General features: G+C 70.5%; 25 protein-coding genes (1 of these 25 running past the window's edge). 6 read left to right on the plus strand and 19 right to left on the minus strand.

The features are described 5' to 3' along the window. The 9 genes from AAF481_12585 to AAF481_12625 all read right to left on the minus strand — a co-directional run. A partial coding sequence (locus AAF481_12585; GenBank protein MEM7482004.1) for a condensation domain-containing protein occupies positions 1–2422 on the minus strand: 2422 nt, incomplete at its 3' end. Then, the gene (locus AAF481_12590) at positions 2419–12090 is read right to left on the minus strand and encodes an amino acid adenylation domain-containing protein (protein ID MEM7482005.1); all 9672 of its coding nucleotides are present in this window, start codon (positions 12088–12090) and stop codon (positions 2419–2421) included. The genes AAF481_12585 and AAF481_12590, both read right to left, overlap by 4 nt. Then, positions 12087–13139: a TauD/TfdA family dioxygenase gene (locus AAF481_12595; GenBank protein ID MEM7482006.1), complete on the minus strand. Its 1053-nt coding sequence runs from the start codon at positions 13137–13139 to the stop codon at positions 12087–12089. Before AAF481_12595 ends, AAF481_12590 begins: the two co-directional genes overlap by 4 nt. Next, positions 13136–15031 (minus strand): condensation domain-containing protein, encoded by a 1896-nt coding sequence (locus tag AAF481_12600; protein MEM7482007.1) that lies wholly within the window; start codon positions 15029–15031, stop codon positions 13136–13138. Before AAF481_12600 ends, AAF481_12595 begins: the two co-directional genes overlap by 4 nt. Beyond that, positions 15028–23382 (minus strand): amino acid adenylation domain-containing protein, encoded by an 8355-nt coding sequence (locus tag AAF481_12605; GenBank protein ID MEM7482008.1) that lies wholly within the window; start codon positions 23380–23382, stop codon positions 15028–15030. The genes AAF481_12600 and AAF481_12605 overlap by 4 nt, the downstream gene beginning before the upstream one ends. Before the next feature lie 228 nt (positions 23383–23610). After that, positions 23611–23847, minus strand: a complete 237-nt coding sequence (locus tag AAF481_12610) for a hypothetical protein (GenBank protein ID MEM7482009.1) — start codon at positions 23845–23847, stop codon at positions 23611–23613. Between the two features lie 208 nt (positions 23848–24055). Beyond that, positions 24056–24796 carry an isoprenylcysteine carboxylmethyltransferase family protein gene (locus AAF481_12615; GenBank protein MEM7482010.1) on the minus strand — a complete coding sequence of 247 codons (741 nt, stop codon included), beginning with the start codon at positions 24794–24796 and terminating at the stop codon, positions 24056–24058. Between the two features lie 185 nt (positions 24797–24981). Continuing rightward, positions 24982–25275 (minus strand): hypothetical protein, encoded by a 294-nt coding sequence (locus tag AAF481_12620; protein MEM7482011.1) that lies wholly within the window; start codon positions 25273–25275, stop codon positions 24982–24984. Positions 25276–25416: 141 nt separating this feature from the next. After that, positions 25417–25638, minus strand: coding sequence for a hypothetical protein (locus AAF481_12625; GenBank protein ID MEM7482012.1), 222 nt, complete (start codon positions 25636–25638; stop codon positions 25417–25419). Positions 25639–25944: 306 nt separating this feature from the next. On the opposite strand from AAF481_12625, the gene AAF481_12630 reads away from it, so the two are divergent. From AAF481_12630 to AAF481_12640, 3 genes are read left to right on the plus strand one after another with little or no spacing between them, the layout of a single operon-like run. Further along, positions 25945–26685 carry an ATP-binding cassette domain-containing protein gene (locus AAF481_12630; GenBank protein MEM7482013.1) on the plus strand — a complete coding sequence of 247 codons (741 nt, stop codon included), beginning with the start codon at positions 25945–25947 and terminating at the stop codon, positions 26683–26685. Next, positions 26685–28103, plus strand: a complete 1419-nt coding sequence (locus tag AAF481_12635; protein MEM7482014.1) for an ABC transporter permease subunit — start codon at positions 26685–26687, stop codon at positions 28101–28103. The genes AAF481_12630 and AAF481_12635 overlap by 1 nt, the downstream gene beginning before the upstream one ends. Next, a complete protein-coding gene (locus tag AAF481_12640) occupies positions 28103–29497 on the plus strand; it encodes an ABC transporter permease subunit (GenBank protein ID MEM7482015.1) in 1395 nt (464 codons plus the stop codon). Before AAF481_12635 ends, AAF481_12640 begins: the two co-directional genes overlap by 1 nt. 31 nt (positions 29498–29528) lie before the next feature. Here AAF481_12640 and AAF481_12645 read toward each other — a convergent pair whose 3' ends face one another. From AAF481_12645 to AAF481_12690, 10 genes are all read right to left on the minus strand, one after another. Next, on the minus strand, positions 29529–31922 hold the full coding sequence (locus AAF481_12645) for an ABC transporter permease (GenBank protein MEM7482016.1): 2394 nt from the start codon (positions 31920–31922) through the stop codon (positions 29529–29531). Between the two features lie 5 nt (positions 31923–31927). Next, complete coding sequence (locus AAF481_12650) at positions 31928–34372, minus strand: ABC transporter permease (protein MEM7482017.1); 2445 nt, start codon at positions 34370–34372, stop codon at positions 31928–31930. 320 nt (positions 34373–34692) lie between these two features. Continuing rightward, the gene (locus AAF481_12655) at positions 34693–34986 is read right to left on the minus strand and encodes a hypothetical protein (GenBank protein ID MEM7482018.1); all 294 of its coding nucleotides are present in this window, start codon (positions 34984–34986) and stop codon (positions 34693–34695) included. 126 nt (positions 34987–35112) lie between these two features. Continuing rightward, on the minus strand, positions 35113–37245 hold the full coding sequence (locus AAF481_12660) for an ATP-binding cassette domain-containing protein (GenBank protein MEM7482019.1): 2133 nt from the start codon (positions 37243–37245) through the stop codon (positions 35113–35115). Beyond that, a complete protein-coding gene (locus tag AAF481_12665; protein MEM7482020.1) occupies positions 37242–39956 on the minus strand; it encodes an ATP-binding cassette domain-containing protein in 2715 nt (904 codons plus the stop codon). Before AAF481_12665 ends, AAF481_12660 begins: the two co-directional genes overlap by 4 nt. 27 nt (positions 39957–39983) lie before the next feature. Then, complete coding sequence (locus tag AAF481_12670; GenBank protein ID MEM7482021.1) at positions 39984–41168, minus strand: HlyD family efflux transporter periplasmic adaptor subunit; 1185 nt, start codon at positions 41166–41168, stop codon at positions 39984–39986. Between the two features lie 401 nt (positions 41169–41569). Further along, positions 41570–42874, minus strand: a complete 1305-nt coding sequence (locus AAF481_12675; protein MEM7482022.1) for a hypothetical protein — start codon at positions 42872–42874, stop codon at positions 41570–41572. Beyond that, positions 42871–43566, minus strand: coding sequence for a hypothetical protein (locus AAF481_12680; protein MEM7482023.1), 696 nt, complete (start codon positions 43564–43566; stop codon positions 42871–42873). Before AAF481_12680 ends, AAF481_12675 begins: the two co-directional genes overlap by 4 nt. A 144-nt stretch (positions 43567–43710) precedes the next feature. Then, complete coding sequence (locus AAF481_12685) at positions 43711–45027, minus strand: MFS transporter (protein ID MEM7482024.1); 1317 nt, start codon at positions 45025–45027, stop codon at positions 43711–43713. 63 nt (positions 45028–45090) lie between these two features. Further along, the gene (locus AAF481_12690; protein ID MEM7482025.1) at positions 45091–46512 is read right to left on the minus strand and encodes a hypothetical protein; all 1422 of its coding nucleotides are present in this window, start codon (positions 46510–46512) and stop codon (positions 45091–45093) included. Positions 46513–46744: 232 nt separating this feature from the next. Between AAF481_12690 and AAF481_12695 the strand changes: the two genes are divergently transcribed. The 3 genes in view from AAF481_12695 to AAF481_12705 are tightly spaced (each overlapping or abutting the next) and all read left to right on the plus strand, a layout consistent with a single transcriptional unit that may run on beyond the window. Continuing rightward, a complete protein-coding gene (locus tag AAF481_12695) occupies positions 46745–47797 on the plus strand; it encodes a hypothetical protein (GenBank protein MEM7482026.1) in 1053 nt (350 codons plus the stop codon). Next, positions 47794–56322, plus strand: a complete 8529-nt coding sequence (locus tag AAF481_12700) for an amino acid adenylation domain-containing protein (protein ID MEM7482027.1) — start codon at positions 47794–47796, stop codon at positions 56320–56322. The genes AAF481_12695 and AAF481_12700 overlap by 4 nt, the downstream gene beginning before the upstream one ends. Then, positions 56312–57671 carry the 5' end (the start) of an amino acid adenylation domain-containing protein gene (locus AAF481_12705; GenBank protein MEM7482028.1) on the plus strand. The gene runs 5855 nt beyond the window's last position, so only the first 1360 of its 7215 coding nucleotides appear in the window; it begins with the start codon at positions 56312–56314; its stop codon lies beyond the right edge, outside the window. The genes AAF481_12700 and AAF481_12705 overlap by 11 nt, the downstream gene beginning before the upstream one ends.

Here is a 57671-nt window from a genome sequence, read left to right on the forward strand (position 1 = left end):
AGCGCAGCGCCGGCGCCGGCCGCGGCCGCCCTTCCAGGCCGTTATTATCACCAACTGAAGAAGGATCGGCCAGCCCCTGCTGCAGCAGCCGGAAGGCCGAAGGCGTTTGACGGAGAACGGTCACGCCCTCGCCCTCGAGCAGATCGAGCAGTTGCTCCGGGCGGCGCGTGACCGAGCGCGGCACCAGCACCAGCCGGCCACCATGGAGCAGGGCACCCCACATCTCCCAGACCGAGAAGTCGAAGGACAGCGAGTGACACAGACTCCACACGTCGTCGGGGCCGAAGGCACCTTCGCCGAAGGCCTCCGGCCGGCAGGCGGTGTCGAACAGCCGCAAGACCTGCCGATGACTGACCGCCACCCCTTTCGGCCGGCCGGTCGAGCCGGAGGTGTAGATCAGATAAGCCAGGTCGTCCCCGCGGGCGGGTTCCGGCTCCGCGGCCGGCGCGGTGGTCGGACTCAAGAGACGCCCGGCGGCATCGACTGCGAGTTCGGGGCTGGGCTGCGCGGTGGATCCCGGCTCCGCTCGCACGAGGGCGGAGAGGGCGGCATCGTCGAGGAGCAGCGCGCGCCGCTCCGACGGGTATTCGGGGTCGATGGGAACGTAGGCCGCTCCCGCCGCCGCGGCGCCGACCATGGCCACCACCGCCCCCGGCGTCGGCTCGAGCAAGATGCCGACCCGGTCGCCGCGCCCAACGCCCATCGCGGCGAGCGCGCCGGCCAGTCGACGCGCGCGGTCGGCGAGTTCGCCGTAGGTCAGGGTCGGCCCGATGCCGGACAGCGCCGGTGCCTCGGGAGTGGCGGCGGCGTGAGCGGCGAAACGCTGCCAGAGGCCGTCCGCGGCTCGTTCTCCGACCGGGGCGACGGGTCGCGCCTCGACGGTGAGGCGGTGGCGCTCCGAGGCGCTCAAAAGGGGCAGGCGATCGAACGCCCGGTCGGGGTCGGCCAGGGCAGCATCGAAGAGGGTTTCGAGGGCCTCCAGCCAGCGCCCGGCGGCGCGCGCCGACACCCGGGTCCCGCGATGCTCCAGGTAGCCCTCATAGCCTTCCGGGCTCCGAGCCAGCGCCAGCAGCAGGTCCATCTGGGCCGCCCCCGGCGCCAGGGGTAGTGACCGCAGTTCCACGCCGTCGAGGGATGGCGTCGGCAGCGGCGGCTGCAAGGCGATCAGGACCCGGATCAGCGGTGTCTCTTCGGCCTCGCGGGCCGGCGCCAAAGCCGACACCAGGCGCTCGAACGGCAGCTCCTGGTGCTCCTGCGCTGCGAGGAGGACCTCCGCCGCTCGCCGGGCCGCTTCGCCGAGGCCGGGCCGCCCGGACAGGTCCGCCCGCAGCACCAGGGTGTTGACCAGCAGGCCCACCAGGCCCTCGAGTTCCGCCCGCGTCCGACCGGCGACCGGGGTCCCCAGGGCGAAGTCCACCTGGCCGGACAGCCGCCCCAGGAGGATCTGGAAGGCGGCGAGGATCACCGCGAAGGGCGTCACTCCGAGGCGCCGCGCCAGGTCCTCCAGCCGCCGAGCCCGCGCCGCGGACCAGCGGACCGCCAGGCGGCCGTCGGCCTCCGCGGGTCCCTCCGGCGGCGGCAGATCGAGACGCGGCAGCCCGGCCAGCCGCTGCCGCCAGAAGGCCAGCTCCGGCTCCAGCTCTCCCGCCGCCCAGCGCCGGCGCTGCTGCCGTGCGTACCGGAGATAGGTCACCGCCGGAGCCGGCAGCGAGATCGGCCGTCCGGAGCGGGTGGCACCATAGGCCGCAGCGATCTGTTCGAGGAGCAGTCCCAAGGACCAGCCGTCGGCCACCAGGTGGTGGAGTACCACGTGCAGCCGGTGGCGGTCCGGGGCCAGCCGCAGCAGATGCCAGCGGCTCGCCGGCCGGTCCTCCAGGCGGAACGGCCGGGCCGTTTCGTGGGCGACGATGCGGATCGCCTCGCTCTCGGCCGCTGCCGGCGGCAGCGCGGCGAGGTCGAGCCGCCGGAGGGAGGCCGAGGCATCCGCAACCACCCGCTGGCGGGGCATCCCGCGCGCATCGACGGAGAAGACCGTCGAGAGCGCGGGATGCGCGGCGGTCACCGCCCTTACCGCCGCGGCCAGGGCGGCAGGCCGCAGCGCACCGGTGAACTCGAGAAGCGCGGGAACGTGGTAGGTGGGGCTCGCCGGGTCGAGTTCGCGCAGGAACCAGAGGCGTTCCTGGGCGAACGACTGGGGGCCTTCGCCCGCTTCCGCAGTCTCAGGCTGCACGATGGGGGGACGGTCCGGCACCAGATCCAGAAGTGCCTGCCGCTGCCGGCGCACCTCTTGCCGCAGCGGCTCCGGAAAGCCGCCGGCGGGCGCGTCGAAACGCAGCCGATGACCCTCGCGCCAAAGACGGACGTCCAGGCGCCCGAGCTCCGCGAGGAGCCCGTCGGCGGTGCGCACGGAGGTGGCGGTCAAAGCTCCCCCACCTCCCGCTCGCTGTCGAGATCTCCCGCGGCCGGCGCCACCGCCGCGGCGGCGCCGATCGACCGCAGCGCCTCGATCCGCTGCGCCAGGGCGGCCACCGTTGGGTGATCGTAGAGATCCCGCAGACCGAGGGTCTCGACCTCGAATCGACGACGCGCCCGCACCACCAGCCGGGTGGCGGTCAGGGAGTGACCGCCGAGGTCGGTGAATCGGGCATCGCGCCCGACGACGGGGTGCTCCAGCACCTCGCTCCAGAGTTCGGCCAACGCCTCCTCCAGCTCGCCCTCGGGCCTCCGGTGATCCTCCGCCGGGTCCATCCCAGGCTCCGGCAGCGCCCGGCGGTCAACCTTGCCGGCGGCGGTGAGGGGAAGGTTCGGAAGGAACGCGATGCGGGCGGGAACCAAGGCCTGGGGCAAGCGCTCGGCGAGGCGATCGATCACCTTGGCAGCGAGCTCTTCGCCGGCCTCGCCGGCGATTTCGATGCCCTCGGCGGCCACCGCCCAGGCGTAGAGCACAGTCTCCCCGGAGCCCCGCCCGGCCACCGCCGCGGCGGCGATCTCCGGCTCGGCCACCAGCGCCGCTTCCACCTCTCCCGGTTCCACCCGCACGCCGAGCACCTTGAGCTGATCGTCGAGTCGGCCCAGGTACTCGAGTTCCGCTCGACCGTCCCTCTGCCGCCGCCATCGAACCCGGTCGCCGGTCCGGTAGGCCCGCGCCCCCGGGACGTCGCCATAGGGGTCCGGCACGAAGCGCTCTGCGGTCGATCGCGGGTTGCCCAGATAGCCTCGGGCCAACCCCGAGCCGCCCATCCACAGCTCCCCGGGCACTCCCGCCGGCACCCGCTCGCCGTCCCCGCCGAGAGCCACCACCTCCGACCGGCAGCCGCGCATCGGAATCCCGATGGATAGGGACCCGGACAGCCCGGCCAGCTCCGGCCCGTCCCAACTCGCCACGGTGCAGCCCACCACCGCCTCGGTGGGACCGTACTCGTTGTGCACCCGGCTGCCCGCGGCGCCGGCGGAAAGCCAGGCTACGTCGGGAGCCGACAGCGCCTCGCCGCCGACCACCAGATCCCAGCGCCTCCCGGCGACCTCCTCCGGCTCCAGAAACTCCCCGAGAAGCCGCGCCTGGCCCGGCGTCAGCTTGAACCGCTCCGCCTCCCCCGGCGCCACCAAAGCCCCCACCGCGGCTCCGGGATGCTCCGCCGCCAACACCACCCGACCGCCGGTCAGAAGCGGCAGCCACAGCCCCGTCACCGCCAGGTCGTAGGCCACCGGCGTCTGCACCAACCAAGTGCCGCCTTCCCCGTAGCGATCGGCTGCCCGCACCAGGTACTCGCCGAGGGCGCCGCGGCTGACCATCACTCCCTTCGGGCGACCGCTCGAACCCGAGGTGTAGATCACGTAGGCGAGAGCCTCCGAAGGCGTCGGTACCGTCACCGGCACCGGTTCGACTCCCGGCGCGGCGTCCGCCGCTTCCGGCGCGGTGGGCTCGAGGCGCATCACGCCGGGCGGATCGCCCTCTTCCCAGCACTCCTTCGAAGCCACCAGCCAGCCGGCGCCGGACACCGCCACCAGCTCCCTGCGGCGCAGCCGCGGCTGACGGCCGTCGAGCGGCAGGTAGGCCCCGCCGGCGGTGACCACCGCCAGCAGCCACGCCAACAGCTCTGGCGAACGATCGAGGTCCACCGCCACCACCGCCTCCGCGCCGACGCCGGCCGAACGCAGAAGCTCCACCCGCGCCCGCACCTCCCGCGCCAACCGGGCGCGGCTCCAAACGCCCCCGGCCCAGGTCACCGCCGGCGTATCCTCTTGCCGTTGCCACCAGGAAGCCAGGCGCTCCTCCAGCCACGCATTCCCGAACGACTTCTCCCCGGACGACGCCAGTGAGCCGCCCCGGGACCAACCGGCCAGCTCCTGCCGCTCGGCGGCGGACAGTAGGGACAGCTCCCGCCAAGGCTTCTCGGCCTGGCCGGCGATGGTCTCGAACACGCTGCGGTAGGCCTCCGCTAGCCGCTCGGCGGCGGCACCGTCGATCCGCTCCCGATCGCACGAGAGATGAAAGTCGACTTCGGCGTTGTCCGGGTCGAGGTGGAAGTTCGCCACCAGCGGGAAGCTGGTCTGCTCGTCGACGCGCGCACCCAGAACCTCCAGCTCGTCGAACCGCTCGAGGCGGCGGAAGACGTGGTAGTGGGTGAAGTAGAAGCTCGCCTCGGAGGGAGGTTCGCCGCCGAAGAACTTTCGCGTGTCGGCATAGGGGAAGCGGCGGTGCGGCAGCGTCTCGCGCTCGGCGGCGAAGACCCGCTGCACCAGATCCCGCCAGCTCCCGTCGCCCAACCGAAGGCGCAGCGGCATGCTGTTGATGAAGAGACCGAGCACCCGCTGACCGTCGGCGCTCTCCGGACGGCCGCTGGAGGTCAGGCAGGTGACCGCCTCGTCGCCGCCACTGAGCCAGGCGAGCACCCGCAGGTGCGCCGTCAGCAGCACGCTCTTGAGCGGCACCGCGGCATCGCGGGCGACTTCCTGGAGCCGACCGCACAGCTCGCCGCCGAGCGGCACCGGCAGGTCGAGAACCTCGCCGGCCTGCGCCGTCTGGACGTCTTCCTGCGCCGTGCTGTCGGACGCGCTCAGCGGCGGTAGCCGGAATGGCTCGGCGCCGGCGAGGCGGCTGCGCCAGAAGTCGCGAGTCGCCTCGTCGGCCAGGGCCCGGCGCTCGAGAGCGACAAAGTGGCGATAGGTGGTGGCGAGCGGCTCGCCCTCGATCGCCTCGCCGGCGAGCAGCGCCCGGTAGGTCAGCGCCAGCTCGGTGAGCAGACTGGCGTCGCTCCAGCCGTCGATGATCGCGTGATGGAAGCTGAGGGCGAAGTGAAAGCTGCCGTCGCCGTGGCGATGGACGGCGAAGCGCAACAGCGGCAGCCGCTCGGGATCGAAGCCGCGGCGGCGCTCTTCGGCGGCCCAGGCGGCGGCCTGCTGCTGCCCCTCTTCCGGATCCAGCCCGGTGAGGTCGACTTCCTCGAGGTCGACGACCGGCCGGCGGTGCACCAGGCAGAGCGGCTCGTCGAAGGAGCGACCGTCGAAGGTGAGGCGCAGCGCCGGATGGCGTTCCAAAGCCGAATGGAGGGCGCCCTTGAGGGCCTCGCCGTCATAGGGAGCACGCAGGTGGAGCTGCACCACGTCGTGGTAGACGCCACTGCCCGGCGCCGCTTCCCGGTGGTAGAGCATGCCGGCCTGCAGCCGAGCCTGGGGAAAGGCGTCTTCGAGCCCCTCCGGCAAGCGCTCCCGATCGGCCGCCGAAAGCAGCGCGAAGGGGGCCACATCGGGCAGCGCCGCGGTCGCCATCTCGCCCCGTCGTAGGGCCGCCCCCAAGCGGCGAACGGAGCGCTGCTCGAAGAGCGTTTCCATTGCGAAGGCGAGGCCTCGTTCGCGCGCCTTGGCCACCACCTGGAGACTGCGAATCGAGTCGCCGCCGAGTTCCAGGTAGTCGTCGTCGATCCCCACCCGCTCAACGCCCAACGCCTGAGCCCAGAGGGCCGCGAGCACCTCTTCGTGCTCGTCCCGCGGCGCCACATAGGGCGTGCGCACGCCCAGCCGTGCCGACTCCGGCGACGGCAGCGCCGCCAGGTCGATCTTGCCGCGGTCGTCGAGGGGCAACTCGGCCAGCGGCACGATGGCCGCCGGCACCATCGCCTCCGGAAGCCTGTCGGCGAGATGGCGGCGCAGCGCTTCGAGAGACGGCAGGCCATCGTCGGCCGGGACCGCCCAAGCGATCAGGCGCATCTCGCCATCGGCGCCGGGGCGCCCCGCCACCACCGCCGCGGCGACCTTCGGGCTCTGGCACAGCGCCGCTTCGACCTCCCCCGGCTCGATGCGGACGCCCGCCACCTTCACCTGGCGGTCGATGCGACCGAGATATTCGAGCTCGCCGTCGGCGGCGAAGCGAACCCGGTCGCCGGTCCGGTACATTCGGGCGCCCGGCTCGGTGGCGGCGGGATCGGGCACAAAGGCGGCGGCGGTGCGCGCCGGCCGGCCGCGGTAGCCGCGCGCCAGGCCTTGCCCGCCCAGGCGGAGCTCGCCGGCCACGCCGGGAGGCGCCGGGTGGCCGAAGGCGTCGCTGACCACCGCCCGCACCCCCGGCAGCGGCCGACCGATGGGCACAGCGCCGTCGCCCAGGTCGGCGGCGCGGATGCTGTGCACAATGCAACCGACCGTCGCCTCGGTCGGTCCGTACTCGTTGAACACCCGCGTTTCGGGCGCCCGCTGCCGCCAGGACGCCAGCGCCGAGCCGTCGAGCGCCTCACCGCCGAGAATCAGCGTCGCCGGACCGGCCGCCGGATCGATCTCCTCGGCGAGCAGACGGGCGTGGGCCGGGGTCAGTTTGAGCAGGGCGCCCTCACCGGCCGCTGTGGCCGCTTCGGCGAGGGGGCCGATCCCGACACCCTCGGCCGCCAGACGCACCGAGCCGCCGGTGACCAGGGGCAGGAGGACGGACGTGACCGTCAGATCGAAGGCGAGAGAGGTCCCCGCGACGGCGCTGAGGGCCTCGCCGCCGGAGCCGTAGTGCTCGCCGGCGCGATCGAGATAGGTGGCGAGGGCGGCGCGCGACACCTCGACTCCTTTCGGCCGGCCGCTGCTGCCGGAGGTGTAGAGCACGTAGGCCAGCGCTTCCGGCGGCACGCTCCGGGGCTCCACCTCGGCGCCCACGACCGAAGCGCTTGCGACGACCTCGGCGCCGGTGGGTGGCGCGATCTCGTCACGGCCTAGGCCGAGCGCGGTGGCATCCGGGACGATCACCGCGACCACCCCGGCGTCCGCGGCGAGGGCACTTCGGCGGCGGGAGGGATGGGATCGGTCGAGAGGCAAGTAGGCGGCGCCCGCCGCCAAGGTTCCGAGAATCGCCGCTACCGCCTCCGGACCGCGCGGCAGATCGATCGCCACCACCCGGTCGCAGCCGGCGCCCGCCTCCTGGAGGCGCAGGGCGTAACCGCCAGCCCGCCGCGCCAGGCGGCGGTAGCTCCAGGTCTCACCGTCGGCGGAGATCAGCGCCGCCGCGTCCGGCGCCTTCGCGGCGTGGGCGAAGAAGCGCTCGGCCACCATCTCCGCGCTGGGCGACGCCTCGACCTCGGTACCGCTCCAGGCGGCCAGCCGGCGCCGCTCCTCGTCGCCGAGGGGCCAGAGGGTCTCGTGACGCCCTTCGGGCTCGCCGGCGACCGCTTCCAGCACCTGCCGGTAGATTTCGCCGGCGACGTTCGATTGCTCGCGGCCGAAACGCTCGCGGTCGAAGGTCAGCTCGACCCGCACGCGATGGGTGAAGGGATCGACATGGAAGTTCGCCACTAGCGGGAAGCTGGTCGCCTCGTGGAAGTCGATGTCGAGAACCTCGAGGTCGGGCAGCTCGTCGAGGCGCGACATCAGGTGGTAGTTGGTGAAATAAAAGCTCGCCTCGGCCAGCCGCACTCCGCCGGTCAGTCGCTGGATCTCGCTCAGCGGGTAGCGCCGGAAGGGCAGCGCCGTGCGCTCGATCTCGAAGGCGCGCCGGGCGAGGTCGATCCAACGCCCGCCGGTGAGCCGCAGGCGCAGCGGCATGCTGTTCAAAAACAGCCCGAGAACGCGCTCGCCATCGGCACTCTCCGGCCGGCCGTTGACGGTGATGCAGGTGACGACATCGGGCTCGCCGGTCAAGACGGCGAGGGCGCGCAGGTGGGCGGCGAGGAGCACGCTCTTGAGCGGCACGCCGGCTCGGCGCGCCGTCCGCTCGAGGCCGTCGGACAATTCCGGCGCCACCGGTACCGTCAGCCAGCGCGGCGCCGACAGCGAGGAGCCGGCCTCCTCGGCGCCGGCCTTTCCCTCGCGCCGCACCCGGCCCGGCAATTCCGCCGACGCCAACCCGGTCAGCCTTCGGCGCCAGTACGCCTCGTGCTCGCCGTCCTCCAGGGCTTGCCGCTCGAGGGCGACGAAGTCCCGATGTCGGCTGGCGGGTACCGTCTCCAGGGGCTCGAACCCCTGCCGCAGCCGGCCGTAGCCCAGGGCCAGTTCCAAGAGCAGCGTGGCGTCGCTCCAGCCGTCGAGGATGGCGTGGTGGAAGCTGACGGAGAGCTGCATCTCGTCGTCGTTCCAGCGGTGCACGGCGAGGCGGATCAGCGGCTGTCGGGTCGGGTCGAAACCGCGCCGCCGCTCCTGCTCGATCCAGTCCGCGGCCAGAGCCGGCCGTTCTGACGCCGGAGTCGGGCGCAGGTCGAAGATCTCGAGGGCCGCCTCGCCCCGCCGCTCGACGAGCTGGAGCGGTTCGGAAAAACCGGTCAGGTCGAAACGAGTGCGCAGCGCCGGGTGGCGAGCGACCAGCAGTTCGACGGCGCGGTGGAGAGCCCGGGCGTCGAAATCGACCCGTAGCTGGTAGCAGAAGACATCGTGGTAGCGACCCGCCTCCGGACGCGCCGCTAGATGAAAGATCATCCCCGCCTGCAGGCGCGACAGCGGATAGGCATCTTCAAGCCCGTCCGGCAAGCGCTCCCGATCGGCCGGCGTAAGCCACGAGAAGGGTTCCGGCGGCGCCGCCGGTGGCGCCGGGCGGCGCTCCGCCAGGGCGGCCGCCAGACGGCGGACGGTGCGGTGCTCGAAGAGGTCCGGAAGGGTGAGTTCGATGCCCCGCTCTTGAGCCAGGGACACCGCCGGAATGGCTCGGATGGAGTCGCCGCCGAGGGCGAAGAAATCGTCGTCGATGCCAACCCGGTCGATGCCGAGGGCGCGGCACCAGGCCGCCGCCAGAAGCTCCTCCTCGACGGTTCGGGGCATGCCGCCGTCACCGCCGGCTTGCGCTCCCGCCTCGGGCAGGGCGGCGCGGTCGAGCTTGCCGGCGGCGGTGCGCGGCAGCGCCGCGAGGGGTACGAAGGCCGCCGGTAGCGCCGGCTCCGGCAGCCAGGCAGCGAGGTGGGCGCGCAGGTCGCCCACCGCGACCGGAGACTCCGGGCTCGTCGGCACGTAGAAGGCGACCAGCCGCACATCGGCGCCGCTATCGTTACCGTCACCGTGCAGCGCCGCCGCGGCCTCCACGACCCCTGAATGCGTCGCCAGGGCGGCCTCGACCTCCCCCGGCTCGATGCGGACTCCGCGCACCTTGATCTGGTCGTCGGCGCGGCCGAGGAACTCGAGCTGTCCGTCTGGGAGCCAACGGGCGCGATCGCCGGTGCGGTAGAGCCGGGCGCCCGGCTCACCGGCGAATGGATCCGGGAGAAAGCGCACGGCGGTCTGCCCCGGTCGTCCGAGGTAGCCGCGGGTGACCCCCGAACCGCCGACATAGAGCTCACCGGCGGCTCCCGCAGGCACCGGTGACCCGACCCGGTCGAGGACGTGCGCTCGGGCACCGGCGATGGGAGCGCCGATCGGCACCGCGTCGCTCTGCCAGGGGCTGTCGCCGGCGCGTCCGGCGATGCACCCTACGGTGCATTCCGTCGGACCGTACTCGTTCCACACCGGCCGATCGCTCCACCCTTCAAGATCGGCACCGTGGAGCGCCTCGCCGCCGACCACTAGACCCTCCGCCGGCGCACCGGCGCCCTGCGGACGAGCCGCGGCCAATAGCCGCAGGTGACTCGGGGTCAGTTTCAGGAACCGGAAGCCGTCGCGCTCGGCGAGTAGCCGGACCAATCCCTCGGCTCCTGGCCGCGGCGGCACCGGCACCAGGGTCCCCCCGGCGAGGAGCGGCGTCAGTAGACTGGTGACCGCAAGATCGAAAGCGAGGGAGCCGTGGAGCGGCACCGGGCCAGGTTCCGCGGCATAGGTGGTTCGCGCCCAGGTGAGATAGGCATCGAGCGCGCCGTGCGGCACCATCACCCCCTTCGGCTCACCGGTCGAGCCGGAGGTGTAGATCACCAGCGCGAGGGACTCCGCACAGGGTGCTGGAGACCCGGCCTCTTCCCCTTCCGTCTCGCTGCCGTCACCGGTTTCGGCGAGGGCGGAATCGGCCAGGTCGACCCGTTCGAGTTCCGCGAGGACCTCGGGCACCGGCTGATCCGCCGCGCTCACCAACAGCCGGCAGCCGGCGTCACGAACCGCATGGGCGAGCCGTGCCGGCGGGTGTTCGGGATCGAGGGGCAGGCAAGCGGCCCTGGCTTCGAGGACGGCGAACACTGCGACCGCCGCGGGTGCGCCCGGCGAAGCGAGCACTGCGACGATGTCTTCGTCGCGAACTCCCTTGCGCCGGAGGAGGCGCGCACCCGCGGCGGCTCGCCGCCTAAACTCTTCATAAGTGAGCGTGCCCAGTTCCGGATCTTCGACCGCCGGTGCCGCCGGCCGGCGGGCCGCTAGTGCCGCGATCCGCCGAGGGACCGGGACGAACTCCACCGGGTCGGCCCCCCGGCTCCAGGCGAGCAGCCGGCGGCCGGCCGCCTCGCCCACCGCCGAGAGCTGGCCGAGCGGTACCTCCGGCCGGTCGAGCGCCTGTCGGCCGAGGGACGCCAACGCAGCGGCCAACTCCTCGACCGCCGCTTCGGCCCACACTTCGCCGTCGGCGACCAACTCGAGGGAGCCGCCTCTGGCGGAGGCAACCCGGCGCAGGCGCAGCGCAATAGGCGCCACTTCGCACTCGACGTCCGCCGCCCGCACCGTCGCCTCGCCGGCCTCGAAAGCGTCGCCCAGCTCCACCCGCTCGAAGCCGACCGCCTGGCCGTTCGGCATGCCGCCGGCATCGCGCCCGGCGGCCGCGTAACCGTCGGCCCACTCCTCCGCCTCGGCCAGCCGCTCCTGCCACCGCCGGACCGCTACGGCGACCGCCTCGCCACCGGCCGGTTCCGCGATCACCGGCAGGTCCCGCTCCAGCAGCCCCGGCATTCCCTCCAGCTCGGCGAAACGCCGGCTCTCGGCGATCATTCGGAGGCTCCACGGCCCGGCCGCCGGGGAGGCGTCGAAGCGCACCAGCAGCTCGCTCCACAGGGCCGGCCAGATGGCCCCCTCGGCCCCCTTGCCGGCGGCCCGGCGAGCGACCGTCTCGAGCTCGTCGAGGGCCGCCTCGGCGAGCGGCACGGTCACTCGCAAGCGCCCTCCCGGGCGCGGCCCGCGGCCGGCGAGGGGCAGCCGCGGCGGCGGCGCGGGCGTCAGGCCCTGCCAGTGGGCCGCCGCCTGTCGTCCTTCCTCGCTGGCCGCCATCTCCTCCAGCCAGGCGGCGTACTGCGCATACTGGATACCCGGCTCGAGTTCGCCCGCCAGCGCCGCCGCCAGCGAGGCGGCCAAGGCGCGGGCGGAAGCGGCATCGGCGCCGAGGGACGCCATCCCCACGACCACCGCCCAGCGGCCGTCGCCGAGAGGCGCAAGAGCTGCCCGCAGCGGCCCAGGACCGGCCTCCCGCTCTCGCCGCCACAGGCGCTCGACGGCCGACGTAGGTTCCTCGCCGCCATCGCCGAGAGCGAGCAGCGTGACCTCCGGCGACAGCTCGCCGGGAACCTGCACCGCCACACCGAGCTCCGGTGGCTCGCGGAAGGCCGCGGTCAGCACCTCGTGCGCCCGCACCGCTTCCTCGAGCGCTCCGCGCAGTCGCGCCCCGTCGGCCATCCCTGTGACCTCGAGGCGCAGCACCGTTCGCCGATCACGGCCCCCCGGCAGCGACCACAGTCGGCTCTGCTGAGGCGACAGCGGATAGCCGGCCAGGGTCGGAGGCGAGGTCACGGTCATGGCGCCGTCTCCGGCAGCTCCGCGGCCTCGATCGGCTCGGTCATCGCGGTCAGAATCCGGCGCTCTCCGCGAAACGGCTCGCGGCCGTGGGCGACGAGCATGTTGTCGAGCATCAGCAGGTCGCCGCGGCGCCAGGGGAACGAGATGGTCTCGTCGCGGTATGCCTGGCGTAGAGCAGCCATCGTCTCGGCTTCGATCTCACTGCCATCGCCGTAGTAGGTGTGGTTGGGCAGCTCCTCGCGCGGGAACAGCGCTTCCAACCCTTCGCGCACGGCGTCCGGCAGCGTCGAGAGGTGGAAGAACGTGCCGTGGTTGAACCAGATCGGCTCGTCTGTGCCCGGATGCCGCACCACCGCCGGCGCCCGCCGCTCGGTGCGCAGGCGGTCGCCGGCGAGCCACTCGATCCGGTAGCCGGCGGCGGTGGCATAGCCCTCGGCCTCTTCGCGGGAATCGGTTTGAAAGACGGTCTGCCAGGACAGACCGACCAGGTCACTGAAGTTTCGCCGGTAGAGGATGCCGCGCTCCTCGAAGCGGCGACGCATTTCCTCGGGGATCCGGTCGTACACCCGGCGCACGTCGGCGAGCGGGGTGGCGCCTCCCTCATCGGGCTCGATGTCACAGAAAAAGAAAATCCGCGCCGGCCAGCGGTGCGCGTAGGAATTCTCGTTGTGGAGAAAAATCGGTTGATCCGGCGGGTAGTCGGTGGAGGTGTAGACCCGCCCGGATACCTCGCTCCGCGGCGAGGACCGCTCCTTGTACTCGAGGGCTTCGCCGCCCAGCGCCTCAACGGCACGCTGGAACCCCTCCGGCCCGTCGATATGGAAGCCGCGAAAGAGGATGCCGCCGGCGGTGGCGAGCTCGCGGTCGAAGGTTGCCCGTTGGCCGCGGGCCCAGGCCGCGAAATCGCCGCCGGTTCTTTCTGGCTCGATCAATAGCGGCAACTCGGCCAAACCCGGAAGAGTGGAGCGGCGGACGGTGAGTTCGGAGTCGACGGTGACCGTCCGGGGGCGAATGCTTCCCAGGCCGGCGAGGCTCGGCTTCTGAGTCATGAGGGAATCTCCTTGTCGGTCTCTTGGTCTCGATCGATGGCTTTCGCCGCAGCGGCGCGCAGGCGTTCAAGACCCGCCCGCCGGTAGGCGCCGCGAGCGACCTCCCCGGCCTGCGCCAGGTGGGCCTGGACGGCGGTCAGCAGATCGCCGAGGGGCCGGTCCCCATCGCAGGCGGCGATCTCGCCGAGCAGCCACTCGACGTCGCTCAACAGACCTTCCGTCTCCGGCACCCGCGCACCGTCGGCGAGACCCTCGAGGGAGAGCGCTTCACCCGGCGTGGCGCGCAGCAGCAGCGGATAGTGGGTGTGCCCGGCCAGCTCGAAGCCGGCGAGCGCGAGGCCGGCGCCCGAGGCGTCGCCGGTGAAGACGTTCTGCACCACCAGCACCGTCTCGAACAGCGGCTCACGACCCCGGCCGCTCCAGCGCTGCACCACCGTGAGCGGCGTCTGCTCGTGGGCGCGCAACTCGTGAACCCGCTCCTGCACCTCCGCCAGCCATTCGCCGAACGGGCGGTTCGGCGGCAGCTCGAGGCGCAGCGGCAGGGTGTGGATGAAGAGACCCACCATCGCCTCCGCTCCCGGCAGGTCGGCGGGACGGCCGGCGACGACCGTTCCGAACACCACTTCCCGCCGCGCCGGAGCAGCGGCGGAGGCAAGGCGCAACGCCCACGCCGCGTGGAGGGCCGTGCTGACGGTCAGGCCGGCCCGGCGGCTTCGCAGGCGCAGGTCCCGGTAGGTCTCGGCGCGCAGAGGCCGAATCCAGTACCGGTGCTCCGGCGGCCGGCCGGGGCCGCGATCGCCCGGCGGCGGAGTCGGCTCCGCCGCTCCGTAGAGGCGGCGCCAGAAGGCCTCCGATGCCTCGGGATCGAAGGTTGCGCTGCGGGCGACGTGGCGCGCAAAGGCCGGAGCCGGCGGCAGCGCCGCTCCCTCGCCACCGGCCTCCTCGCCATAGAGAGCGAGGAGCTCCCGCACCAGCACGACCAGCGACCAGGCGTCGTGGGCCATGTGGTGGTGGGTCCACAGCAAACGGTGGCAGGGACGGCCGTCGCGATCCGGACAACGGACCAGGGTCAAACGGAAGAGCGGCGGGCGGTCGAGTTCGAGAGGGCGCCGCCGATCCTCCTCGAGCCGCTCGGCGATCCGCGCCTCGACCTCCGCCGACGAGAGTTGCCGCAGGTCGAGATCTTCGATCCCGGTGTCCACCTCGGCATGTACGAGCTGGATCGGGCGCTCGACGCCGCGCCAAAGGAAGGCAGTACGCATCGCCGGATGCCGCGCCGCCAGGCGCCGCCAGGCGCGGCCGAAGGCGGCCCGGTCGAGGGCGCCGACGACCGTCGCCAGACCGTGGTCGCGATAGAGGTCGGGATCCTCGTCGGCGAGGACGTGGAAGAGCATGCCCGCCTGGACCGGGGTCAGCGGGTAGGCGTCTTCGATTCCCGGATGCTCCTGCCGCAGCCGCGCCAAGCGCTCCGAGGAGAAGGCGAGCAGGGTGAAGGGCTCCGGATCCCCCGCCGACGAGGAGTGCGCCGATGAAGCCCCCTTCACCCTCTCGGCGCGCGCCGCGAGGTCGCCGAGCACCGGCGTCTCGAAGACCTCCCGGGTGTCGAGCGAGAGGCCTCGGTACCGTGCCCGGGCGACCATCTGCAGGCAGGAAATCGAATCGCCGCCGAGCTGGAAGAAGTCATCCCGGGCGCCCACCCGCTCGACCTCGAGTACCTCTTGCCAGATCCCGGCGAGAGTACGCGCCGCATCGTCGGCAGGCTCCTCGTAGGGCGGCCGCTCGCGACCGAGGGAGAGCCCTTCGGCGTCCAAGAGCTTCTCCAGCAGGCGGCGCTTCTCCGGCGACAGGGCCGCCACCTCGGCCCCCAGATCCGGGCGATTCGGAGCGCTCATCGCTCCTCCCCCACGGCCGCCAACCGTTCCCGGGCCTCAGCGTCCGAGAGTTCTCGCACCGCGGCCAACAGCTCAGCGAGGCGGGCCTCTCCGGCCGGCGCCGGCAGGGCCCGGCGGTCGATCTTTCCGCTTCCGGTGCGGGGCAGGTCCTCCACCGTCACCAACTCGGCCGGCACCATAAAGTGCGGCAGGCGGGCCGCCAGCGAGCGGCGCAGGGCGGCGAGATCGGGCTGCGGGCGCCGCGGCACAATCCAGCCGACGAGCCGCGCGTCACGTTCCGAGCCGCGCAGATCGACGGCCGCTTCGCGCACCTCCGGCAGCTCGAGCAACGCCGCCTCCACTTCCCCGGGCTCGATGCGCTGTCCGCGCAGCTTGAACTGGGCGTCCAGCCGGCCGAGGTACTCGATCACTCCATCGGCCCGCCGCCGGCGGGCGCGGTCGCCGGTGCGGTAGAGGCGATCGCCCGGCGCTTCGGCGAGGGGATCCGGAACGAAGCGCTCGGCGGTGAGCGCCGGGCGGCCGAGGTAGCCCCGAGCGAGCTGCACGCCGCCCAGCGCCAGTTCGCCGGCGACGCCGGCGGCGAGCGGCACGCCGAAGCGATCGAGAATGCGCATTCGGGTATTCGCCACCGGCAACCCGAGGGGCACCGGACCGGCAGCGTCCTCCGGCGTGCAGCGGTGGGCGGTGACTTCGATCGCCGCCTCGGTCGGGCCGTACAGGTTGTGGAGCGCCGGCCCGGGCTGCGGAAAGACCTGGAAGAATCTCGCCACCAGGTCCGGCGCCAGCGCCTCGCCGCTGGCCACCACCCGCCGCAGGACGCCGCCGCAGCGGACGGCCTCCGGGTCGTCGAGAAACAGCCGCAGGAGCGAGGGCACGAAGTGGGCCGTGGTGATCGCCTCGTCGCGAATCAGCGCGGCGAGGGACGCGGGGTCGATGCGCTCCGGCGGTGCCATCACCACCCGGCCGCCGGCGACCAGCGGCCAGAACAGCTCCCAGAGAGAGACGTCGAACCCGATCGAGGTTTTGTGCAGCACGGCCTCGCCGGGCTCGAGCGGCATCTCGGCCTGCCCCCAAAGCAACCGGTTGACCAGGGAGCGGTGGCTCACCGCCACCCCCTTCGGCCGGCCGGTCGAGCCGGAGGTGTAGAAGACGTAGGCCAGCCGATCCGGATCGGCCGAAACCCGAGAGTCCAGGCGGCCGCCCTCGCCGCCGTTTTCGTAGCTCCCGGCGTCGTCAACGCGCAGCAGGAGGCCCCGGCGCGCCAGTTCGGCGAGGGCGGGCGCCCGCCGCAGGCTGGCGGCGTCGGCCACCACCACCGGCCGCTCACCGCCGCTCAGGGCGTCGCCGGCGATCCACGCCAGGCGCTCTTCCGGGTGCTCCGGATCGAGGGGAAGAAAGGCCGCGCCGGCGGCGGCCACGCCGAGCAGAGCGACCAGCAGACCGGACGACCGCTCGCAGCAGACGGCGACGGGGTGTTCATCTACCACCCCGGCCGAGACCAGGCGGGCCGCCAGGGCGCGGAAGCGGCGGGTCAGCTCGCCGTAGGTCAGGGCGCGCTCGCCGCAGCGCACCGCCTCGCGGGTGGGGTACCGCCGGGCGGTGCTGGCGACCAGCTCGTGCAGCACCTCGTCGCCTTGCGGGAACACGGCGGCGGTGGCGTTCCAGCGTCGCTCGCGCTGGCGGTCGGCGGCCGCCAGCAGCGGACGCTCCAGGTGGCCGGCTGCGGGATTGGCCGCCGCCGCCGACAGCGCCTCCAGGTAAAGCTCCACGATCTCCTCCGCCAGTTCGGCGTCCGGTCCGCCGGCGGACGGCGGCCGGGTGTCGAGGGCGACCTCGAGGCGGCCCGACTCGTGGTCGAGATGGAGCTGGGCGGTCAACGGATAGTAGGTCTGATCGCTGGCGTCGCCGGCGACGATCTCGAGCCCCGGGATCCCGACGAGCTCGCGGTAGACGTGAAAGTGGGTGAAGTTGAACAGCCCGTCGAACAGCAGCTCGCCGTTGTTCTTCCGCACCAGCTCCGCCATCGGATACCGCCGGTACGGCAGCATTTGCCGCTCCGCCGCGGCGGCGGCGGCGGCGAGGTCCGCCCAGCTCCGATTCCCCAGGCGCAATCGCAGGCAAACCGGGTTCAAGAACAGGCCGAGGGTACGGTCCGCGTCCGGCAGGTCCGGCCGACCGTGGAACAGCATGCCGGTGAGAACGTCGTCTTCGCCGGTGATCCGGCCCATGACGACGGCATGAACCGCCAGCAGCAAGCTCTTGAGCGGTAGGGCGAGGCGCTCCGCCGCCGCCACCAGCGCCGCGCCAACGACCGGTGAAGTCCGCCGCCGCACTCTCCCCGCCGAATGCTGCGAAACGGCTTCCGGCAATCGGCCGCGGGGCGCATCGGCGATCACCCGGCACCAGTATTCGCTCGGCTCCGGCGACTCCAGGGCCGCAAGCTCGAGGGCCACGTGGTGGCGTGGGGCCGCCGAGGGCGACGGACGCTCCGTGACCGGTCCTCCGGCGGCCCGCAGGGCGTAGTCCTCGAGGAGCTCGCGTAGCAGCCGGGCGACGCTCCAGCCGTCGAGGATCGGCTCGGCGACGGTGAGCTGGAAGTCGTCCTCGGCAAGGCGATGGACAGTGACCCGCAGCAGGGGCGGACGGCGCCAATCAAACCCTCGGCGGGGTTCGCCAGCGAGCCAGCCCTGGAGTGCCGAGCGCCGTTCCGATGGCGACATGGGTCGGAGGTCGACGACCTTTGGATGCACCGTGAGCCGGCGGTGAACCCGCTGCAGAGACCGGCGGAAACCGCCGAGGTCGAAGCTCGTTCGCAGCGCCGGGTGACGCGCCACCAGGGCGGTGAGCGCGGCAGCCAGGGCGGTGCCGTCAAAACGACCGCGCAGCCGGACGGTGGTGACGTAGACCTCGTAATCGGAGCTGTGCCCGCAGTGGAAGATCAAACCGGCGTAGACGCGGCTCAGCGGGTAGGCGTCCTCGAGCTCCGGATCTTCGGCGAGAAGCCGTTCGTCCGCCCGCAGCAGCTCGAAGGGCTCCGCTACTCCGTCCGCCGCGCCGGACTCCCTCGCCGGCCGGGCGACGGCCGCCAGCGCCGCCAGGGTCGGATGGCCGAAGACGTCGTCGAGAACCAACTCCAGCCCCGATTCACGCGCCCCGGCCACTACCTGGAGAGCGCGGATCGAGTCGCCGCCGAGAGCAAAAAAGCTTGCCTCGCGGCCGGTCACCGGAGTTTCGAGCACCCGCTGCCAAACCGCCGCCAGGGCAGCCTCGGCTTCGCCCCGGGGCGGTTCGCCAGCGACGGCGACCGCAGGTGGGGCCGGCAGCGAGCGCCGGTCGAGCTTGCCGCTCGCGGTCAACGGCAATCGATCCATCGCCACCAGCCGCGAGGGCACCAGAGCGGCGGGCAGCCGCTCCCCGAGGCGACGCCTCAGGGAATCCTCAGCGATGCCCTCGCCGGCGACCTCTGCCGTGTCCTCGCTGGCGGCCGGCTCCCAGTAGGCGACCAGCCGCCCGTCGATCTCCACCACCGCCGCCCGGCGCACGGCCGGGTCAGCGGCCAGCGCCGCCTCCACTTCGCCCGGCTCGATCCGCACGCCGCGCACCTTGACCTGGCGGTCGACGCGGCCGAGGAACTCGATGGCGCCGTCGGCCCGGCGCCGCACCCGGTCGCCGCTGCGATAGGCGCGCGCGCCGGGCTCCGAAGCACCGGCTTCGGGCACGAAGGTCGCGGCGGTGCGAACCGGGTCGCCCAAGTAACCGCGCGCCAGGCCGGCACCGGCGATATGGAGCTCCCCGGGAACGCCCACCGGAACCGGACGGAACTCGCCGTCGAGGACGTGGAGACGGATGCCGTCGATGGGATGGCCGATCGGCGGCGCGGCCTCCCCTGCCGCCGGTTCACAGCGCCACCAGCTCACATCGATCGCCGCTTCCGTCGGGCCGTAGAGGTTGAACAACTCGCACCGGACCGGCCGGCGCTCGAAGAAGCGCGCAACGTGCGCGCCGGTCAGCGCCTCACCGCTGGTCACCAACCGGCGCAGCGAGCGCAACTCGGGCAGGTCCTCGACTTCGAGGAACGGAGCCAGCAGGGAGGGAACGAAGTGCAACGTAGTGGCACCGAAGCGCTCGATCGCAGCGGCCAGATACTCCGGATCGCGCTGGCCGCCGGGCCGCGCCACCACCACCGCCGCGCCCACCATCAGCGGCCAGAACATCTCCCACACCGAGACGTCAAAGCCGGCCGGCGTTTTGTGCAGCACGCGCTCACCATGCTCCAGTACAAGGGCATCCTGCATCCAGACCAAGCGGTTGAGCAGGGCGCCGTGGGGGACGATCACGCCCTTCCGTTGACCGGTCGAGCCGGAGGTGAAAAGCACATAGGCCGGATGCTCGGGCTCGAGCCTGGGCGGCCGCCAATCGGGATCTTCAGCAGCATCCGGAGCTTCGGAACCCACGTCCGCGAAGCGCAGCACCGGCGGGCCGTCGGTGGGTAGAGCCGGCTCGCCATCGACGACGAGAATCACCGCCGGCCGGGCCGCCGCCAGCATCGCTTCCACCCGGGCGGACGGCTCGCTTGACGGCAGCGGCAGGTACGCGGCACCGGCGAAGAAGACCGAGAGAAAGCCGACGAGGCGCTTCGTTGAGCGCTCACCGACAACCGCAACCACCGCCTCCGGGCCGACTCCGAAGGTCTGGAGCCGCGCCGCCACGGCCCGGGCGCGGGCGATGAGTTCTTCGTAGCGCATCTCGCCCGACTCGCCGATCAGGGCCGGGGCCTGCGGGTAGCGCCGGGCGGCCGCGACGATTCGATCCGGCACCAGCGCACCCCCGACGGTCCCCGCCCCGGTGTCATTCCATGCCGCTAGCTGTCGCCGCTCGGCGAGGGACAGCAGGGGCAGCTCCGACAAGCGCCTGGCGGGCTCGGCGGCGGCCGCCGACAGCAGGCTGGCAAGATGATCGAGCAGGCGCCGAGCCGTTGCCGCGTCGTAGAGGTCTCGGTCAAACAGCAGATCGAGGAGCAACCCACCCCCCGGCGCCGACGCCGCCGTCAGCTCGAGTTCGACCTGGCATGCGCACCGCTCCAGCGGGAACGACACCAAACCCAGCCCGCCGGCCTGGACCTTGACTCCGGGCACGCCGAGCGCGAAGCCGGCGAGGAGATCGGCACGCGAGGAGTCCCCGCTGCTCGGCCTAGGCGGCCCCGCCCCTCCACGACGGACCGCTTGCCAGTTGACCACCGTCTGGGCCAGCAGCGGACGCGAAGGATCGCGCTCCCCGAGAGAATGACTGAGCAGCTCGCCGATCCACTCGGTCAGCGGCACCTCGGCACGCTCCAGCGCGCCCCGCAGCGCCTGGCCTTCCGCCGCCGCGATCTGCGCGAAGGAGTCGCGGGCGCCGACGGCGTTGCGGACGAGAGTTCGTTCGACCAGATACCCGACCGTACGGGCGAGGGCCGGATGATCCCGCCCAGCGGACGGGGTCGCGATCAGCAAATCCCCTCCCCCGCCGTGTCGCAGAAGGAGCGCGCGCCAGCCGGCGAGGAGCGCCGTGAAGGGAGTCACCCCGGTGGCCGCAGCGATCTTCTCGAGGTCCGAAGATAGATCCCTGGGGGTGCGCTGCACGCTGGCGGCACGCCCGCGGAAGCGGGCCGGGCGGGGACGGTCCGTCGCCAGATCGAGATCTTCCGGCGGCGGATCGAGGGCGCGGCGCCAGGCACCTCGCAGTCGGTCTCCGCGTTCGCCGGTGAGTCGCTTCCTTCGCCAGCGATCAACCGCCGGTGGATCGGTCGCCACCGGCGCCAGCGCCGAGTCGCCGTCCGCTACCAGGTCGCCGAGCTCGTCGATCATCACAGTGAAGGAACCGAGGTCAGCGACCAGGTGGTGCACCGCGAGGAGCAGGACATCGCGGCCGGCCGGCCGGCGAAAGAGGCGGAGGCGGACCGCCGGCGCGGTTGCCAGATCGAACGGCCGGTGGGCCTCGGCGATCGCGCTGCGGCGCAGGCGGGATCGGCTCCAGCCGGCGGCCTCGATCACCTGCCAATCCGGTGCGGCCTCGGCCAGAATCTCCTGTACGGCGCCGGCATCGGCCGCCGGAAAACGCGTCCGGAGAGCGGCGTGTCGCTCGGTCAAGGTGGTGACCGCCGCGGCCAAGCGATCCGCGTCCGTCGCCGCGTCGAGTTCCGCGGCGGCGGCGATGTGCAGGGCGGCCGAGTCGGGATCACGGCGCCACTCGATCCACAGCCCGAGCTGCGCCGGCGACAGCGGGTAGCGGCCCGGCGCCCCCGGCGGTTCCGGAGCGGCCGCATCGCCAGCGGCCGCCGACAGCGTCGTGGCGATCGCCACCAGCGACGCACCGCCGAGCAGGTCGGCCGCGCTGAGCGCACTTCCGAGGGTCTGCGTGATGCGGTGAGCCAGCTCCGAGGCGGCGAGGGAGTCGAGACCCTGTTCGACCAGCGGCCGCTCCGGGTCGACGGCACCTTCCAGGCACTCTTCGGCGGCGCCTTCGAGCCAGTCGAGCACCGCCCGCCGGCACGCCTCCGCGCCACCGCCGGGAGCTGGCACCTTGGGCACCCCGTCCACGGAAGTGGCGAGCAAAACCCGCTCGACGGCGGCCGAATCCACGGCGGGAAGCTCGACGACGGGCAGATCGCCGGCGAGCCATGCCGACCGGCACGCCGACCGCCGGACCTTGCCCGACGTCGTTCGGGGAATGGCGCCGGCGCTCACCGGAACGACGACGGCGGCCACCTCCATCTCCGCGGCGATCGCCGCACGCACGGCGGCCGAGACCCGGGCCACTTCGTCGGGCCGGGGTCGGCGACCGACTTCGATGACGGCCACCGCCCGAGGGTCGCCCTCGACCTCGGCCTCGAAGGCCGCCGCTCCGCCGACGCCCTTCGAGGCCGTGGCGATGGCCTCTAGGTCGTGCGGATGGAGATTGCGGCCGCGCAGCACCATCAGATCGAGCAGCCGGCCGGCGACGAACAGGTCGCCGGCCTCGTCGACGAAGCCGAGATCGCCGGTGCGCAGGTAGGTCCGCCCTTCGCTCTCACCGACCAAGCGGGCGCCGAAGGTGCGCGCCGTTTCCCGCCGGCGACCCCAGTAACCGGCCGCGACGCTCTCGCCGCTCACCCAGATTTCCCCCACCTGTCCGCTCGGCAGCGGCTGCCGGTGGAGCGGCTCGACCACGGCGACACGCTGGTCGCCGCGCGGCCGGCCGCAGGCGACGAGCGGGCGCCCATCGGAGGCGCGAGAAGCCTCGGCACGGTGTCCTTCGAGGGCCGACGAATCGAACCTCTCGACCCGAGCGCCGGAGCCCGCTTCCCCGCCGGTGACGAACAGGGTCGCCTCCGCCAAGCCGTAGCAGGGGAAGAACACCGAGCGGTCGAATCCGGCCGGTGCGAACGCCTCGGCGAAATCGTTCATGGTGTCGGCGCGCACCGGCTCGGCGCCGTTGAAGGCGACCCGCCAAGACGACAGGTCCAGGCCTGCACGGTCGTCCGGAGGGATCCGCCGCAGGCAGTGGGCGTAGCCGAAATCGGGACCGCCGCTGGTGGTACCGCGGTAGCGATCGATCGCTTCCAGCCAGCGGCGCGGCCGCTGAACGAAGGAGGCGGGCGGCATCAGAACGCAGGTGGCGCCGCAGTAGAGCGGCTGGAGGACCGCGCCCAGGAGCCCCATGTCGTGGTAGAGCGGCAGCCAGCTCACCACCACCGAGCGCTCGGACTGACCGAAGGCGGCGCGGATCTGCTCCTGGTTGTGCAGCAGGTTGCGGTGGCGAACCACCACCCCGCGCGGCCGTCGGGTCGAACCGGAGGTGTACTGGATCAGAGCCACGGCGTCCGCATCGGCGTCACCGAAACGCCCGTCGGATCGCGGGCCGTCCGAGTCTCCCCGGTCGTCGTGGTCACCGACGGAGATCGACTCCAGCGCCTCCAGCTCAGGGTAGAGCCGCTTCCCTCGACCGACCACGCCGCCATCGTCGAGCAACCAGCGCGGCCGAGCGTCCGCCAGCACCGCTTCGAGCGCCGGCGAGCTACGGCCGGGGCGCGGCGGCGACAGCGGAACGGCAATCCGACCGGAATACAGACATCCGACGAAAGCCACGACGAAGTCGAGACCGGGAGGCAGAATCAGAAGCGCCCGGTCGCCGGCTTGGCCGGTGTCTTGTAGGCGCGTCGCCAGCGCCCGCGCCCGGCGGTCGAGCTCGCCATAGGTCAGCTCTTCGACGAGTTCTTCACCGCGGGCGAGGAAACGAAACGCCGTGCGCTCGGGATGGTCGCTGGCGCGCCACCGCACGATCTGGTCGAAGACCACCGCCCCGGAATAGGCAGCGTGATTCGAGACCGTCACGTCATGGGTCTCCTGAGCCGAAGCGATGCCACCCGCAAGGTGCGAGCGCAATGCCTCGGTATCTGGCCTTGCCGGATGAGACTCCGGCGAACTAGATGGCTTCTAGACCTTGCCCATCGGGAGGTCGGCAGCGGGGCCGGTGGATCACCGACAGGGGCTGTGAGTCACCCTCCGCAGGACTCTGCGTGGCGGAATGGGTGACCGAAAGGGTCAGAAAACGGGTGGGGACTAGGTGGGAGGGCCGCGCGAGGTGGGCGGCGAGGCATTCGGATCGTCTAGGGCGAAGGGCACCGCTCGGGGAGCTGCGGCAACCAACGCCGAGAATCCGAGCAGATCCGGCGTGCCCGGATCCACCGCGACCTCGGACTGCAAACGGCACTGAACGCAGTTGTGTTCGGCCTGCACCGCGTGGTCGTGCGCAAACTCCACCGCTGCGTTCGCTGCGAAGGAAACGAGAACGAGCAACGCACCCACCGCGAGTGCGATGTGTCGTCCATTCGCTGATCGAATTCTTCGCATGAGATGCAGACTCTACGCCGATCAAGAAGAGAAGTCGAATTTCACGGCATGGCCAACGGGCCGCTTCCTCGGCTCGCACTTTTTATAGACAACTGCATGAATGCTTTTATATCAATACAAGGGTTCGTTTGTCCAGCTCTTCCGTCGGGAGACGTCACCGCGCCACCCCCACCGTCATCATCAGGCCGAAAACGAACGGGATGAAGCGCCGGGTCCGCGCCGCCCAGGCTTCGTACTCGGCACCGAAGATTTCCCGCAGCCAAGCCTCTTCGCGGCGAATCCGGATGCCGAGCCAGATGCCGTACACGACCAGTGCGATCGCCGCGGCCCAAAGGCTGCGCAGCAGCAACACGGCGCCAACGGTGACGGACACCAGGCCCACGTAGCCCGGGTGGCGCAGATAGCGAAAAACGCCGTCACGCACCAGTACCGTCGGCGCGGCGGTGACGAAGATCGGGGTTTCCGCCCGCCGGAAGGCGGCGGCGGCGAGCTGCAGCATCGCGATGCCCCCGACCGCCAGGGCGATGCCGATGACGCTGATGTACGCCGGGTGGTTCGCCGCCGGGCCCATGGTGCGATCGATCACCGCAATCAAAACGATCAGGATCCGCACCAGCGCTCTGATGCGGTCGGACATCGACATCTCACCCGCTTGGCTGTATCCGGCAGTAGCGCCGGCGGTGAGCACATCACCGGCAAAGATGAGAAAAAAGAAAGCGCTGTCGCTCCAGCTCCTCGTCACCCACGCGAGACCACCGGCGGCCAGCGTCGGCAGGGCGAGATAGCGAAGGATCGAGCGCTCGGCCAGCGAGACCAGCGGTCCCCAATCACGGTTGTTCTTTCCCGAACGGTGGCCTCCCTCGGGATTCGGTTTGTCCGAAGGGTCGACGTTCATCGCCAGTTCCTCCTGCGTCCTCGGTCGGGGTGATGATCACCGAAGCCCGTCGAGCAAGGGGGCCGATGACCGGACATCAGGTCGCGCCCGTCAGCGGTGTTCGCGGATCGGCGAAAGGGACAGCGGTGGTCGCCGTCCGCACCGGCTGGGCAGCGTGTAGCTTGAAAACTTCGGCGTGGAGGATGTCAGGCGGGTGGACCGCGGGAGGGAGGGAGACTCCGAACCTCTGAACCGGAGATCCAGGCCGGTTCTTCGATGTGCAGACCTGCTTCCGGCGCCACCGGCGAAGCGGCCGGCGGCTCCGGCGCCACGGCAACGACCTGACCGAAGTGGCACAGTTCACACTCGCGGTCCGCGTCGGCACCGTGGTGATGCCCGGCGACCGAGACACCGTGGAGCCCGAGCAGCAGAAGCGCGGCGCAAGCCGCGATTCGCAGCCCAAAGGCGCTGGAGGTCCGGTGCCTATTCGCTTCGAACATCAGTAATCGCTCCGCAGACTACCGTAGAGTTTACACCAGCCGCGAAAGACACCGCCCGATCGCCGCGCGGCTCTTGACGGCTGTCTTGGAAGCGTGATCCACTTCTTGATTGTGTCCCAGTCCACCGATTTGCTGAGGAGCCTAGGAGAGCGCACCGCGTTCCGTCGCTGCATCTCCCTTCTCGCGGTCTTGGCACTCGCCGCCGGCCTCGTCGGATTCGGTCACGACCACTCCCTCAGTGACGCACAGGACGAGCACCACTGCACCTTCTGCCTGGTTCAGCAAACGGCCGTCGAGCCGCACGCTCTTGCGGTCCCCACCTCGGGCGTCGCTGCGCAGGACCGCCTCTCCGCCGAAGCGCAAGGGCCGGCGCGCCCCTGTGACTCCTGGCGAACTCCGCCTCTGCGCGGACCGCCAACCGCCTAGGGTTTCCCCCACGCTCTGAAAGAAGCCGTCGGTCTGCCCTGGGCCACGGCGTCCGCTGGCACGTCGCGGCTCCCCACGAGAGCCCGGCTCCACAGCACCCGTTTCGACGAGGCCGCTCGATGGACTCTCGGAACGAGACCGCCGGCCCACCCACAAAACCTCAAGCCGTGTCGGAAGGAGTCCTGTCGCCATGAATCGACCTGAACAAGGAATTATCCCAACGATCCGTCGGAGCCGACGGGGATGCTGAGCGCAAGCGGGGCCACCAAGCGGTTCGGAAGAACCACCGCCCTCGCCGCGCTGGACTTGGAGGTCCAGCGCGGCGAAGTCTTCTGCCTTTTGGGCGCCAATGGAGCCGGAAAGACCACCACCATTCAGTTGTTCCTCGGCTTTCAGTCGCCGGACGCCGGTGAGATCCGGGTCGACGGTATCGAGCCCTGGCGTGAGCCCGAGCGCGCCAGAAAGCGCCTCGCCTACATCCCGGAGAACGTTGCGCTCTATCCCGACCTGACCGGCCTGGAGAATCTTTCACTGTTCGATGCGCTCGCCGGCCGGAAGCGCAGCCGCAACGAGCATCTCGACGCTCTCGTCTGGGCAGGCCTTTCCCAACCGGACGCCCTGCGAGCGGTGGCTGGATATTCGAAAGGAATGCGTCAGAAGGTCGGTCTGGCCATCGCCTACGCGAAAGACGCCGCCGCCCTTCTCCTCGACGAGCCGATGTCCGGGCTCGATCCCCAGGCAGCCGCCGATTTCGGTGCCTACGTGCGGCGCCTGAGAGCCGAGGATCGTGCCGTCTTGATGGCAACCCACGACATCTTTCGCGCCCAGGAGATCGCAACCCGCATCGGCATCATGCGCTCGGGCCGTCTCCTCGAGACCGTCGACCCGGCGCAGGTCGACGCCCGGGAGATCGAGCGAATCTACCTGCACCATATGCGCGAGGCGGCCGGTAGCGAACAGGCTGTGCCGGTGGAGGTAACCTGATGAAGGCGAAGCTCCTGGAGAAGGAACTCTTGCAGCATCGCCGCAACCGCCGCTTCGGGATCCTCGGAGTTCTCGCCATCGCGCTGGTCGCCGTCGCGGCTGTCGACGGCTGGAACCGGGCACAGGAAGCGGCGCGCCACCGAGAGGCGGCGGTGGCCGCCGATCGGGAGGTTTGGGTCGAGCAAGGTGAGAACAATCCTCACGGCGCGGCTCACTTCGCCCGCTACGCATTCCGGCCGACGCCTGCTCTCGGCGCATTCGACTCGGGCATCTCGGACTACGCCGGTTCCGCCGTATGGCTGGAGGCGCACTACCAGAATCCCGCCACCCTGCGACGAGCCGAGGATGTCGGAGCCAGGGCCCCCTTCACCACCCTCGACCCGGCGTGGGCGGTTCGCGTCCTCGGCAGTCTCGCCCTCGCCGTTCTGTTGTTCGCCTCGATCGCCGGGGAGCGCGAAGCGGGAACCCTGCGGTCCCTCCTCACGCAAGGGGTGCGCCCGGGCACACTCGTCGCCGTGAAGGCCGTTGCGGCGCTCCTGGTGGTCCTCGCCCTGGTAGGGGTCGCCTTCGCCGTTGCCCTGCTTCCGGGGGTGGTCGCGGGAGCGCCTCTCGACCTTCCGAGGGTCCTGCTGTTGGGTGCTTCCTACACTCTGGGCCTGGCGGCCTTCGCGTTCTCCTGCATCGCCCTTAGCGCGACGGCCACCTCGCGAGGCGCCGCCCTGACGACCGTGGGTTCGTTCTGGGTGGTCGTCACCCTGGTCCTTCCGATGTTCGCCGGACAGCTCAGCGGATCCCTCTCGGACACGCCCGACGGAAGCGCCCTCAACCGCGCCATCTTCGACGAGGCGCAAGCGCCCTTCTGGGCCGGCGAAGCCGGCCCGCCCGCGATTCGGGCCTTCGAGGAGGAGATCGCCGACCGCTACGGTGCCGCTTCCTTCGAGGAGCTGGGGTTCGACCGTGCCGGCATGGAGCTGCAAGCCCACGAGGAATTCGCGAACGCCGTCTACGATCGGCTGTTCGGTGAGCTGTATGCAGCGCAGCGCGGACAGGCCTCGGTCCTGCGCGCTGCGGCTTGGTTCTCACCGCTCCTCGCCTTGCAGCGGGTCTCCTCGGGACTCTCGGGGACGGACTTGAGCGCCCAACTCGCCTTCGCGGCGGAGGCCGAATCGCACCGCCGGAAGATGGTCGAGTTGCTCAACCGCGACATGATGGAACAAGGCGGTGGCGCGGGCTTCACCTATATGGCCGACCGATCCCTGTGGGAACGGACTCCTGATTTCGCCGGAGTACTGCCGCGCACCCCCACCGTGGTCGGAACCTACTGGCCCGAGTTCGCCGTACTCCTCGCTTGGGCCATCGGCGCGCTGTTGCTGGCTTCGGGCCTCACCGCCCGGGCCTCAAGAATCGAGGTCGCCTGATGTTCGGTACCCTGCTGGCTCGTGAGATTCGCCGCCTGGCGAGTTCGCCCGTGCAATGGGGGCTGCTCCTGCTTCTCGCCGCCGCAGCGGCTTGGGCGGTGGGTTCCGGCCTCGAGTGGCGCGAAACGAAGCTCGCCGAGCAGACGCTCGTGCCCGGGGAGATGTCTGAAAGACCCGAGGAGTGGATGGGCGCCCTCGAGAAGGCCGAGGCGGGCGAGTCGATCTCGCCCTTCCAGGCCCAGCCGATGGCGCTGGGCTTTCCAGCCATCCTGCCACCGGGACCGCTCGGCGACTTCTCCTTCGGACGGGACGCGCTCTATCCGCACTACGCCATCGTCCAGGGCTGGCGGAACTCGGCCTCGCTGTTCCGGCGCTACGAGGTCGAGGGTCCGACGACACTCGCTACGGGCCGGCTCGATCTGACCTTCGTCGTGGTCGTGCTCTTGCCCCTGGTGCTCATCTTGCTCGGTTTCGATTCCCTGAGCGCTGAGCGAGAGAACAAGCGTCTGCCCTTGCTGCTGGTCCAGGGTGTGCGACCCGGATCGATCGTCGCCGCTCGACTCTCAGTGGCCGCCACCGCCACCTGGGCGATCGTCGCCATCGCCGCGGGCGTCGGGCTGCTGCTGGCCGACGCCCCGGAACGGGTCGCGCGCTTCGCGGTTTGGTGGTCGGCCATGACCGCCTACTGCCTCTTCTGGGTCGCGATTGTCGCCCTGGTCGCGGCGTCCTTCCGACGGCAGACCAACGCCGCCCTGGCGGCTCTCGGGGCCTGGATCGGTCTTGTCGTGGTGATCCCCTCCGGGGTTCAGTTCGCCACCGCCGCCCTACACCCACCGCCGTCGCAGGTCGAGCTTCTCACCAGCGCCCGGCGAGCCGAAGCCGAAGCCCGGCAACACATCGAAGAACGTGCCGAGATCTACATGGCGGAACACCCCTCCGACGAGGCGCCCGCGGAGGGAGTGCCGGGCTTCTACCGAGCCGCTTACCTGGCGAATCTCGACGTCGAAGAGCGCACGGCTCCGCTGTTGGATGCCTTCGAAGAAAGCCACGCCGCACAGGATCGGCTCGCAGACTCGCTGCAGCTCTTCTCGCCGGTGATGGTGGCCCACGACATCCTCACCAGCGTATCCGGTGCCGGTTTTGGGCGCACTGCAGCCTTTCAGCAGCAGGTGCGACGGCATCTGCAGATCCTTCTCGACGCGATCGGCCCGGCAACGGTCGGGCAGCGACGCCTCAGCGTCGCCGAAGCCCGCGCGATTCCCGCCTTCGAGTACTCGGAACCCGCAATCCCGCAGGGCACCTGGCGATGGATCGGGCTGCTTCTCGGCTGGACTGCGGTGGCCTCGGTGCTCGCGATGCGCCGGCTTGCCGGTGTGCGAAAAAACCCTCTGTGACCCGAGGCGGTGGTGCCGGTTTCGAGCCCTCTCAGTCTGCTGAGCGGAGCGCGGTCATCGGATCGACCCGCGCCGCCCGAAGGGCCGGCACCAGGCAGGCAAAGAGCGCCACCGCCATGAGCACCGCGCTCACCGTCAAGAGAGTCACCGGATCGCCCGATTCCACCCCCCAGAGCAATGCACCGATACCCCGGCCGAGCAGGAGCGCCCCGGCCACTCCGGCCACCGCTCCCAAAGCGAGCCAGCGGGCACCTTCTGAGAGCACCGACAGCAGCACGTCCCGGCGTCGGGCACCGAATGCCAAACGAATCCCCATCTCCCGTGTTCTCTGAAGGACGGTTTGCGCCATCACCCCATACACTCCGACGGCGGCCAAAATCAGACCGAGAACACCGAACGCCACCAGCACTCCGCCGGACACCCGGCGCTCCCACTCGGCATCGGCCACCCGACGTGACATCGGAGCCAGGTCGAAGATGGGGAGATCGGGATCGACTTCGCGCACCGCCGCCGCGACCTCTCGACCCAAGGCGGCGCCGGTGCGCCGCGTGCGCAGAACGAAGTAGCTGTCGCCGGCGAAGAACTGGAGGTGTGGCAGGTAGAGATCGAAACTGGAGTCACCGAGCAACCGCTCGCTCCGGACGTCTCGCGCCACACCGACCACCGTGCGGTACTCGTTGCTGGATTCCGGTGGTCCGAGTTTGAGCTGTTTGCCGAGAGGATCCGCTCCGGGCCATAGCCGCTCCGCGAGGCGTTGTCCGACGATCGCCACGGGCACCGCCCCTAGCCGATCGGCGCTCTCGAATGGCCGGCCGGCGACGAGGGGAATCCCCATCACCTCAAACCAGCCGGCGCTGATCGGTTGGATGTTGACGAAGGGATTCGCCTCCTGCTCCGGCGCGGATTGCCCCACAGCGGTGACTACGCGCAGGGTATTCTCGTCAAGCCCCGCCAGCGGTAGGTTCTGATTGGCGGCGGCTCCCTCGACTCCGGGGATCGCCAGCAGGCGTTCGAGGGCCTGCTCATAGAACGGGATGAGTTGTTCGGTTGTGTTGTAGCTCCAATACGGCGGGTCGGAGCGAAAGGTCCACCGTGCCTCGGCCTCGAAGCCCGGATCGGTCCGCTGAAGAGCCACGAAACTCCGGACCATCAGTCCGGCTCCGGTCAACAGAATCAGCGCCAGGGCGACTTCGCCGGCGGCCAGAAAGCCACGCAGACGGCGCACCGAGGTGCCGGAGGTGGCGCGAGAACCGCCGGACGCGGCGCTCGCCATCCCGGCCCGGCGCGCCGCCTGCACGGCCGGGACGAGGCCGGCCGCGAGACCGGCGACAAGGGTTGTCAAGGCGGCGAAACCGATCACCGCACCGTCGAGTTCGAAGCTCATCCAGGCCGGCAGTTGACTACGGATCTGCGCCGCCAACGCGGGCATGGCGAAGGCGCTCACAATCAAACCGGCCAGGCCACCGAAACCAGCCAGCACCAAGCACTCCACAAGAAGTTGGCGAGCCAGACGACCGCGACCGGCGCCGAGGGCGGAACGAACGGCGAGCTCACCGCGACGCTCGGTGGTGCGGGAGATCTGCAGGTTCAGGACGTTGACCACCGCGATCAGCAATACGAAGGCGACCGCCCCGGCGAGCATGACCAGGTGCGGCCGCACGGCGCCGACCAAGCTCTCGCGCAGCGGCACCACCTCGAAATGGAGGCCGGCGTTGGTCGCCGGGTACCGGTCCTGCAGCTCACGGCTCAACCGGTCGAGCTCCTTTTGTGCCCGCGCCAGCGTCACCGTCGGCGCCAAGCGTGCGAGCGATGAGTGGCGCCGGCCTGCTAGCCCGTAGTACTCCGTCACCTGGCGGTAGAGGCCGACACCGGCCGGGAAGTCCGCTCCCGGTGCGAGTACCCCTTCCACCGAGTAGCTACCGCCATCGAGAAGAACGGACTGGCCGACGATGTCCGGATCGCCACCGAATCGCCGCTGCCAGAAATTGTGCTCCAGCACAACGCGGTACTGGCGGCGGAAATCGTCCGCCGCCGGAAAGCCTTCGCCGTGAAGCAGCGGCACACCCAACACTCGAAAGAGGTCGTGGGTCAGGATGGCGCACGGCACCGCCTCCGGCCTACCGTCGCCGGTGATGTTGTACTGGCTCAGGTAATAGGCCGCAACGTCCCGGAACACGTGCTCCTGGAGCCGAAACAACTCGATCTCCCGCTGCGCGAGGTGCGCCGGCTCCCCCGCTTTCAAGGCTTGAATGCGCACCAGACGCTCGGGTTCTGGATACGGCAGAGGTCGCAGGAGCAAGGCGTGGCAGACGATGAAGACCACGGCATTGGCTCCCAGGGCGAGCGCCAAGGTGGCGATCACCAACAGGGCGAAGCCCGGACGGCGACGCAGTTGACGGAAGGCAAGACGGAGATCGTGAGTCACGTCGTCTACTCTCGCCGCAGAGCTTCCAGCGGATCGATGCGCGCCGCTCGCCGGGCCGGCACGGTACAGGCAACGAGCGCGATCACCGCCAGCAGCAGCGTCACATTCACATAGGTTTGGGGATCCAACGGACGCACCCCAAACAGCAGGCTGGTAAACCAGCGCGAGGCGACGAAGGCGCAGGCCAGGCCGAGCGCAGCGCCGATGCCGACCAGCTTGAGACCCTCGGCGATCACCAACAGCAGGAGGTCGCGCGATCGAGCGCCGAGGGCCACCCGGATTCCAAGCTCCCGCGTCCGCAGACTCACCGCATAGCTGATCGCACCGTACAGGCCAACGGCGGTCAGCGCCAGAGCGAGCAAAGCGAAACCGGCGAAAGCAACTCCCCACAGGCGACGCGGCCAGAGGGAACGGTCGAACCGGTCGGTCATCGACTCGATCGAGACGACGGCGGTATTGGGATCGATCTCGGCGATCGCACGGCGCACCGCCGGCGCCAGCGCCAGCGGATCGCCCGTCACCCGCAAAACGTAGTAGGGGTTGTCGACCGGCCATTGGCGGAAGCTGTAGTACAGCTCGACCGGGTCCGCGCCTTCGGCTGCATGGTGCTTGACGTCGCCGACCACCCCGATCACGGTGCAGAACGGGTTGTTCGCCGAAAGATTGCCCCAGAGTAGCTCCTGGCCCAGCGGTTCTCGGTCCGGCCAGAGTTCACGCGCCCCCTCCTCGTCGACCAGCACGACACAGGGTGACTCGGCGGTGTCCGTCTCGGCGAGCCCGCGCCCGGCCAGGATCGGAATCCCCATCGCCGCGAAGTAGCCCGGCGTGACGTCGGCTCCGGCCAAGGCGCTCAGGTGCTCCACGTCCTCCGGCGTGGCGCCACGGACGGTGAGGGTCGCCTGCCGGCGCTCTACGGTGGACCGCTCGAAGGGCAAGCTATTGGTCGCCGCGGTGCCTTCGACCCCCGGCAGAGCGGCGAGACGGGCGAGCACGCTGTCGTGGAAGCGAGCCAGCGGCCCGGCTCGCTCGGTCCGCGTTTCGCCCGCCTGGTAGCGCGCCACCTGCACCACTAGCAAACCCGAACGCCGGAAGCCGGGATCGGTGTCGGCCAAGGTGAGGAAGGTGCGGACCAACAAGCCGGCACCGATCAATAGCAGGAGCGAAAGCGCCACTTCACCGACGATCAGGGCCGAGCGCATCCGCGCCCGCCCGGGCGCCGTTCGCCCTCCCTCGGCGAGAACCGCCCGCGGATCGGTGCGGCCGGTCTGCCAGGCCGGTACCGCGACCGCGAGCAAAGCCGCCCCGGTGGCAATTGCCAGGCTGCCGCAGAGCACCGCCACATCGACTTCGACCGCCATACCGACCGGCAGGGGCACGGGGATCAAGCGCCGCAAGGCGCCGATGCCGGCATAGGTGAGCGCCAGCGACGGCGGCACCGCGATCGCCGCCAGGATCGCCGCCTCGGCGACCACCACCCCCATCAGGCGGCCGCGGGCGGCGCCGAGCGCCGCCCGTACCGCCAGCTCCCGCTCGCGCGCCGCGGCGTGAACCAACAGCAGGCCGGCGACGTTGGCACAGCCGATCGCCAGGAGCATCGCAGCGCCTGCGACGAGCAGGGCGAGGTAAGGCCGAAGCTCGGCCGTCTCGAGCTGACGCAGGGACGTCAACCGAAGTCCGACATCGCCGTTCTCCTCGGGGAACTGCTCCGCCAGATGCGCCGCCACCGCCTCGAGCTCCTGGCGCGCCTCCGCGAGAGATACGCCGGGGGCGAGACGGGCGATGGTCGAATACCAGAACTGGCCGCGTTTCTTGACCGCGCGATCGCCGGTCTGAGCGGCATACCAGCTCTCCATCGGAACCCACATGTCGGCGTGCTCCGGAAAATCGAACCCCGGCGGCATCACCCCGGCCACGGTGTAGGCGGCGACCGGCGTGTGAATCGTTTTGCCGAGCACCCCCGGGTCGCCGCCGAAGCGACTGAGCCAGAGGCCGTGCGAAAGCAGCACCCGCTGCACATCGCCGCCGGTGCGATCCTGCGCCGGGGTGAACCGGCGGCCGAGAACCGGCTCGACACCGACGACTGCCAGCACACCGGAGGTGACCCAGGCGGTCGTCACCGCCAGCGCCGGCCCGTCGCCCTGAAGCTGCGTCATGCCGACGGTATAGGCGCCGATCCCATCGAGCGTCGCCGCCATCCGTTGATAATCCTCAATATCGAGCAAAGAGCAGCCGCGAGTGACCCCCTGGTCCGTACGAACGGTCTCCATTCGGGCCAGGCCCTCCGGTTCCGGGAACGGCAGCGGCCGCAGGAGCACGGCATACACAAGGCTCAGCACCACGGTGGTCGCGGCGCTGGCCAGTCCCAGAGTCCCCACCGCGAGAGCAGTGAACCCGGGCCGTCGGCGAAGGCCGCGGAAAGCGATTCTCAGGTCCGAGAGCAGGTAGGTCATCGCGCTGCCTCTCACCGTGAGGTCTCCGCGACCGGCGGCATCAGCCGCCGCTCGGCCACGCGTCCGAGCGCCCCGTCAACGACGTGACGTGCCGACAGGTTCGGAGCATTCAATAGAGCGGTCATTCGAATCCCTCCATTCGTTCCGGCCGGCCTAGAAGCGGGGCCGGTTTCATGCGACACCCGTTCGCGACGCCCAACGGCCGTGCGGAGACCGCACAGCGGCGCCGGTACGCGCGGACAGGGGCGATGGACGGCGGTGGTAGCCGTCAGCGCCGCCTGGCAGAGCCAGGCGGTGGTTTATCCGATCTCAGGAAAGAATCAGGCCGGAGGGCCGCGGGAGGGAGGGAGAGGGCGAGACGCCGATTCGGCCGCGCGCACCGCCGCGACGATCAGGCGACCCGCCTCGGGCACCATCGGCGTAGCCGTCGGCGGCTCGGGCACGGTCGCGTGAACGTGACCGAAGTGGCACAGCTCACACTCGCCCTCGACGCCGGAATCGTGGTGATGTCCGGCGGCCGAAATGCCGTGGAATCCGAGCAGCAGGAGTGCGACCCAAGCCACCATCCACAGCCCACTGCGGGAGGGCTGTCTATGGCGTTTGGAATCGAACATCGCGAACTCTCTGGAAACCAAACGCAAGTCTACACCAGCCAGTGAGCGCCCAACTTTGCGCCGGGCAGCGACTGGCCTTCGATCGCCTCCTCGGTTCATCGCGGCAACCTCCGGCGACGAAAGGACTCAGCGGTGAGTTGCCACTACCAGCGTGCGCGCCCGGCTCCGAGCACAGGCGAGGGCCGCCTGGAGGCTCGCCGGATCGAGGGCGGCAAAGCTCTCGTCCAGGAGCACCAGGTCCGGTTCCTGGAGCAGCGCGCGGGCCAGGTAGACGCGGCTCGCCTCGCCGTGGGAAAGGCGCCAGCCGTTCTCGCCGATCGGCTGCATCAGCCCCGACGGCATGCGCGCCACCAGGTCTCCGAGGCCCAACTCTTCGCAGATCTCGGCCGCCTCGGCGAGGTCGTCGGGAGCCGGCGGCCAGCTCCGGCCGAGCAGCAGGTTGAAGGCCAGCGGCGCAGCGAACAGATGGTTGTCGTGGAACTGCGGCGCCGCCACCACCCGCCGGCGCCAGTTGAGAGCGCCCCAGCCGTGGAGGTCGGCACCGTGCAGCAGGAGCAGTCCTCCCTGGGGCTGGCGGAGGGCGGCCAGTAGGGAAATCAGCGTCGACTTGCCGCTTCCCGACTCTCCGGTGAGGAGCACCCGGTCGCCGCGACGGAGTTCGATCCCGCAGTCCTCGACCGCCGGCCGAGAGCGACCGGGATAGCGGAAGTCGAGGCCCCTCGCCGCCAGAACCACTTCTTCGCCACCATCACCGCCGGCCTCGGCTCGGACGGCCGGCGAGCCCACCGGCTGCCGGCGCGTCGCGGCCTGGTAGAGGGGCCCCACTTGGCGCCAGGCCACGGCGGCGGCGGTGAGGCCGGAGAGACCGCCGGCCATTCCTTCGAGGCCGCGGGCGGCGAGCAGCATTCCACCGAGAGCCACCGCCACCCCGGCGGCCGAGGTGTCGCCGGCGAAGAGCGCCGGCGCCAGGGCAGCGAGGGCGGCGATCAACCAGCCGCGGGCGGCGAAGGTTTCGATCCGCGGCATCAAGCGGTCGAGGCGGCGGGAGCGGCGCAGATACGCGGCCAGTTCGTCGTCTTCCGCGTCGTGCCAGGTCGCGCGCGATTCCTGGACCAGCCGGGTGCGGTGGCCGAGAAGCCGTTCGACGAACCGTTGGGTCATGCCGATCCGCTCCTCCGCCCAGGCGCCCCGCTCGCCGTAGAGCCACCACCCGGCGAGGGCGAGGGCCAGGACCCAAGCGGCGAGCAGGACGGAGTGGAGGGCTCCGCCGGCGCCCAGGGCGAGGACTGCGGCGGCCAGCGCGAGCTCGACGGCGGCCAATAAAGCGGTGAGTCCGCCACCGAAGGCCAGACCCTCCACCCGCTCCGCCTCGATCACCCGGCCGAGCAGTTCACCGGCTCCCTGGCGACGGATCTCCTCCGCTCCGAAGCGCAGGGAACCGGCCAAAAGGCGGCGCTTGAGGAGCACTCCGGCGGTGAGCGCCGCCGTTCCCTCGGACCACAGCGCCACCGCCTGCAGTGGAATGAGGGTCGCGAGGAGCAGAGCCCAGGCCGTCAACCAACCGGGATCGAGGCGACCGTCGAGGACACCGCGGCCGAGCACCGCCCAGGAGGCGATCAGGAGAAGCCAGGCAACCGTATGGGCAACGGCCAGGCGGACGAGACGACCGAACACCCCGGCCCGCCGGAGTTGCTCCAGGGCACCGGCGCTGGGAGGCAACCGCAGGGACCAACCGCGGGCACACGGCTCGCCGCCGAGCCTTTCGGCCAGCAGCGCGCGGCGAACCCGCGAGCGGCGCCGGGGCGAAGCGACGCCGGCGTGCGCCAGGAGACCTTCGATCTCATCGTCCGCAGAGGCTTCGAGCGGCCTGCGCAGGGCTTCGACCAGGCGTCCCACCGCCAGGCGGGTGACGCCTCCGTCTGGTTCGACGACTCGCAGGCGCGATCCGCCTCGGACGACCGCCAGCCACCCTGCCCCACCGGGAAGACGGATCAACGCCGGCCCCGCAGCGCACAACCCATCGGCCACTTCGCGATACGAGGCCTGTACAGGCCAGGCTTCGACGCCGGCCCGAAGCGCCGCCGCCTCGATGCCGTCGGCGCCCTCGGCCGGCCGGTCGTCCCCGGCGACCGAGCGATTCGCCGGTCGCCACCGACCACCGCCGGTCAGCCCGGCTTCCCGGGCGAGAACCGCTACCGCCTCGGACAGGCGGGCCGCCGGCCAGGTGAGGGAAGGGAGAAGGGGGTCCGCCGCGGTCATCCCGCCTCCTCCCCTTCGCCGTCCGCCGGCCGGCCGGCGACCAGCCGGAGGGATCGCCAGTCGCGTTCGCTCCAGGCGGCGTTCTCGGTCGCCAGCAGACCGGCGTAGAGGGAATCTTCGTCGGCCGCCAGCGCCGCCGGCGAGCCGCTCTCGGCAATTCCCCCAGCGTCCAGCAGCACCACTTGGTCGAAATCCCGCACCGCGGTGTCGTCGTGGGTGGCGACGAGGAAGGTGGCCCGCGGCCACCAGTCGCGGGCGGTGGCGAGGAGGCGATCCCGCTGACCGCGGTCGAGGCCGCGAAAGGGTTCGTCGAGCAGTACCAGGCGGGCCGCCCCGCGACCGAGGGCGCGGCCGAAACGCACCCGCTGGCCCTCGCCGCCGGAAACCAGGCCACCGCCCTCGCCGAGGGCGGTGGCCAGTCCCTCGGGCAGCCCTTCGAGCACCCCCGCCAGTTCCGCCGCCGACAGCACCTCGCCGAGGGCGGATGGCTGCCGGCCGTTGCCGTAGCGCAGGTTGTCGAGGAGCGACCGATTCCACAGGCGCACCGCCGGGTCGACCCAAGCGGTGCTTCCCCGCAGTCGAGCCCAGGCAGCGGCATCCAAAACCTCACCGTCGATCCGCACCTCGCCGGCGGCCGGCCGCTCGAGACCCAGGAGCAAGGCGAGAAGGGTCGATTTGCCGGCCCCGGAGCGGCCGAGGATCGCCACCCGACCCCCGGCGGGAATTTCGACGTCTACCTGGTCGAGAATCGGACCGCCGCCACCGGTCACCGTCACCCGGCGCAGAGACACGGCGACCCCCGTGGGTGCCAGCTCTTCGCCGCCGGCCGCCGGCCTCGGGCCCACCTCGTCCTCCGGCGCACCGAGGGGTTCGAGGAGGCGTGTCGCCACTCCGCGGTGGTGCGGAATGCGCTCCAGGCCGGCGGCGATCTCGGCGCCTAGTTCCGGCAACTTGAGGGCCCAATAGGCGAGCAGCAGAGTGCCACCACCAATGCCCTCGCGAGCGATGTGGAGAGCGACCAGTGCCGCCGCCAGGCCGTAGCCGGCCAGCGCCTGCACCACCATCGCCACCACCGAACCGCGTAGCTGATCCGCACCGGCGGCGCGCCAGCGGTTGAGGATCTCGTCATGCTGACGCCGCACCAGAGGCTCGGCGCCGTGGGAGCGGACCGCCAGCAGGCCGAGCAGGGCGTCGAGCTGGAGCCGTGCCAGCGCCGCGCCGTGGTGGCGCATGCGCAGCTCGCGCTCTGCCAGATACGGCTGCAGGGCGAGGGGCACGGCGACGGCGGTAAGGGCGGCGAGGACTGCCAGCGGCGCGGTGCCGGCATAGAACCAGCCCAAGGCGACAGCGGTGAAGATCAGCTCACAGCCACCGCTCCCGACGCTCCGCACCGCATCCGGCAGGGTGCGCAGCAGCACGGCGCTGTGGGCGCGCTCGGCGAGATCCGACGGCAGACGGCTGCGGAACCAGCGGTCCCCGAGGCGCGGGATCTTCTCCAGAAAGGCGAAGCGCAGGCGCGCTTCCAGATGCCGCCCGAGATCTCGCACGCCGATGGCGGTGGCGAGTTCTAGCAGGGCCAGGGCACCGACGAAGACGAGGAGCGCCGCCAGGGCCGCCGGAAGCTGGCCGGTGCCGGCGAGCTGACCGCCGGTGCGCAGCAGGCCATTGAGCAGGAGCGCCTCGAAGGCCAACATCAGGGCAGCCGCGACGGCGGCCGAGGCCAGGGCCGCCAGGGTGTGCCCCCCGCCGCGCCGCAGAAAGCCGAACAGCCGGCGCATCACCCCCGGGGGCGGCGCGGCGGGCTCCCGCGCGGCGGGCTCCCGCGCGCCGGCCGCCGCCAGCTCCGGCGGCCGGCTGAAGGCGCCGCTGGAATCCTCCACCTCGGAGCCCTCCGGGCGCCGGCCGCGGACCCGCACCAGCACCGCGCCCCGCAGCTCTAGGGTCGAGGAATCCACTGGATCATCCCCCGGCCACACCGGCCAGAAACGCTCCGGAACGATATCCCTCGGCCGCTCCGAGGCGGCCGCCTCGGCGGCCAATCGCTCGGTCAACCGGACCGCCTCGGAGCCGCGCCGCAGGGCTCTGGCGGCGGTCAGGCGATCCCCCAGGCGGGCGGCCGCGGCGAGGGCCGCCGGCCCGCGCCACCCCGGACTCGCTAACGCCCCCTCCAGCAGCCGCGAGGCTTCCACCGGAGCGGCGCCGAGGCGAGTCAACCGGGAGTGCAGCACGGCCGTCGCCTCCTCTCCTTCGGCCCACTCCCGCCAGTCCGTCGCAGCGACCGGATGACGATGAATAAAGACATCTTCGAAGAAACGCCGGGCATCCGGCCAGCGGCGGCCGGTGGCGGGATCCATCACTTGCAGCCGGGAACCGTGGCGGCGCCACAGGACGACGTAGTGGGTGACCCCACCGGCCAGCACCACCACCACCGCCGGTAATGCCCGCGCCGCCGGCAGCAGCAGGTCGTCGGCCGGCAGCATCACTTCCTCCGCCCGCAGTCCAAAGGCGTTGGCGAGCTCATCGATGGCCCCGATGGAGGTGCCGTCAACGCCCGTCTGGCAGGCTTCCCGTAGGCGGCCGTAGCCGAATTCGATGCCGAAGCCGGCGAGCAGGGATCGGAGAACCGCCGGGCCACAGTCCATCGCCGACGACTGCACGGTTTCCGGAATCAGGATACGGCGATCCGGTCCGTTCCCCCTCACGCCGATCATCCCGATGGTCTCGTAGTGGGTTGGAAATCAGCCGCCGGCCGGCTGCCGCCGGTCGACGGAACCGCCAGCGGCGCGCAGGACCCAACGGGCCGGCGTCAAGGCCTCGACGGCCACCTCCGCGGTAGCGGTGAGGCCGTGTCGCGGAGAGACCCCCGGCGGTGCCGAGGCGAGGGCCAGCTCCGCCCGCAGCCGGCCGCCGTCGGGTTCGCCGGCCACCTTGTCGATGGTGGCCTCCAGGGCGCCGAAGTCGGTCCAGGGATAAGCGTCGAGGCGCAGCCAGGCGGGTTGACCCGGCGCCAGCCGGCCGAGGGCCGACGGCGGGAACCAGGCCACCGCCCGGATCGCCCCCTCGGGCAACACATCGGCCAGTCGCTCGCCGGCCGCCACCACCGCCCCGACCCGAATCTCCGCCAGGCGCGCCACCCGGCCGGCGACCGGAGCCGCCACCCGTCGCTCGGCGATCTCGTGGCGCAGGTGCTCGATGTGGGTGGAGAGCTCTGCGGCTTCGCCCTCCACCGTCACCTGCTCGTGTTCGAGATGGGCGGCACGGGCTTCGAGTTCCGTCTGCTGCTGACGCTGGGCGGTGCGTAGAACGTCGAGGTCGGCACTCTCGGCCTCTGCCCGGGCGCGGCTCTTCTCCACCTCTCCCAGGTAGCGCTGGCGATCGAGGTCCGACAGCAGGCCCAGCTCGTGCAGTCGCCGGGCGCGCTCGTGCTCGGATTCCGCCCCCCGGCCGACGATTTCCTCGACCTGACGATCCAGGGTCGCCGCCCGCAGCCGCTCGTCACCGGCGTCGCGCTCGAAGGCCAGCAGCCGAGACACCAGCTCCCGTTCACCGGCGATCGAGGCGAGTTGCCGTTCCAGACTGGCCAAGCGGGTCTCCGCCTCGGCGAGTTCGAACTGGGCGTTCTCGGCGTCGAGATCGAAGAGCGGATCGCCGGCGGCGACCTCCTCCCCCAGCCGAGCATGAACGGCGACGATGCGGCCACCCAGAGGCGCATCCACCGGATGAACCTCGGCAACGGTCTCGAGACGCGCTTCCGTCGCCACCTCGTACAGCCGGATTTCGGCACAGGCGAACCAGCCACCCCAGGCGAGCAGACAGAGCGCGAGAAGCCCGAGGCGGAGAAACCAGCGGCGAAATCCGCCGCCGGCGAGGAGCGACTCCGATTGTGAGAAGGGGGTGATGGGATTCGAGGAGGGTTCGAACACGACGGCTCACCTGTTCCGAGGACGGCGCGGTGCCAGCCCGTTGAGTCCTGGCCCATTGCGTCTTGGCCACGTGCGTTTTGGCACCGTGACCCCAGGGCACTGGGACCCGTAGCCGACACCGCGGCGGTCCGCGGAGCTCAGCGAGCCGGAACTACCGGGTATGACGCCCCAGGTACGAGGGCTTGTGATCGCCCTTGCCTCGTGCGCCGCAACCGCAGGTCGGAGCCAGGCCGGCCTTCACCTTGGTCTTGACTTTCATGTGGCCTCCTCGGTCGAACCGAACGTCGAAACTGCCGGGCGCTCGGCGGCTTGTGACCCGCACCATAAGGGAAGCTAGGTAGGGATCAGGTAATTAAAGGTTACGCCCAAAGGCGGAATAGGTCAAGGGCCGGCTCCTAGCGTCACGGCGTGTACAGCGGCGTCTTGAACATCAAGTTCCGCGGCACCAGGTCGAAACCGGTGAAGTTGGTGATCGCCACGCCATCGTGTTTGTTGAAGCTGTTGTTTTGTCCAATGCCCAAATCTTCGTAGCGGGGGATGTGGTTGTAGGCCGACTTGTGCCAGATCACCTTGCGCTGACCGGAAAGGGACTGGCCGTTGGCGTAGGTGCTGACGTCGGCGAAGAAGATCTCCGCCGGATCCGGCGGCGACGGGCGGCGGGTGACCCACAGCTCGTGATCCAGGAAGCCCTCCGTCTGCGATGCCTTGAAGCGCGCCCGGCCGAAGCGAATCGGCAGCAGGGCGTAGCCGATGGGCTCTTGCGAGGTGCAGGGCGGCGTCTGGCCGCCGGTGCACGGGATTGGCCGGCCGTTTGCTTCGGTGGGATTGGTGGCCAGGAGGGCGGTGAATTCGTCCGGGTTCCAGTCCGTTCCGCCTTCGGTACCGCCGTTGAAGTTTTCCTTGACGATGGTCTCCTGCCCATTCACCACCCGCCGAGAGACCTTCTCGATGTTGACCTGGTCCGGCGAGCAGGAAGAGTTGCCCAGTGCGCAGAGGTGCGGTTCGATACGCCAAGCCCCCATGTGCAGGTGGGAGTTGGAGGCGATCGGAGCGTGAGCCAGGTTCTGGCCGCTGGCGGCGATGCGCACCTGGATCACCCCGTCGTCGCGGAACTTGAAGGCCACCGGATAGACGTAGTTGTAGGCACTGAACATGCCCCAGAGGGTCATCGCCTGCCCCCGCCGCAGGCGGGCCGCGGCGTGGTAGCCGCCGGGGCCGACCTCCATCCAGCGAACGAAATCGTCTGTCCTCTCCTTCATCAACTTGTCTTGATAGAGGGTCGAGGGCTTGTAGGCCTGCTTGTTGAGGGCCTTGGCGTCGAGCTGCGCCAGGCCGGTGTAGTACCCCAGGAAATCGGCATAGCGGTTGCCGTTCTCGACGTAGGGGACGAACATCGCCGCCACGGCCATGCGATCGAGCACCCGTACCCAGTCCTCCACCGACTGCCCGTTGACGGTCTTGCGGCCGCGCATGAACTCGGCGCCGGTCAGCACCCAGATCTGCTCGTTGGCATCGTAGGGGTGAGGTTCGAAAGCCCAGGTCACGCGCCAGGCGGTTTCCGCATTGCTGTTGCTGCTGCCGACGGGAAAATTCTGTTGGGTGTAGTTGGCGCTCGACTTGACCAGGCTGCAGCCGGGGGCTAGAAGGGCGATCGCCACCACCGAGAGCACCAGCGAGAGACGGACATGGATTCGAAGAGCGCTCATGGCTTCACCTCTCCTTCCGGCCCTTCCGGCGGCAGCTCTTCTCGATCCTTCTCGTCTCCTTCGTAGCGCAGCACTCGCTCGGTGGTCAGGTCCACCACCGCATAGGGCGTGGAAGGGATGTCCCGGAAGGGCACCGGGCGCACCAGGACGATGCGATGGCCGGCGAGATCGTCCCGGCCGACGGACACGAAGGTGCCGAGGTCGTAGGCGTCCTCGGGCATCTCGAAAAGCGCGCGGTAGGCCGGAGAATCCTTCGCCAGGAGTTCCCGCAGCCGGCTCTCCTCCCGTGGTGCGAGGGGCGCCGCGGCACCGGTCACCACGCGCGCGTCAACCACTTTCTCGCCTCCCACATCGACCACCACCAGGAAGGTCTCGCCGGTCTGGTAGTCGAAGCTCAACACGGAAGCCAGCAGGCGGTCGTCGGTCTCGTCGGTGGCCGGGAAGCGGGCCACGGAGGTCACCATCTCCTCGGTCACCACCGCCCCCTGCACCCGGAATTCGCCGCGCTCGCGACTCTCACGGGCTTCCGCGGCGATGGCGAGGGCGGACTCGCGCTGTTTCGAGGTCAGCGCGAAGGCACCCTCGTCAGGGGCCGATTCCGGCGCGAGGGTGCGCGCCCCGGCGGCGCAGCCGAGGGTTGCCAGCGTCCAGCCCGCCAGCAGCAGGATTCGAAGAACACGTTCGCATCTCATCGTTGTCTCCCTCTATCTGGTCGAAGCCCACCGCTCATCCCTCGCAGCCGGAATCGGCGGCGACTCAAGTCCCGAGGACGAAAGGTACGGCATGGAAAAGTTAGGGAGTCTTCGAAAAAGAATGTTACCGCCGACGTTGAAATGTCAGTCCGTTGCCGGAGCCGTCGACGCCGCCTCCACCACCGCATCATGATCCGGCAGATCGCGTTCCACATTGCGCACCGATCTGGAGGTCGCGCCCACCAGGGAGGCGACGAGGGCGAGGGTGGCGGTGCCGGCGATCAGCAGACCCATGCCGCCCGCGGCTCCGCTGCCCAGCCAGCCGGCGAGAGCGTCGTGGAGGGAGCCGCCTTCGGTCATCGCCGGGGTCAACCAGCGATCCGCCAGCGGTCCGGCGACGAGCATCGCCGGCAGCAGGCTCGCCTGGGCAATCAGCAAGCGGGCAGAGAACACCCTCCCCTGGAGGGCCGGCGGGACCTTGGCCTGCCAGATGGCCTGGTTGAGGCCGTTGGTGAGGGTCAGGCAGAAGGGATAGACGAAGGCGCCCACCGTCCAGGTCCAAAAGGCGCGGCCGGCGCCGAGCAACACATTCCCGAAGGACGACAGACTCCAGCCGGTGAGCACCCCGACGATGCGCCGGCGGGGACCTCCCCAAGCAGCGAGGGTGGCGCCCCCCAAGGCTCCTCCGATGCCGGCGGCGGCCATCACCTGGCCGAGGGCGAGTTCATCGCCGCCGGTGCGGGCCAGAATCAGCGGCGCCCGTAGAACCACCCCGAAGACCAACAGGAAGTTGCCCACGGCGAAGAGCGTCTGAAGGCCGAGGAGCCCTCGCCGCCCAAAGATATAGCGGAACCCGAAGGTCACCCGCTGCCAGAAGCTCGCGCCCCGCTCATCTTCCCGCTCTGGCTCGGGGACATGCACCAGCAGCAACGCCACGATGGCAACGGCCACGGTGCTGAGGTCGATCGCCAGAATCGCCGTGTAGCCGATGAAGGGCAGCAGGGCGCCGGCCAGCGGCGGACCGAGGATCATCGAGCCGGACTGAGCGAAGGAGACCATGCCGCTGGCCCGGGCGTAGTGGCGTTTCGGCAGTAGCAGGGTCACCGCCGCCGAGTAGGCCGGAAACTGGAAGGCCTCCGCCGCCCCGGCGATCGCCGCCGCGATGAACAGGTGGGGAATGGCCAGGTGCCCGGTGAGCAGCAAGACCAGCAGCCCCAAGGTCGCGGAGCCGGCGGCCAGATCGCTCAGGATCATCACCTTCTTGCGATTGAAGCGGTCCACCACCGTGCCGGCATAGGGACTGATCAGTACCGTCGAACCGATCTGGAAGAACATCAGGAGGGCCAGAGTGGTGGCCTTGCCGGTGACTTCCCAGGCCCAGATGAGCAGGGCGAAGCGGGTCATGGCGGTGCCGACCAGGGACACCACTTGCCCACCCCAGATGGTGAGAAACGCCCTCACCGCAAGCCCCTCACGACCAGCGAGGGCTGCTGCTGGGGCAAGAACGCGGCGCGGTCGCGGAGTTCAATCCCCCGCCTCGTCGACCACAAAGGCGAGGCCAATCTCGCCGCCCTGGCCCAGGTTGACCACCCGCCCGCGGTCGGTCGGCAACATGCGCACGAACAGCCCGCCGTAGTCGTCGCCGAAAACAAACGGCCCCCACACCAGCCGGTGCTCGGCCCATCCTTCCTCTCCCGTCTGGAACGGGAAGGACGGCGTATCCAGGAACTCCTGCACCAGCCAGCCATCCTCGGATAGGCCCATCTCCACCGCCTGGCGCCATTCGTCGTCAGAGGCATCGCGCCCCACCACCACCCCCTTGCCGCCGACTTCGATGGCGGCCTTGACCACCAGCGCCTCGCGTTCCGCCGCGAGCAATCCCTCGAGGGGCACCTGCCGGCCGCGGAAGGTCACCGACCCGGACTTCATCAGGCGCGTCCAGGGCACGTAGCGGTCGATGATCGCGCGCTCCTCCGGCTCGAATTCCGCCACCCGCTCCGAGAGCAGGGCCAGGTTGCGCTTGTCGCCCAAGATCAGCGGACCGATGGGACCGGTGAACAGCCGCAGATGGCCGCCCTTGAAGGCGCGGAACAGATCGCTCCTCGAGACCTCGTTGAGCTGCTCGATGACGCCGGCCATGCGGTCCCCACGCACGAAGAGGGCACCTTTCTCGAACTCCAGCTCATCGGTGCCGGCCAGGCGGATGGAGCCCGGTCGGCCATGGCCGTGGACCGCCAGCGCCTCCGCGAATTGGCGCTCATAGCGCGCGAAGGGATGGTTGTCGAAGCTGAAGAGGCCGCCGGTAGCCGCCACCACCACCAGATTGAGGGGCACATCCGCCGAATCGTCGCCGGCACAGGTTCGAACCGCTTCCTCGACGAGCGCTTGGGCGCTGTCCTTCCAGCTCACCCGCAGGCCGCACTCCGCCAGGGCGTCGGAGAGCGGCGGCCGGGTGAGAAAGGCGTCGGATACCGCCGTGTCCTGCCAGCCGGAGGCATTGCCGAAGTTCAACTCGACACAACGCAGACCGTCCGGGGTGTCGATCAGGTCGGCGCGGCAGATGGACTCCGCGATCCCCGTCGGCTCGGCGACCAGCAGGGCGGCGAGGAGTTCGCTGTCCAGGCCGTAGAAGGCGGCGATCGCCTTGGGGTCGTTGTCGAAGAACCTCTCGGGCAGTGTGCGGACGATCCGCGCCAGCCCCTCCACCGCTCGCGCGATGTCGTCGCGCACCGCCGGCGAGATCAACACCGGCCATGGCTGGAGGGGAATGGGAGCGTCCGGCGCATAGCCGACAAAGGTGGGGATCACCTCGGTCACCGCCCGCATCACCTCGGTGAAGGATCGACGGCGCAGTAGTTCCGGCCGCCGCTCTACCCGATCGAGAAATCTCTCGGCGCCGCTGGAGAGCCGGCGGGCCGACCGACGGGCATTCTCGGGGAACTTCATTTCGTGCGTCCCTCCGGGCATCCAATGAGAACTAGAAACGACCCCACAGAGACATTCTCATAACGAATCTGAAGGTTGCTATTTGCCTGATTACAATAGATTTCGAATATCCAGCATGCTCTACCATATGTCTTTCGGAATGTCGTGTCACGCTTCCTGAGATATTCTCCACTCTGTACATGATCATACTTGCACAAATGGATTCATGACCTGCATCCCAAGGAATCGAACGATGAAATACCCCTCCCCGTCACCCCGATTCGCCGGCCGCCGCCTCGCTCTTGGCACAATCCTCACCCTCGCCCTGGCACTGCCGGGAAGCGTCGTCGGGGACCACCACGAGACCGAGACCAGCGCCAAAGCCGTCACCGCCTACGATTTCGAAGGCCTCTACGACGGCGCCATCGTCTATCGGCCGGAGCAGGCCGAACTCGAAGCCACCGTCGAACTCGGGGTGGATGGTGAGGGCAACCTCACCGGAACCATCGACATGGACGCCTTCAAAATGCTCTACCACCCGCTTGAGGAAATGACCCTCGACGGTGCGAAGATCGCGTTCTCCTATCGCCGATACTCCGAGACCCGGGGACCCAACGCCCTGTTCGAGTTCGAGGGTGAACTCGTCGAGAAGGACGGTCAAAAGTGGCTGCAGGGCGATTTCATCGAGCAGCGCGGACGCATTCCCTTCCGCTTCGACCGGATCGGAGATCTGGGCTCGCCACGGCCGGAGCGGCCGGAGAGCGAGGTGGTGGACATGGCTCCCGCCGGCGCGGAGCTGGCGGCCGCCTTCAACGAAGACCACGGCAAGGTGCGGCTGGTCACCCTGCTCTCCCCCAACTGCGGGGTGTGCTTGTCGAGCGCCCGGCTGATGCAGCGCCACTTGATGGAGAAGATCGCGGGCGACGACCTCCAGATCTATGTGGTGTGGGGACCGATGCTCGGCGGCGAAGAGCGCCCCGACGCGGTGGCCGCCACCTCCTACCTGCACGACACGCGGGCCACCCACTTCTGGACGCCGGAGCACGATCTGGCGATCGCTTACAGCAGCCTGGTGGGGCTGTCCGAGGAGGAGAAAGCTTGGGACACCTTTCTGCTCTACGGTCCGGACGCCCGGTGGGAAGGCAAACCTCCGGCGCCGGCGACGATCATGCACGTCAATAAGCCGCTGCCGAAGGAGCAGAATCTCGACACCAAGGCGCTGCGCGAAGAGATCGAGTCGATGTTGGCCTCGTCTGAACCCGAGACCGCCGACGCCGCCCCGGGAGCGGCCTCGACGACGCGATGACGGCGGATCACTTCAACCCGAGCGAAGCCCCTTCAACCACCGCCTCCAACCCTCCCGCCCCGTCGGCGGAGGAGCGCCATCGGATCGCCGCCTGGAACCGCGGCCCGGACCTTCCACCGGATGCCGTCCGTCGGCTGGAGCAGCTCGTCTTCGTCCAGGCCGAGGCGAGCCCAGAGGCTCCCGCCGTCGCCCGCGGCGACGAGGTGTGGAGCTACCGCCAGCTCGTCCGGCGGGCGCGCGTGATCGCCCATCACCTAGGTGAAGAGGGCCTTGAGAACGGTGCGCGGGTGGGCATTCTGTGCCGGCGCGAACCGGAGATGGTGGCGGCGATTCTCGGCGTCCTCGAGGCCGGCTGCGCCTACATCCCCCTCGATCCCACTTATCCGGCGGACCGCCTGGCGTTCATGCTGGCGGACTCCGGCGCCGGCTCGGTGCTCGCCCACCGGGAGTTGGCCGAGGTGTTGCCGGAGACGGCGCCGCCGGTACTCGCCCTGGAGGATCTGCCGCAGGCGTCGGAGGATCTGAAGCCGGTACCGGCGCCCGTTCCGTCAAAGGAGCCGCGCGATGCCTCCCGCATCGCCTACGCCATCTATACCTCCGGCTCGACAGGGCGTCCGAAGGGCGTCGCCATCGAGCACGCCAGCGCCGCCTCGATGCTGGCCTGGGCGGCGACGGTGTTCCCGCCGGATCAGCTCGCCGGCGTCGCAGCGGCAACCTCCATCTGCTTCGACCTGTCGATCTTCGAGCTGTTCCTGCCCCTCTCCCAGGGCGGTGCGGTGATCTTGCTGGACGACGCCCTCGGTCTCGCGTCCTACGAGGGCGATCTGCCGGTGACGCTGCTCAACACGGTGCCCTCCGGGATCAGCGGATTGCTGCATCTGGAGGGCCTACCCTCGACGGTACGGGTGGTCAATCTCGCCGGCGAGCCGCTGCGCCGCGATCTGGTGGAGCGGATCTACGGTATTCCTCAAGTCGAGCGAGTGTTCAATCTCTACGGCCCCTCCGAGGACACCACCTACTCCACCTGGTCCGAGGTGGAACAAGGCGCCGAGCTGCCGGTCACCATCGGCCGCCCGGTCGCCGGCACCGCCGCCTACGTGGTGGACCGCCACCTCCAGCCGGTGGGCGTGGGAGTGGCAGGCGAACTGTGTCTCGCCGGCGCCGGCCTGGCGCGCAACTACCACCGCCGCCCGGCACGCACCGCCGGCTCCTTCGTGCCGAATCCCTTTGCCTCGCCGGACGAAGCCGGCAACCGCGTGTACCGCACCGGCGATCTGGTGCGCTGGCTGCCGGACGGCCGGCTGGACTTCCTCGGCCGCATCGACCACCAGGTCAAGCTGCGCGGCTTCCGCATTGAGCTGGGCGAGATTGAAAGCGCCCTGACGGCGGATCCGGGAGTGGAAGAAGCGGTGGTGGTGGTGCACCAGGCCGAAGGCTCCGGCGGCGACCCGGTGCTGGTGGCCTACTGGTCTCCGACGGGCGAAGGCACCGCCGAAAGAGGTAACGGTACCGACTTCGCCCCGGACGAAGAACCGACCGATGCGAGCCTCAAAGAACGACTCGGCGGCAGCCTGCCGAGCTACATGATCCCCACCTACTTCGTGCGGCTCGACGCCTTTCCGCGCACGCCGAACGGCAAGATCGACCGCCAAGCCCTGCCGGCGCCGGAACTCGCCCGGGCCGGCCTCGCCAGCCCCTACCGTGCTCCTTCGACCCCCACGGAGGAGGGCGTGGCGGAGGTGTGGCGCGATCTGATGGCCCTCGATCGGGTGGGTGCCGACGACGACCTCTTCGCCTTGGGCGGTCACTCCCTGATGGCGACGCGCATCGCCGCGCGGCTGCGCGAACGCTTCTCCGTCGCCCTGGCGCCGACGGATCCCTTCGAGCGACGTACCGTGGCGGAACTCGCCGCCCGCATCGACGAACTGCTGGCCGCCGGCGACCCCGTGGCGGACGACGGGGTACCCGCGCCGCCGCCCCTGGTGCCCTACGACCGCTCGCGGGTCGAGCACATTCCGCTCGCCTTCCCGCAGGAGCAGATCTGGCTAATCCACCGCCTCGACCCGGGCAACCTGGCCTACAACTTCCAGTACACCATCCGCTTCGCCGGCCCTTTGCGGCCGGAGGTGATGCTCGGCACCCTGAACGAGATCATCCGCCGCCACGAGTCCCTACGCACCACCTTCCCGTCCGTGGACGGCGAGCCTCGCCAGGAGATCCACGAGCCCTACCCGGCGGAGATGCCGGTGGTCGATTTGACGGCACTGCCGGAGGAGCGCCGGGAAACGGTCGCCGAGGCGCTGGCCCTCAAGCTAGTGCGCCACTGCTTCGACATCACCCAACTGCCGCTGATGACCTGGACCCTGCTCAAGCTCGACGAAGAGGATCACCTGTTCGTGCAGGCGGAGCAGCACTTCGTCCACGACGGCTGGTCCATCGGCCGCTTCCTGGGCGAGATCGAGGCCCACTACGCCGCTTTCGCCGCCGGCCAGCCCACCCCGATGCCGCCCCTCGAGGTGCAGTTCGCGGACTTCTCCCTGTGGCAGCGGGACTGGCTCGAAGGCCGGGTGATGGAGCACCAGCTCGACTACTGGCGGCGTCAACTGGCGGACCCGCCGCCGCCGCTCGAAATCCCTACCGACCGGCCCCGCTCGCCGCGTCAGCTCTTCCGCGGCCACCGTCTCGACCTCAACGTCGCGCCGGAGCTCTACGCCGACCTCCTGGCCTTCGGCCGGCGGGAGGGCTGGACGCTGTTCATGCTGATGCTGAGCGCCTTCGAGGTGCTGATGGCGCGCTACAGCGGCCGCCGCGACTACCTCCTCGGCAGCGGGGTGGCGAACCGCCGCCTGAAGCCCGTCGAGCCGCTGATCGGCATGGTGGTCAACACCCTGGTGCTGCGCGCCGATCTCGCCGGCGAACCGACCTTCCGGGACCTGCTGGTGCGGGTGCGCAGGGCGGCCCTCGGCCTACAGGAACACCAGGACCTGCCCTTCGAGAAGCTGGTGGCGGAACTCCAGCCGGAGCGGGATCTGTCCCGCAACCCGCTCTTCCAGCACATGTTCAGCTTCCACGACGCGCCGGTGCCGGATCTGCGCTTCGCGGATCTCAAGGGTGAACTGCTGGAGCGCCACAACGGCTCCGCCAAGTCGGACTTCAACGTCATCGTCAAGCCGCGCGGCTCGCAGCGCATGGGCCGCGAGGCGAGCGCCGAGGACCAGGTGCTTCGGGTGCTCTGGGAGTACTCGACGGACCTTTTCGACCGCACCACCATCGAGCGCGCCTGGGGCCACTTCAATGTGCTGCTGCGCACGCTGGTCGACCACCCGGAAACAAACGTCTGGCACGCGCCGATGCTCACCGCCGCCGAACGCCAACAGCTCACCGCCTGGAACGACACCGCGCCGGCGGTGGCGGATCTTGACGTGGTGGCGGCGATCGGCGCTCAGGGGCAGCACCGACCGGAGGCTTCGGCGGTGGTCGCGCCGGACGGTTCGCTGACCTACGGCGAACTCACCGACCGCGCCGGTCGCCTGGCAGCGCTCCTCCAGGCCTGGGGGGTGGGCCCGGAGACGACCGTCGCCGTCGCCATGAGGCCGTCGGCCGACATGGTCACCGCCTTCCTCGGCATCCTGGCCGCCGGCGGCGCCTATCTGCCCCTCGATGCGGACCATCCGGCGGACCGCACCGCCTACCTGCTGGTGGACTCCGGCGCCCTCGCCCTGTTGACGGACGAGGCCACCGCCCCCAGCCTGCCGGACTTCGCGGGCCGGGTGGCGACGGTTTCCCAAGCCCTCGCCGAGGCGCCGGACGACGCCGTGCCGATGAGCGCCTCCCCCGCCCTCGATGCGGAGAATCTGGCCTACGTCATCTACACCTCCGGCACCACCGGCCGCCCGAAGGGCACCGGCGTACCGCGCCGCGGTCTCGCGAACCTGATCGCCTGGCATGTCGGCGAATACGGCGTGACGGCTTCCGGTCGCGCCACCCAAATCGCCAGTCCGGCCTTCGACGCCTGCGTGTGGGAGCTGTGGCCGTACCTCACCCAGGGCGCCGCCATCCACATTCCGGCGCCGGAGACGCGGATGGACCCACGGCGCCTTTACCGCTGGTTGGCCTCCGAGGGCATTACCTTGAGTTTCGTCCCCACCGCCCTGGCGGAAGAGATGATGGAGCTGGTGCCGCCGGCGGATCTTTCCCTCAAGGCCCTGCTGGTAGGCGGCGACCGGCTACACTCTCCCCCACCGCCGGCAACGCCCTTCGCGATGGTCAATCACTACGGCCCGACGGAAGATTCGGTGGTCGCCACCGCCGGGCGGGTGGAGGCCGAGCCGTCGCCGCCGCCCATCGGGCGGCCGATCGCCGGCCAGCAGGTGCTCCTCCTCGACCGCCGATACGAAGAAGTGCCCGTGGGCGTGCCCGGACAGCTCTTCATCGCCGGCGGTGGCCTGGCCCGCGGCTACCTCCGGCGGCCGGGCCTCACCGCCGCCAGCTTCCTCCCCAACCCCCTTGCGCGCACCGCCGGCGAGCGCCTCTACGCCACCGGCGATCTGGCCCGACGCCTGCCCGACGGCAGCCTCGACTTCCTCGGCCGCATCGACAACCAGGTGCAGGTGCGCGGCCTGCGCATCGAACTCGGGGAAATCGAGAGCCAGCTCGAGGAGCACCCCAAGGTGCGCCGGGCGGTGGTGGTGCCGATCACCGTCGCCGGCCGGCAGGCGGCCGGCCTGGCGGCCTTCGTCCTGAGCGAGGCTTTCTCGAAGAACGAAGGCTCGGAGGGCGGCAGCGACGCCCTGGCCGGCGCTCTGACGGAACATCTCACCGCTCAGCTTCCGGGCTACATGGTGCCCGAGACCATCACGGTGGTGCCGGAACTTCCCCAGACGCCCAACGGCAAGGTCGATCGGAAAGCCCTGGCCGAACGGGCCTCGGGCCTCGCCGTGCGCACCGCTCGGGAGGGCGAGCGGATCGCCCCGCGAGACCCCGGAGAGCGCCTGATCGCCGAGATCTGGGCCGAGGTGCTGGGCCTGCCGTCGGCCGGCGCCCTCAGCGTCCACGACGACTTCTTCGCCCTCGGCGGCCACTCGCTGCTGGCCGCCAAGGCCGCCGCCCGGGTGGGCGACGCCTTCGGCATGGACCTCGAACTGCCGGTGCTGTTCGAGAACCGCACCGTCGCCCGCCTGGCGGAGCACATCGCCGAAGGGCTGGCGAGCGGCGAGGCGGCCGAGCCGATTCGTCCGCTCCCCGTCGAGGAGCGGCAGGACGGACTGCCGCTGTCCTTCTCCCAGGAGCGCCTGTGGTTTGTCGATCAGCTCATCGAGCGCCGGTCGACCTACCACATCGCCCGCGCCTTTGCCTGCCGCGGAGCGCTCGACAAACAGGCCCTACGCGCCGCCCTGGCGGATGTGATCGAGCGCCACGAAGCTCTGCGCACGGTGTTCGTGGAGACCGACGACGGGCCACGCCAGCGGGTCGTGCCGATGAACGAAGTGCCGGTCCAGATCCGCAGGCTGGATCTGCGGCCCGCGGACCGCTCGCGGGTGATGCGCGAACTCATCGAAGCGCCCTTCGATCTGTCCCAACCGCCGCTCCTGCGGGCCAGCCTGCTCGCCGAAGGGGACGGCCTTCACACCCTGGTGCTGGTGTTCCACCACATCGCCTCGGACGGCTGGTCGATGCCCAACTTCGCCAGCGAACTGGGGACCCACTACGCGGCGCGGCGCAACGGCCAAAGCGCTGGCCTGGTCCCACTGCCGGCGCAGTACGGCGACTTCGCCGTTTGGCAGCGCCGGCGCCTCGACGGCGACTCCTTTGAGCGTCTAGCGACCTTCTGGCGGCGCCACCTGGAAGGAGCGCCGGCGACGCTGGAGGTTCCCACCGACCGGCCGCGCCAGGAAATGCGCAGCCTGGCCGGAGCGCGGGTGGTCTCGCACCTGCCGCCGGAGGCGGCCGATGCAGTGCGCGCCCAGGCGCGGCGGCAGAACGCCACCTTGTTCATGGCCCTGCTGGCGGCCTTCTCCGCCCTCCTCGGCCGGTGGGCCCATCAGGACGACGTGGTGGTGGGTACCCCCGTCGCCGGCCGGCCGCGCCAAGAAGTGGAGGACGTGATCGGCTTCTTCGTCAACACCCTGGCGCTTCGCACCCGGCTGGGCGGTAACCCGACCTTCGAAGGTCTCCTCGCCAGCACTCGGGCCACCACCCTGGCGGCCTTCGGCCACCAGGAGATGCCCTTCGAGCAGCTCGTCGAGCTGCTGGCGCCGGATCGCAACCTCGCCCAGTCGCCGCTCTTCCAGGCCACCCTCGCCCTCGCCACCCCCGGCGAGGAGACCCCCCAGCTCGCTGGCTGCGAGGTCACCGCCCAGCCCGTCGAGCGCCACGAGGCGCACTTCGAACTCACCCTCTTCGCCGGCGAGCGGGACGACGGCGGCCTCGACCTGAACTTCAGCTACGACCGCGACCTGTTCGATGCCTCAACCGTTGAGCGCCTGGCCGATCATTTGGTCCGCCTGCTCGACCAGGCGATCCGCGAACCCCGGCAGCCGCTCTCCCAGCTCGCCCTGATGTCGCCCCAGGACCGGCGGCAGATCCTGACCGACTGGAGCGGCGCGGCGCGGGACCGTGAGACGGCGACCGCCGACGGTCCCGATATCAGCCTCCACGCGCTGGTCGTCGAGCAGGCCCGGCGCCGGCCGCAGGCGGAGGCCCTGGTGTGGGACGGCGGCACGCTGACCTACGGCGAACTGGTCGCCCATGGGGCTGCCCTGGCGACGCGCCTCGTCGATCCGGAGACTGGCACCTTGGCGCCGGAGACCCGCATCGGAGTGTGCCTGGAGCGCTCGCCGGAGCTGGTGGTCTCGCTGCTGGCGGTGCTGATGGCCGGTGGTGGCTACGTACCCATCGATCCGGAGTTCCCGCGGGAGCGCCAGGCGATGATCCTGGAGGACACCGGCGCGCCGCGGGTGATCGCCAAGGAAGGCTCGACCGGCCGCCTGCCGGCCGGAGTCGAGACGGTTCTCTGTCCCACCATCTCCGCATCGGACGGCGAGCCGCCGCCGGCGGCCGAGGAGGTCTCGCACCCGGGCGGCGACCGCCTGGCCTACATCATGTTCACCTCCGGCTCGACGGGGCGGCCGAAGGGCGTCGCCGTGCCCCATCGGGGCATCGTGCGCCTGGTGCGGGACGGCCGCTACGCTTCCTTCGGGCCGCAGCAGACCTACCTGCTGGCAGCGCCGGCGGCCTTCGACGCCTCGACCTTCGAGATCTGGGGCGCCCTGGCGAACGGCGGCCGCCTCGCCGTGGCGCCGGCCGGCATGCTCGGCCTCGACGAACTCGGCGCCTGCCTGACCCGCCACCGCGTGACGACCCTTTTTCTGACCACCGGCCTTTTCCAGCAGATGGTCGAAGGACAGCTCGAGGACCTCGCGCACCTCGAGCGATTGCTGACCGGCGGCGAGGCGATGCCGCCGGCGGCGATGGCCGCGGCTCGCGCCGACTTGGCTTCGACGGTCCTGGTCCACGCCTACGGACCGACCGAGAACACCACCTTCACCACCTGCCACCGGATCCCGCCGGAGGCGGCGGTGGAGGCGGACCGCGCCGTGCCCATCGGACGGCCGATCGCCCGTACCCAGGTGTACATCCTCGACGAATCCATGCAGCCGGTACCGGAAGGGGTGGCCGGCGATCTGTATATCGGCGGCGACGGCCTGGCCCGCGGCTACTGGCGCCGGCCGGCGATGACCGCCGCTGCCTTCGTGCCCAGTCCCTTCGCCGGCGAAAGGGACGAGGCCGGCAGCCGCCTCTACCGCACCGGTGACCTGGCCTGCTGGCGGCCGGACGGCCTCGTCGACTTCATCGGTCGCCGGGACGGTCAGATCAAGCTGCGCGGCTTCCGCATCGAGCTGGGCGAGATCGAGGCGGAGCTGCACGCCGCGCCGCAGGTGGCGCGGGCGGCGGTGATGCTGCGCGACCGGGAGCACCTGGCGGCCTACGTGGTGCCGGCGGCAGGCGAGGCCGAAGGGTTCGACACCGGCGCCCTGCGCAGCCGCCTGCTCCAACGTCTACCCCGCTATATGTTGCCGACCAGCATCACCGCCCTCGATGAGCTGCCGCTGAGCTCCCGCGGCAAGATCGACCGCTCCGCCCTGCCGGAGCCGTCCGCCGCGGTACCCGGAGACCACGAGACGGTGGCGCCGCGCAAGCCGCTGGAGGAGAGCCTGGTCAACATCTGGCAGGACCTCCTCAAGCGCCCGCGGATTGGGGTGCGGGACGATTTCTTCGCCCTCGGCGGCCACTCGCTGCTGGCGACCCGCCTGGTCAGCCGGGTGCGCGACGATCTCGGCGTCTCCCTGCGGCTGCACACGGTCTTCCAGCGGCCGACCGTCGAAGCCCTGGCGGCGGCCATCGAAGAGGCGCAGGCCGCCGTCGGCGACGCCGCTGCGGCCGCGGCGCCGCCGCAGCCGACCATCCAGCGCGCTTCCCGCGCCGGCCGCCGCAAGATCCTGAGGACGTCCTCCGATGGTGACTGAGGACGTTCAGCATCCGGCGGAGGTCGCCGCCGAGGCGGAGGAAGAGGTCTTTCTCTTTCCGGCGACCTACGCCCAGGAGCGCTTGTGGTTTCTGGAGCGCTTCACCGGTCCCAGCGCACTGTTCAACATCCCCGTCGCCTACCGCTTGCGGGGAACCCTCGAACCGGAACTGCTGCTCCAGGCGTTGACGGCGGTGGTGCACCGCCACGAGGCGCTGCGCACCACGTTCCTGCGGGAAGACGGCGTACTCCAGCAGGTGGTCCACCCCGCAGCCCGCATCACCGTGCGGCGGGTGGATCTCTCCGGCCTCGCCGCGGGCGAAGCGGACCATGCGCTGCGCGGGCACATCCGGCAGGAGGCGTCGGTGCCCTTCGATCTCGGCGTGGGTCCGCTGATCCGCGCCCGCTTGATCGAGTTCGACGACGACGACCACGTTTTCGCCTTGACGGTGCACCACATCGTCGCCGACGGCTGGTCCATGGGGGTCCTGTTCCGAGAGCTGGAGATCCTCTATGCCGCCCTCCTCGAAGGCCGCCACGGCGACCTGCCGGAGCTGGCCATCCAGTACGGCGACTACGCCGTCTGGCAGCGGGAGAACCTCGTCGACGAGGCCCTCGACCAGCGGGTCGAGGCCTGGCGCGATCGCCTCGAGAACGTTCCCCGGCTGCTCGAACTGCCGACGGACCGCCCCCGGCCAGCGGTCCAGAGTCACCGCGGGGCGGTGCTCGAGCGGGCGCTGCCGAATGGCCTTGGGCAACGCGTTCAGGCCTTTGCCACGGAGCGCGGATTGACCCGCTTCATGGTGCTCTTCACCGCCTTCGCGGCGGTGCTGCACCACTACACCGGCAAGGACGACCTGGTGGTCGGCACGCCGCTAGCGAACCGCGAGCAGGATGAACTCGGCGGCCTGATCGGCTTTTTCGCCAACACCCTGCCGCTGCGTCTGCGGCCGGTGGGCCGCGAACCCTTCGCTCAACTCCTCGCACGGGTGCGCGAGGTCGCCCTGGACGTTTACAGCCAGCAGGATGTGCCCTTCGATCAACTCGTCTCGAAGCTGGCGCCGGACCGCGATCCGAGCCACAACCCGCTGCTCCAGGTGATGTTCCTGATCGACGACGAGCCCCGCCGGCCGGCCCTGCCGGGGCTCAAAGCAGAAGTCCTGCCGGTCTTCACGGCGCGCGCCAAATACGACCTGGCCCTCACCGCGGTGATCCGCGGCGAGCGACTCGCCGTGCGGGCGGACTACGCCACGGATCTCTACGACCGCAGCACCATCGGGCGCCTACTGACCGGCTACGAAGCTCTCCTGACGGCGGCCTTGGAAACGCCCGATGCCCTGGTGCGCGATC

It is taken from the genome of Acidobacteriota bacterium (assembly GCA_039030395.1).
Classification (GTDB): Bacteria; Acidobacteriota; Thermoanaerobaculia; order Multivoradales; family JBCCEF01; genus JBCCEF01.

Coding starts and splice junctions, on each gene's coding strand:
- AAF481_12640 (MEM7482015.1), top strand. CDS start 28,103: ATGTTCGGTACCCTGCTGGCTCGTGAGATTCGCCGCCTGGCGAGTTCG.
- AAF481_12690 (MEM7482025.1), bottom strand. CDS start 46,512: ATGAAGTTCCCCGAGAATGCCCGTCGGTCGGCCCGCCGGCTCTCCAGC.
- AAF481_12630 (MEM7482013.1), top strand. CDS start 25,945: ATGCTGAGCGCAAGCGGGGCCACCAAGCGGTTCGGAAGAACCACCGCC.
- AAF481_12590 (MEM7482005.1), bottom strand. CDS start 12,090: ATGACCGTGACCTCGCCTCCGACCCTGGCCGGCTATCCGCTGTCGCCT.
- AAF481_12595 (MEM7482006.1), bottom strand. CDS start 13,139: ATGACTCAGAAGCCGAGCCTCGCCGGCCTGGGAAGCATTCGCCCCCGG.
- AAF481_12675 (MEM7482022.1), bottom strand. CDS start 42,874: ATGAGCGCTCTTCGAATCCATGTCCGTCTCTCGCTGGTGCTCTCGGTG.
- AAF481_12650 (MEM7482017.1), bottom strand. CDS start 34,372: ATGACCTACCTGCTCTCGGACCTGAGAATCGCTTTCCGCGGCCTTCGC.
- AAF481_12700 (MEM7482027.1), top strand. CDS start 47,794: ATGACGGCGGATCACTTCAACCCGAGCGAAGCCCCTTCAACCACCGCC.
- AAF481_12600 (MEM7482007.1), bottom strand. CDS start 15,031: ATGAGCGCTCCGAATCGCCCGGATCTGGGGGCCGAGGTGGCGGCCCTG.
- AAF481_12665 (MEM7482020.1), bottom strand. CDS start 39,956: ATGATCGGCGTGAGGGGGAACGGACCGGATCGCCGTATCCTGATTCCG.
- AAF481_12680 (MEM7482023.1), bottom strand. CDS start 43,566: ATGAGATGCGAACGTGTTCTTCGAATCCTGCTGCTGGCGGGCTGGACG.
- AAF481_12635 (MEM7482014.1), top strand. CDS start 26,685: ATGAAGGCGAAGCTCCTGGAGAAGGAACTCTTGCAGCATCGCCGCAAC.
- AAF481_12655 (MEM7482018.1), bottom strand. CDS start 34,986: ATGTTCGATTCCAAACGCCATAGACAGCCCTCCCGCAGTGGGCTGTGG.
- AAF481_12695 (MEM7482026.1), top strand. CDS start 46,745: ATGAAATACCCCTCCCCGTCACCCCGATTCGCCGGCCGCCGCCTCGCT.
- AAF481_12660 (MEM7482019.1), bottom strand. CDS start 37,245: ATGACCGCGGCGGACCCCCTTCTCCCTTCCCTCACCTGGCCGGCGGCC.
- AAF481_12620 (MEM7482011.1), bottom strand. CDS start 25,275: ATGTTCGAAGCGAATAGGCACCGGACCTCCAGCGCCTTTGGGCTGCGA.
- AAF481_12615 (MEM7482010.1), bottom strand. CDS start 24,796: ATGAACGTCGACCCTTCGGACAAACCGAATCCCGAGGGAGGCCACCGT.